The 57,671-nt window shown below is 37.5% G+C and carries 51 protein-coding genes, 1 tRNA gene, 1 rRNA gene and 2 riboswitches (1 of these 55 running past the window's edge); of the genes, 10 read left to right on the top strand and 43 right to left on the bottom strand.

What is annotated here, in order from left to right:
- Both ACIQXI_RS21185 and ACIQXI_RS21180 read left to right on the top strand, forming a co-directional pair.
- Positions 1 to 516, top strand: the 3' portion of a protein-coding gene (locus tag ACIQXI_RS21185) for an ABC transporter permease (RefSeq protein ID WP_402928395.1). Its footprint begins 237 nt before the window's first position; 516 of the gene's 753 nt are visible here — the last part of the coding sequence; its start codon lies beyond the left edge, outside the window; the stop codon is at positions 514 to 516.
- 75 nt (positions 517 to 591) lie between these two features.
- A complete protein-coding gene (locus ACIQXI_RS21180; protein WP_402928393.1) occupies positions 592 to 1,566 on the top strand; it encodes a proline dehydrogenase family protein in 975 nt (324 codons plus the stop codon).
- 250 nt (positions 1,567 to 1,816) lie between these two features.
- On the opposite strand, the gene ACIQXI_RS21175 is transcribed toward ACIQXI_RS21180, so the two are convergent.
- From ACIQXI_RS21175 to ACIQXI_RS21125, 11 genes are all read right to left on the bottom strand, one after another.
- Complete coding sequence (locus tag ACIQXI_RS21175) at positions 1,817 to 2,533, bottom strand: 3-ketoacyl-ACP reductase (protein ID WP_402928391.1); 717 nt, start codon at positions 2,531 to 2,533, stop codon at positions 1,817 to 1,819.
- Positions 2,534 to 2,619: 86 nt separating this feature from the next.
- Complete coding sequence (locus tag ACIQXI_RS21170; RefSeq protein WP_402928388.1) at positions 2,620 to 3,225, bottom strand: response regulator; 606 nt, start codon at positions 3,223 to 3,225, stop codon at positions 2,620 to 2,622.
- Positions 3,226 to 3,240: 15 nt separating this feature from the next.
- Positions 3,241 to 4,386 carry a sensor histidine kinase gene (locus tag ACIQXI_RS21165; protein WP_483869721.1) on the bottom strand — a complete coding sequence of 382 codons (1,146 nt, stop codon included), beginning with the start codon at positions 4,384 to 4,386 and terminating at the stop codon, positions 3,241 to 3,243.
- A 145-nt stretch (positions 4,387 to 4,531) separates the two neighbouring features.
- Complete coding sequence (gene desA, locus ACIQXI_RS21160) at positions 4,532 to 5,563, bottom strand: Delta(5) desaturase DesA (protein ID WP_402928387.1); 1,032 nt, start codon at positions 5,561 to 5,563, stop codon at positions 4,532 to 4,534.
- 129 nt (positions 5,564 to 5,692) lie between these two features.
- Positions 5,693 to 6,193 (bottom strand): GNAT family N-acetyltransferase, encoded by a 501-nt coding sequence (locus ACIQXI_RS21155; protein ID WP_402928385.1) that lies wholly within the window; start codon positions 6,191 to 6,193, stop codon positions 5,693 to 5,695.
- 99 nt (positions 6,194 to 6,292) lie between these two features.
- Entirely contained in the window at positions 6,293 to 9,724 is a 3,432-nt protein-coding gene (gene metH, locus ACIQXI_RS21150) for a methionine synthase (RefSeq protein WP_402928383.1), read from the bottom strand.
- Positions 9,717 to 11,564: a bifunctional homocysteine S-methyltransferase/methylenetetrahydrofolate reductase gene (locus ACIQXI_RS21145; RefSeq protein WP_402928380.1), complete on the bottom strand. Its 1,848-nt coding sequence runs from the start codon at positions 11,562 to 11,564 to the stop codon at positions 9,717 to 9,719. The genes metH and ACIQXI_RS21145 overlap by 8 nt, the downstream gene beginning before the upstream one ends.
- 90 nt (positions 11,565 to 11,654) lie before the next feature.
- Positions 11,655 to 11,754, bottom strand: a riboswitch (SAM riboswitch).
- 295 nt (positions 11,755 to 12,049) lie between these two features.
- Positions 12,050 to 13,438 carry a protoporphyrinogen oxidase gene (hemG, locus tag ACIQXI_RS21140; protein WP_402928378.1) on the bottom strand — a complete coding sequence of 463 codons (1,389 nt, stop codon included), beginning with the start codon at positions 13,436 to 13,438 and terminating at the stop codon, positions 12,050 to 12,052.
- Positions 13,439 to 13,909: 471 nt separating this feature from the next.
- Positions 13,910 to 15,199 (bottom strand): protoglobin domain-containing protein, encoded by a 1,290-nt coding sequence (locus ACIQXI_RS21135; RefSeq protein WP_402928377.1) that lies wholly within the window; start codon positions 15,197 to 15,199, stop codon positions 13,910 to 13,912.
- A gap of 656 nt (positions 15,200 to 15,855) precedes the next feature.
- On the bottom strand, positions 15,856 to 17,142 hold the full coding sequence (locus ACIQXI_RS21130) for a tetratricopeptide repeat protein (protein WP_402928375.1): 1,287 nt from the start codon (positions 17,140 to 17,142) through the stop codon (positions 15,856 to 15,858).
- Positions 17,143 to 17,213: 71 nt separating this feature from the next.
- On the bottom strand, positions 17,214 to 18,227 hold the full coding sequence (locus tag ACIQXI_RS21125) for a YdcF family protein (RefSeq protein WP_402928373.1): 1,014 nt from the start codon (positions 18,225 to 18,227) through the stop codon (positions 17,214 to 17,216).
- Positions 18,228 to 18,413: 186 nt separating this feature from the next.
- Here ACIQXI_RS21125 and ACIQXI_RS21120 point away from each other — a divergent pair, with 186 nt between their 5' ends.
- Positions 18,414 to 18,890: a hypothetical protein gene (locus tag ACIQXI_RS21120; protein WP_402928372.1), complete on the top strand. Its 477-nt coding sequence runs from the start codon at positions 18,414 to 18,416 to the stop codon at positions 18,888 to 18,890.
- Positions 18,878 to 19,165, top strand: coding sequence for a DUF2653 family protein (locus tag ACIQXI_RS21115; RefSeq protein WP_402928371.1), 288 nt, complete (start codon positions 18,878 to 18,880; stop codon positions 19,163 to 19,165). Before ACIQXI_RS21120 ends, ACIQXI_RS21115 begins: the two co-directional genes overlap by 13 nt.
- A gap of 97 nt (positions 19,166 to 19,262) precedes the next feature.
- Here the strand turns inward: ACIQXI_RS21115 and ACIQXI_RS21110 are convergent, their stop codons facing one another.
- The 5 genes from ACIQXI_RS21110 to ACIQXI_RS21090 all read right to left on the bottom strand — a co-directional run bounded on the left by ACIQXI_RS21110 (position 19,263) and on the right by ACIQXI_RS21090 (position 24,362).
- Entirely contained in the window at positions 19,263 to 20,882 is a 1,620-nt protein-coding gene (locus tag ACIQXI_RS21110; protein ID WP_402928370.1) for an S-layer homology domain-containing protein, read from the bottom strand.
- 94 nt (positions 20,883 to 20,976) lie between these two features.
- A complete protein-coding gene (locus ACIQXI_RS21105; protein WP_402928419.1) occupies positions 20,977 to 22,098 on the bottom strand; it encodes an endonuclease Q family protein in 1,122 nt (373 codons plus the stop codon).
- A gap of 117 nt (positions 22,099 to 22,215) precedes the next feature.
- Positions 22,216 to 22,386, bottom strand: coding sequence for a hypothetical protein (locus ACIQXI_RS21100; RefSeq protein ID WP_402928369.1), 171 nt, complete (start codon positions 22,384 to 22,386; stop codon positions 22,216 to 22,218).
- Positions 22,387 to 22,518: 132 nt separating this feature from the next.
- Positions 22,519 to 23,310, bottom strand: coding sequence for a heme ABC transporter ATP-binding protein (locus ACIQXI_RS21095; RefSeq protein ID WP_402928368.1), 792 nt, complete (start codon positions 23,308 to 23,310; stop codon positions 22,519 to 22,521).
- 5 nt (positions 23,311 to 23,315) lie between these two features.
- Positions 23,316 to 24,362 carry a FecCD family ABC transporter permease gene (locus ACIQXI_RS21090; RefSeq protein WP_402928367.1) on the bottom strand — a complete coding sequence of 349 codons (1,047 nt, stop codon included), beginning with the start codon at positions 24,360 to 24,362 and terminating at the stop codon, positions 23,316 to 23,318.
- A 150-nt stretch (positions 24,363 to 24,512) separates the two neighbouring features.
- Positions 24,513 to 24,704, bottom strand: a riboswitch (cobalamin riboswitch).
- 178 nt (positions 24,705 to 24,882) lie between these two features.
- On the opposite strand from ACIQXI_RS21090, the gene ACIQXI_RS21085 reads away from it, so the two are divergent.
- The gene (locus tag ACIQXI_RS21085; RefSeq protein WP_402928365.1) at positions 24,883 to 25,479 is read left to right on the top strand and encodes a YdhK family protein; all 597 of its coding nucleotides are present in this window, start codon (positions 24,883 to 24,885) and stop codon (positions 25,477 to 25,479) included.
- Between the two features lie 55 nt (positions 25,480 to 25,534).
- On the opposite strand, the gene ACIQXI_RS21080 is transcribed toward ACIQXI_RS21085, so the two are convergent.
- From ACIQXI_RS21080 to ACIQXI_RS21030, 11 genes are all read right to left on the bottom strand, one after another.
- The gene (locus ACIQXI_RS21080) at positions 25,535 to 26,215 is read right to left on the bottom strand and encodes a response regulator transcription factor (protein ID WP_402928363.1); all 681 of its coding nucleotides are present in this window, start codon (positions 26,213 to 26,215) and stop codon (positions 25,535 to 25,537) included.
- A 6-nt stretch (positions 26,216 to 26,221) separates the two neighbouring features.
- A complete protein-coding gene (locus tag ACIQXI_RS21075; protein ID WP_402928360.1) occupies positions 26,222 to 27,586 on the bottom strand; it encodes an ATP-binding protein in 1,365 nt (454 codons plus the stop codon).
- 391 nt (positions 27,587 to 27,977) lie between these two features.
- Entirely contained in the window at positions 27,978 to 28,520 is a 543-nt protein-coding gene (locus ACIQXI_RS21070) for an NADPH-dependent FMN reductase (RefSeq protein ID WP_402928358.1), read from the bottom strand.
- Positions 28,521 to 28,582: 62 nt separating this feature from the next.
- Positions 28,583 to 29,200, bottom strand: coding sequence for a nitroreductase family protein (locus tag ACIQXI_RS21065; protein WP_402928356.1), 618 nt, complete (start codon positions 29,198 to 29,200; stop codon positions 28,583 to 28,585).
- A 60-nt stretch (positions 29,201 to 29,260) separates the two neighbouring features.
- Positions 29,261 to 30,244, bottom strand: a complete 984-nt coding sequence (locus ACIQXI_RS21060; protein WP_402928353.1) for a ring-cleaving dioxygenase — start codon at positions 30,242 to 30,244, stop codon at positions 29,261 to 29,263.
- A 51-nt stretch (positions 30,245 to 30,295) separates the two neighbouring features.
- Complete coding sequence (locus tag ACIQXI_RS21055; RefSeq protein ID WP_402928352.1) at positions 30,296 to 30,730, bottom strand: MarR family winged helix-turn-helix transcriptional regulator; 435 nt, start codon at positions 30,728 to 30,730, stop codon at positions 30,296 to 30,298.
- Between the two features lie 154 nt (positions 30,731 to 30,884).
- Positions 30,885 to 31,355, bottom strand: a complete 471-nt coding sequence (locus ACIQXI_RS21050; protein ID WP_402928351.1) for a YusW family protein — start codon at positions 31,353 to 31,355, stop codon at positions 30,885 to 30,887.
- 121 nt (positions 31,356 to 31,476) lie between these two features.
- A complete protein-coding gene (locus ACIQXI_RS21045) occupies positions 31,477 to 33,702 on the bottom strand; it encodes a YcdB/YcdC domain-containing protein (RefSeq protein WP_402928350.1) in 2,226 nt (741 codons plus the stop codon).
- A 124-nt stretch (positions 33,703 to 33,826) separates the two neighbouring features.
- Positions 33,827 to 34,999 carry a glycosyl hydrolase family 18 protein gene (locus tag ACIQXI_RS21040; RefSeq protein WP_483869720.1) on the bottom strand — a complete coding sequence of 391 codons (1,173 nt, stop codon included), beginning with the start codon at positions 34,997 to 34,999 and terminating at the stop codon, positions 33,827 to 33,829.
- A 673-nt stretch (positions 35,000 to 35,672) separates the two neighbouring features.
- Positions 35,673 to 36,407, bottom strand: a complete 735-nt coding sequence (locus ACIQXI_RS21035; RefSeq protein WP_402928346.1) for a hypothetical protein — start codon at positions 36,405 to 36,407, stop codon at positions 35,673 to 35,675.
- Positions 36,400 to 37,737, bottom strand: coding sequence for an AAA family ATPase (locus ACIQXI_RS21030; RefSeq protein ID WP_402928345.1), 1,338 nt, complete (start codon positions 37,735 to 37,737; stop codon positions 36,400 to 36,402). Before ACIQXI_RS21030 ends, ACIQXI_RS21035 begins: the two co-directional genes overlap by 8 nt.
- A 157-nt stretch (positions 37,738 to 37,894) precedes the next feature.
- Between ACIQXI_RS21030 and ACIQXI_RS21025 the strand changes: the two genes are divergently transcribed.
- Together ACIQXI_RS21025 and ACIQXI_RS21020 are read left to right on the top strand one after the other, a co-directional pair.
- Positions 37,895 to 38,359, top strand: coding sequence for a hypothetical protein (locus ACIQXI_RS21025; protein WP_402928342.1), 465 nt, complete (start codon positions 37,895 to 37,897; stop codon positions 38,357 to 38,359).
- 163 nt (positions 38,360 to 38,522) lie between these two features.
- Positions 38,523 to 39,278, top strand: a complete 756-nt coding sequence (locus tag ACIQXI_RS21020) for a GNAT family N-acetyltransferase (RefSeq protein ID WP_402928341.1) — start codon at positions 38,523 to 38,525, stop codon at positions 39,276 to 39,278.
- A gap of 68 nt (positions 39,279 to 39,346) precedes the next feature.
- Here the strand turns inward: ACIQXI_RS21020 and ACIQXI_RS21015 are convergent, their stop codons facing one another.
- The 4 genes from ACIQXI_RS21015 to ACIQXI_RS21000 form a co-directional block, all read right to left on the bottom strand.
- Positions 39,347 to 40,234: a glycine-rich domain-containing protein gene (locus tag ACIQXI_RS21015; protein ID WP_402928340.1), complete on the bottom strand. Its 888-nt coding sequence runs from the start codon at positions 40,232 to 40,234 to the stop codon at positions 39,347 to 39,349.
- 191 nt (positions 40,235 to 40,425) lie between these two features.
- A complete protein-coding gene (locus tag ACIQXI_RS21010) occupies positions 40,426 to 41,904 on the bottom strand; it encodes an MDR family MFS transporter (protein WP_402928338.1) in 1,479 nt (492 codons plus the stop codon).
- Positions 41,905 to 42,437: 533 nt separating this feature from the next.
- On the bottom strand, positions 42,438 to 44,486 hold the full coding sequence (locus ACIQXI_RS21005) for a HAMP domain-containing sensor histidine kinase (protein WP_402928336.1): 2,049 nt from the start codon (positions 44,484 to 44,486) through the stop codon (positions 42,438 to 42,440).
- On the bottom strand, positions 44,473 to 45,159 hold the full coding sequence (locus tag ACIQXI_RS21000; RefSeq protein ID WP_402928335.1) for a response regulator transcription factor: 687 nt from the start codon (positions 45,157 to 45,159) through the stop codon (positions 44,473 to 44,475). The genes ACIQXI_RS21005 and ACIQXI_RS21000 overlap by 14 nt, the downstream gene beginning before the upstream one ends.
- Positions 45,160 to 45,410: 251 nt before the next feature.
- Between ACIQXI_RS21000 and ACIQXI_RS20995 the strand changes: the two genes are divergently transcribed.
- On the top strand, positions 45,411 to 46,106 hold the full coding sequence (locus tag ACIQXI_RS20995; protein WP_402928334.1) for a VC0807 family protein: 696 nt from the start codon (positions 45,411 to 45,413) through the stop codon (positions 46,104 to 46,106).
- A 134-nt stretch (positions 46,107 to 46,240) separates the two neighbouring features.
- On the opposite strand, the gene groL is transcribed toward ACIQXI_RS20995, so the two are convergent.
- Together groL and groES are read right to left on the bottom strand one after the other, a co-directional pair.
- Positions 46,241 to 47,875, bottom strand: a complete 1,635-nt coding sequence (gene groL / locus ACIQXI_RS20990; RefSeq protein WP_069510993.1) for a chaperonin GroEL — start codon at positions 47,873 to 47,875, stop codon at positions 46,241 to 46,243.
- Between the two features lie 56 nt (positions 47,876 to 47,931).
- Positions 47,932 to 48,216 carry a co-chaperone GroES gene (groES, locus tag ACIQXI_RS20985; protein ID WP_024363933.1) on the bottom strand — a complete coding sequence of 95 codons (285 nt, stop codon included), beginning with the start codon at positions 48,214 to 48,216 and terminating at the stop codon, positions 47,932 to 47,934.
- A 172-nt stretch (positions 48,217 to 48,388) separates the two neighbouring features.
- On the opposite strand from groES, the gene ACIQXI_RS20980 reads away from it, so the two are divergent.
- The gene (locus tag ACIQXI_RS20980; RefSeq protein ID WP_402928332.1) at positions 48,389 to 49,153 is read left to right on the top strand and encodes a CPBP family intramembrane glutamic endopeptidase; all 765 of its coding nucleotides are present in this window, start codon (positions 48,389 to 48,391) and stop codon (positions 49,151 to 49,153) included.
- Positions 49,154 to 49,191: 38 nt separating this feature from the next.
- Here the strand turns inward: ACIQXI_RS20980 and tatC are convergent, their stop codons facing one another.
- From tatC to ACIQXI_RS20965, 3 genes are all read right to left on the bottom strand, one after another.
- On the bottom strand, positions 49,192 to 50,013 hold the full coding sequence (tatC, locus tag ACIQXI_RS20975) for a twin-arginine translocase subunit TatC (RefSeq protein ID WP_402928330.1): 822 nt from the start codon (positions 50,011 to 50,013) through the stop codon (positions 49,192 to 49,194).
- 18 nt (positions 50,014 to 50,031) lie between these two features.
- Positions 50,032 to 50,247: a twin-arginine translocase TatA/TatE family subunit gene (locus ACIQXI_RS20970; RefSeq protein ID WP_402928329.1), complete on the bottom strand. Its 216-nt coding sequence runs from the start codon at positions 50,245 to 50,247 to the stop codon at positions 50,032 to 50,034.
- Between the two features lie 113 nt (positions 50,248 to 50,360).
- Positions 50,361 to 50,996 carry a redox-sensing transcriptional repressor Rex gene (locus ACIQXI_RS20965; protein ID WP_402928327.1) on the bottom strand — a complete coding sequence of 212 codons (636 nt, stop codon included), beginning with the start codon at positions 50,994 to 50,996 and terminating at the stop codon, positions 50,361 to 50,363.
- A 349-nt stretch (positions 50,997 to 51,345) separates the two neighbouring features.
- Between ACIQXI_RS20965 and ACIQXI_RS20960 the strand changes: the two genes are divergently transcribed.
- Positions 51,346 to 53,289 carry an ABC transporter ATP-binding protein gene (locus tag ACIQXI_RS20960; RefSeq protein WP_402928325.1) on the top strand — a complete coding sequence of 648 codons (1,944 nt, stop codon included), beginning with the start codon at positions 51,346 to 51,348 and terminating at the stop codon, positions 53,287 to 53,289.
- Positions 53,290 to 53,958: 669 nt separating this feature from the next.
- Here the strand turns inward: ACIQXI_RS20960 and tsaD are convergent.
- The 7 genes from tsaD to rrf form a co-directional block, all read right to left on the bottom strand.
- On the bottom strand, positions 53,959 to 54,978 hold the full coding sequence (gene tsaD / locus ACIQXI_RS20955) for a tRNA (adenosine(37)-N6)-threonylcarbamoyltransferase complex transferase subunit TsaD (protein ID WP_402928322.1): 1,020 nt from the start codon (positions 54,976 to 54,978) through the stop codon (positions 53,959 to 53,961).
- Entirely contained in the window at positions 54,978 to 55,430 is a 453-nt protein-coding gene (gene rimI, locus ACIQXI_RS20950; RefSeq protein ID WP_402928321.1) for a ribosomal protein S18-alanine N-acetyltransferase, read from the bottom strand. The genes tsaD and rimI overlap by 1 nt, the downstream gene beginning before the upstream one ends.
- Complete coding sequence (tsaB, locus tag ACIQXI_RS20945; RefSeq protein WP_402928319.1) at positions 55,420 to 56,130, bottom strand: tRNA (adenosine(37)-N6)-threonylcarbamoyltransferase complex dimerization subunit type 1 TsaB; 711 nt, start codon at positions 56,128 to 56,130, stop codon at positions 55,420 to 55,422. The genes rimI and tsaB overlap by 11 nt, the downstream gene beginning before the upstream one ends.
- Positions 56,127 to 56,579: a tRNA (adenosine(37)-N6)-threonylcarbamoyltransferase complex ATPase subunit type 1 TsaE gene (gene tsaE, locus ACIQXI_RS20940; protein WP_402928418.1), complete on the bottom strand. Its 453-nt coding sequence runs from the start codon at positions 56,577 to 56,579 to the stop codon at positions 56,127 to 56,129. The genes tsaB and tsaE overlap by 4 nt, the downstream gene beginning before the upstream one ends.
- Positions 56,580 to 56,690: 111 nt before the next feature.
- Positions 56,691 to 57,020, bottom strand: a complete 330-nt coding sequence (locus tag ACIQXI_RS20935; protein ID WP_402928317.1) for a hypothetical protein — start codon at positions 57,018 to 57,020, stop codon at positions 56,691 to 56,693.
- Between the two features lie 191 nt (positions 57,021 to 57,211).
- Positions 57,212 to 57,287: transfer RNA gene (locus ACIQXI_RS20930), tRNA-Asp, on the bottom strand.
- A 242-nt stretch (positions 57,288 to 57,529) separates the two neighbouring features.
- A 5S ribosomal RNA gene (gene rrf, locus ACIQXI_RS20925) occupies positions 57,530 to 57,645 on the bottom strand.
- Positions 57,646 to 57,671 lie beyond the last annotated feature (26 nt).

Below are 57,671 nucleotides of genomic sequence, written 5' to 3'. Positions count from 1 at the left end.
GGTAAAGGCATTAAGGGTATTACATGGAAAATTGTATTTACACTAATAATGGTGGAAGTTGTAACACAAGGCGTTTTACTAGGTTTCGGGATTGTCCCTAGCACCGCACAATATATCATACCGATTAGCGGCATGCTAATTGGCAACTCGATGGTTTTATCTATTTTATTTTTAAATCGTTTTACTGCAGAAATTACAAGTCATCATAACGAAATTGAACTCATTTTATCACTAGGCGGTACACCTAAACAGGCGATACATCGCCAACTAATCAATGCCATTAAAGCGAGTATGATTCCTACGATTGAAAGCCAAAAAACAATTGGGCTCGTACAGCTACCCGGTATGATGAGTGGCCAAATAATTGGTGGAGCGGACCCTATTCAAGCGGTTCAATTCCAACTTCTAATCATTTTTGCTCTGCTTACAACGGCAACATTATCGAGTATAATGATCGGTTTTTTAAGTTATCCTGTGCTATTTAACGAACGATTACAGATGTTAGAATTGAAATAATTGTTTTTGTGATATCATGACAGACTCTTCAAATATGTTATACTAGTAAGAAAAATGCAGTGAGGAGAATGACCCATGTTATTACGCGATTTTTTCATCCAATTATCTGAAAACCAACTATTAAATAATGCTGCAAAAAAATACGGCTTAAAATTAGGGGCCCAAAGTGTCGTAGCTGGTACAAATATAGAAGAAACGATTGCGAGCATCAAAGAATTAAATGCGCATAATATCTCTTGTACAGTGGATAATTTAGGGGAATTTGTTGCAAATGAAGAAGAAGCTACAAAAGCTAAGGAACAAATCCTCGCTGTCATTGAAGCAATTCACGAACACGGTGTTGATGCGCATATTTCATTAAAACCTTCCCAATTAGGTTTAGACATCGATGTTGATTTTTGCTACGACAATTTATATGAAATTGTTGAAAAAGCAGCAAACTATGATATTTTTGTTAACTTTGATATGGAAAATTACGGCCGTCTACAAACATCGTTTGATATGGTAGAAGAGCTTTCAAAAACGTTTAATAATGTTGGCACTGTTATTCAATCGTACTTTTACCGTGCTAAAGACGATATTGAGAAATTTAAAAACTACCGTTTACGTATTGTAAAAGGTGCATATAAAGAGCCTGCAGAGGTAGCCTTCCAAGATAAATTAGATATTGATTTAAACTTTATTGAACTGATTGAATATCATTTATTACACGGCAAATTTACATCGATTGCTACACATGACCATAATGTTATAGCTCATGTAAAACGCTTTGTTGCCGATAATAATATTCCATTTGATAAATTTGAATTCCAAATGTTGTATGGCTTCCGCACGGACATGCAAAAAGAACTTGCGAACGAAGGCTATAACTTCTGCGTATACGTGCCATTCGGTGAAGATTGGTATGGTTACTTTATGCGCCGTTTAGCAGAGCGTCCTCAAAATCTTAACCTTGTGACGAAACAAGTATTTACAAAGAAAACGAATGCCGTTCTTGCTGTAGCAGCTGGTGCCTTCGTACTTGGTCGCTTAACAAAGCGTAAAAAGTAAAAAAACTTGTCACCATTAAGGCATACTATGGGCATTGATTTTTGCTACGGGCAGGCGCTTTCCGCCGGCACACCGTAAGCTGTTCCCGCAGGAGTCGCCCACCCTGCGCTACAATCAATTAAATATAATATATTCATTAAAAATAACAAAAGGCATCAAGAGTTCAAAATCTTGATGCCTTTTATCAACTTTATATGTTGCCACCATTTTGACAACTTGTTTTTACTTCCACTTCATGGACAACTACTTTTTAAGGATTTGTTGACCAAAGACCTGCATGTTTTAAAACTACACGCGGATGTAATTTTAAGTTAGCTACCATTAAGTCAGCTAAATCTTCTGCTTGCATGACTTTTTCTGGATTACCATCAGTTAGTTGTAATTCAACCGCCATATCGGTTGCTACCGTACTTGGTGTTAACGTTACAACGCGAATATTATGTTTTCTCACTTCTAACATTAATGATTCACTCATACCAATAACCGCAGCTTTTGATGCACTATACGCACTTGTAATTGGTGCACCTTTTTGACCTGCAGTTGAAGAAATATTAATGATATCGCCTGACTCACGCTCTATCATTTCCGGTAGGACTGCACGTGTTGTGTAGTATACACCTTTAACATTTACATCTACGATATTTGTCCAATCCTCAGGTGATAGCTCTAAAAACTTGCCGAACTTCGAAATACCTGCATTATTGACTAAAATATCAATCGGCCCTAACTCAGCACGAATACTTTCAACTGCCGTTGTGATCGATTCCATATTAGCTACATCCGCTGTAGCTAACGCTACCTTTACATCGTATGCCTTTAATTCATCGGCAACTTGTTGTAAATTCTCTAACGTACGACCTACAAGCCCGACGTTGATACCCTCTTTTGCAAAGGCGATGGCTGTTGCACGGCCGATTCCACGACCAGCTCCAGTAATTAAAGCCGTTTTTCCAGTAATAGTTTGCATATATCTTACTCCCTTTTGAATAGTGATAGATCAAATCTATGTTTTTCAGCATACCTATTCATTGAACAAAAGTACATTCAGAAGGCTTACTTATTCCATCCTTTTTCCTTAAAGCGAGCAATGGCTTCAATTCGATTACCGACGTGAAGTTTTTCTAAGATCGTGGAAATATAATTGCGCACGGTCCCTGCCGATAAAAATAACTCGGCTGCAATTTCCTTCGTCGTCTTTCCTTCTGCTACAAGAGTTAACACTTGGCTTTCACGTTCCGTTAGTGGATTTTCACTGTCATCCTCGTACACAAAATCAACAAGTTCTGGTGCGTAAATTCGTTTACCATCGACAATTGTACGAATAGCACTTACTAATTCTTCAATAGGACTATCCTTTAATAAGTAACCTCGAACGCCAGCCTTTCTTGCTCGTTCAAAATAACCCGGTCTTGCAAATGTAGTTAAAATAATTACTTTACAGTCTGAGTTATGTAATTCTTCAGCTGCATCTAGTCCAGTTTTCACTGGCATTTCAATATCCATAATGCAAACATCAGGCTGATGCTCTGCTACAAGCGCCAATGCTTCCTCACCGTTTTTTGCTAAACCGACGACCTCCATGTCTTCTTCCATACTAAGTAAGGAACGAAGTGCGCCCAACAGCATCCCCTGATCTTCAGCAATTACAATTCGTATCATGCCATAACCTTCTTTCTATAGGTTTTTCAGATTTTCTTTAACCTTTTGGTGTGTAATTGTCACCGGAATAGATATCGTTAAAGTTGTGCCATTTTCATTCTCTATTTTAAATGAGCCATTTATAAATTCTAAGCGTTCATGCATGCCTTTTAAGCCATTGCCCGACTTCAAAGCTTGCTTTTTAGAAATGCCTTGTCCGTTATCACGAACAACTAAGTGTACTTCTTTAAAGTTTTGATGAAAGGCGATTTCACATTTGGTTGCTCCGCTATGCTTTACAATATTCGTGACAGCTTCCTTTAAACACATCGATAACACATTTTCAACGAGTGGTGGCACATGTAACGATTCTTTATCACCATCAAAAACAAGTTCCATTTCAGCCGCTTTTAAAATTTGAGAAACGCGCATAAGCTCATCTTCAAATCTAGTTGTACGCATATCTGACACCAATTCTCGAACCTCTTTCAAAGCAATGCTGGCAGTTTGGCGAATATCCTTTATTTCGACTAATGCTTGCTGTGGATCACGAGCAATCAACCTAGAGGCTAAGTCGCTTTTTAAGCCAATCATTGATAATTTTTGGCCAAGCGTATCATGTAAATCCCTTGCAATTCGTTGTCGTTCCTCAAAGACAATAAGTTCGGCAATACGTTCATTTGCCGTTTCTAGTTGACCTTCTAAATTTTCACGCTTATTTTTTGAATAGATTGTTAAAGGTAAAAGGACCACCGCTAAAATCGTTAATACAACAAACGGAAGTTGCGATAAGAATAAATTTAGCTCAACAAAGAAACCAACCCCTGTAGAAATCACAGTAAAACCGATATGAAGACCGTACATTATGTAAAAGCCAACAGGTCTACGAATATTCCCAATAAAAAAAGCTGTAAAAATCGATAAGTACACATAACCATACAAAATCGTTAAAATAATATTTATGACCATTTCAAAGCTAATCCACATGTAGACTAGCCCATTTTTAGAGTTCACCGAAAATCGATAAAAAATAAAATAGAGCATTAAAAAAGTAATCCCTATTGTGATTTCAATAGACGATGATTTTCTAAAAATAAAGAAAAACGGTAGAAAACAAAAAATAACCCATAAATAAATACTGAGCATAGGACTATTCGGAATGATACTATGCCATTTCTTCATCATAATCTCACGCTCTTTCCTACTTTTCCCTACATTATAACAAGAAAAGAATTTTTGCGCCTTTACTTGCTATTCCGTAGCTTTTAAACGAACAAGGCTTTATTTATATAAAACAGCCATCCCACAAAGAGATGGCTGGATACAACTAAGCAGCAATAGTGCCTTTCGTTTTTCGTTTAATTATGTCATTCACATCTTTAAAAGTGACAAACTTACCTTGTTCTTCGTCATATAATTTATAGCGTAAAGATTCGAAGCTTGTACGCAAAGTAATTGTAGTAGCTGTATGCAACGGCGGCGTTTCATTATGCGCTTTTTCAAGGTTATAGTTCGGTACACGTGGTGCTAAATGGTGTACGTGATGGAAGCCGATATTACCCGTTGCCCATTGTAATAGTTTTGGTAGTTTATAGTACGAACTGCCTTCAACAGCAGCTTTCACATAATCCCAATCGGAGTCGTGCTCGAAATAAGAATCCTCGTACGTATGTTGGATATAAAATAACCAAATTCCAAGAGAACCTGCGATAAATAACGTCACACCTTGAACTAACAAAAATGCTTGCCAGCCCATAAAGTAAACAAGACTTGCGCAGATGCCTAAAATAATTATGTTTGTAATATATGTGTTCATGCGTTCTTTTTGTTTAGCATCTTTTCTATTAAAGCGATTCAAAATTAACACCATATATAATGGGCCTAAGCCGAACATCACAAATGGATTACGGTAAAAACGATACCACAAACGTTGACCTTTTGAAGATTGTAAATATTCTTCTACTGTCATCATATCAATATCACCAATACCGCGTTTATCTAAATTCGAACTTGTTGCGTGGTGAATTGTATGTTCACGCTTCCATTTTTCATATGGGAACGATGTTAGCACCCCAGTTACTAAGCCCACCCAATCGTTTGCTTTTTTACTTTTGAAAAATGAACCGTGGGTACAATCATGGAAAATGATAAATGTTCTAACGACAAAGCCAGCAGAAATAACACTTAGACCTGCAGTTAACCATGGCGAAACATCAACTAACATATATCCAGCAATCCATAGGACAATTAACGGTACTATTGTATTGATCATTTGAAAAATGCTTTTACCTGTATCTGATTTCGCAAATGGTGCTACATCTTGGCGCAATTTCTTTGTTTTTTCTTTATCTGTTGCCATTCCTTTTTCCCTCGTTTCCTTTTGCTTATGACCTCATCATAAAACAAGAGAATAACTAGCAATAGACGCAAACATCATAAAAAGCATATGACATTTGTCATAAACATAATCGATTGTCAAGCCACTAGCTTACTTTTCTGGTCCAGGTAAAGACAGTTGGTAGAATACTAAATCTAGCCATTCATTAAATTTATAACCCGCATTTTTAATTGTGCCTGCATATTCAAAACCTAACTTCTCATGCGCCTTAATACTTGCGATGTTTTCTCCATCGATACCGGCTACTAGAGTTTTAACGCCTTGTTTTTGTGCGATAGCAATCAACTGTTGCATCAGCTTGCTGGCAATGCCTTTCTTATAATGCTCCTTATGTACATAGACGGAATGCTCCATCGTATGCTTATAGCCCGGATAAGGACGAAACTGACTGTAATTTGCAAAACCTGCTACTACTCCACTATCAATAAAAACTAGTAACGGATTGCCTGCTGCTTTTTGCTCTTGGAACCATTGGCGTTTTTCTTCTAATGTTTGTATGTCATACCTATAGACTGCCTTACTCGTTAAAATAATGTCATTGTAAATGGCTAAAACCTCTGGTAAATCTTTTTCTTCCATCAATCGAATCATCTTGTTCACGTCCCCACCGTAAAAGAAATAGACCCTACCGCTAGCGGTAGGGTGTTGTACTTCACTGCAAATATTCCATTCGCGTCTTCACAAACTAAATTATACGTTAAAATATCTTGCATCTGGATGTGCAAAAACAATTGCAGAAACAGAAGCTTCTGGTTCCATCATAAAGCCTTCTGTTAAATGAACCCCAATATCCTCAGGCTTTAATAAGCCAAATAATTTCTCTTGGTCTTCTAAGTTCGGGCATGCAGGATAGCCGAAAGAGAAACGTTGTCCTTGGTATTTTGCTGCAAATCGGTCGCGCATTGTGAAATCTGTCTTATCTGGGAAGCCCCATTGATCTCGAATTTCTTGATGCATACGCTCGGCAAAGCCTTCCGCAAGCTCAAGCGCGGTTGATTGTAGAGCATGACTTTCAAGGAATTTCCCTTGCTCTTTTAACTGGCGAGCTGTCGCCATTACACCTTGACCAGCCGTTACAACCATCAGCGCAATATAGTCCATTTCACCACTATCTACTGTTTTCAAGAAATCTGCTAAACACATAAATGGTTCCACTTGTTGGCGAGGGAAAGTAAAACGCTCAATTTCCGTTTTACTGTCTGCTGGATCATAAACGACTACATCATCTCCATCGGCTTGCGCCGGGAAGAACTGATACAAACCAGAAGGCTTCAATAAATCACTTTGTAAATAATCATCAACTAACTCTTTTAGCTCTGTAGCACGTGCATCCCCTGCATCGAGCAATTGCTGAACTTGTCCTTTAAGCCCTAAATGATGACCAATTAATGTCCGCATATTTACATAAGGGTATAAATGTGACACTGAATAATCCTTTTTCACATGACGACGAACATCCGCTGGTAGGAAAACCGGCGCATCTTTTATTGTACGTACTGGTTTCACCGTTATTTCTTTTTCAGGTCGCGCTGCACGTTTTTCGTCTGCTTCTAATCGTTTTTGACGAGACTCTGCTATTTCAGCTAAAAAGTTTTCTCGCGTCTCAGTTCCCATTAACAGATTTACTTGCTCTAGCCCTTGCATCGCATCTTTTGAGTAAATAACAGGACCTTCATATTCGTTGGCAATTTTCGTTTCAGTAAAGCGGCGAGACAACGCTGCCCCCCCTACTAAAATCGGCACATCAATACCTGCTGCTTTAAAATCTTGCGCAGTAATAACCATCTGCTGAGCAGATTTAACAAGTAAGCCCGACAAACCGATAAAATCAGGTTTTTCTTTACGTATAGCCTCGATTAACTGTGATGGCGTAACTTTAATACCTAAATCGACCACTTTATAGCCATTATTACTTAGAATAATATCTACAAGGTTTTTGCCAATATCATGCACATCGCCTTTTACCGTAGCCAGTACCATCTTCCCTTTACCAGCACTGTCCTCATTTTTCTCCATAAATTGCTCAAGATGAGCTACAGCTGCCTTCATAACACCTGCAGATTGTAATACTTCCGCTACGATCAGCTGATTGTCATTGAATAGACGGCCAACTTCCGCCATGCCTTCCATTAGTGGTCCATTAATAATATCAAGCGGCGCGTCAAAAATTTCACGAGCAGCATCCAAGTCTTCAATAAGCCCTTCTTTTGTACCTTCTAAAATATAGTAAGCTAGACGCCCTTCCACCGTTTTCGGAATATCCGCTTCTGTTTTTTCTTTCTTTTTATCACGATAAAAATCAGTAAATACTGCTAATGTTTCATCATTTGTATTAAATAATAGATCATTCGCTAGTTTAATTTCCTCTTCAGGAATTGATGCATAGCGCTCAAGCTTCTCTGTGTTCACAATTGCGTAATCTAAGCCAGCCTGTGTACAGTGGTATAAATAGACTGCATTTAATACTTCACGGCCAACTGGCGGTAAGCCGAACGAAATATTACTAACACCCAGCACGGTTAAAGTACGCGGCATTTTTTCTTTAATAAGACGAATGCCCTCAATCGTTTCAAGTGCTGAACCAATATATTGTTCATCTCCTGTACCAACAGGGAACATTAACGGGTCAAAAATAATATCCTCAGGTGCTAAGCCCCATTTTTCCGTTAACAGTTGATAAGAACGCTCGGCAATTTCCACCTTACGATGACGGTCTACTGCCATGCCTTTCTCATCAATAGTACCAACTACTAAAGAGCCACCATATTTTTTCACGAGTGGCATAACTGCATCAAAGCGCTCTTCTCCATCCTCTAGATTAATAGAGTTAATGATTGCTTTCCCTTGGGAAAATTTTAGTGCTTCTTCAATTACTTTTTCATCAGTAGAGTCAATTACGAGTGGGACCTTAACTTTTTTTACAACCTCCTGCATAAAGCCTCGCATATCAGCTAATTCATCACGATCAGGGTTCGCTAAGCAAATATCGATTACATGTGCTCCATTTTTCACTTGTGCGCGTGCAATTTCTGCCGCTTCCTCATATTTTCCGTCAACAATTAGATTTTTAAATTTACGAGAACCAATAACATTTGTTCGTTCCCCAATAAATAGTGGACGCATCGAATCATCATAAACTAATGGTTCAATACCCGATACGACATGACCATGCGTTGCTTCAGGTAATTGACGGGGCTTTTCATCCTTTAGTACTTCACGAATTGCTGCAATATGGGCCGGCGTCGTACCACAACAGCCTCCGACAATATTTAGCCAGCCTTTTTCGGCAAAGCCTTTTAATTTTTGAGATAAGGACTCTGGTGATTCATGGTAGCATCCTTCCTCATCAGGCAAACCAGCATTAGGATAACAGCTAATATAACCTGTAGAAAGCTCTGCTAATGACCGAATATGGTCTGTCATAAATTCTGGACCTGTCGCACAGTTTAAGCCAACTGACAGTGGCTTAATATGCTCGATTGATATGTAAAAAGCATCAATTGTTTGCCCTGCTAATGTTGTCCCCATTGGCTCAATCGTACCGGAAATCATCACTGGTAGCTCTTTGCCTGTTTCTTCAAAGGCACGTGAAACACCAAGCGTACCCGCTTTCACATTGAGCATATCCTGACTCGTTTCAAGAAGCAGTACATCTGAACCCGCTTCAATGAGCGCCTTTGCTTGCACATAAAAGTTCTCTTCCAGCTCATCAAATGTAATACCGCCAGTTACGGATAATGTTTTCGTCGTTGGCCCCATTGCCCCCGCTACAAAGCGAGGCCATTCTGGCGTAGAAACTTCGTCGACTACTTTACGCGCAATTTCCACTGCCCGTTTATTTATTTCTTCTGCCTTAGCCCCAAGATCGTATTCATTTAATACGAGTGGCGTACCGCCAAACGTATTTGTACAAATAATATCCGCTCCAGCATCTAAATATTTTCGGTGAATCTTTTCAAGCACATCCGGTCTAGTTAGTACAAGATTTTCGTTACAACCGTCGAGCTCTTCGCCACCAAAATCCTCTGCTGATAAGTTTTCATTTTGAAGCATTGTACCCATAGCGCCATCTAGAATTAAAATTCGTTTCTCCAGTTGCTCTTCAATCAAGTGCTTAGCCATCTATACTTACCCCTTTTTTCTGTTCATCCAATTGCTCAATATATTTCATTAACTCCAGCGTCATATCATAGCGTAAAAACGGTGTGATTAAATAAATTCCATTGAAATATTCTGCAGCTACTTCTACTAATTCTTTGGCAATTGCAATTCCTTCTAATGTTGAACGTTCTTTATCTTCGCCACATGCCTTCATACGCGATAGGGCATCGTCCGATAATTTAATACCTGGTACTTCATGGTGTAAAAATTCTGCGCTCTTATAGCTCGTTACTGGCATTATACCGATATAAATCGGTGTTTCTAAATGCTTTGTCGCTTCATAAATTTCGATGATTTTTTCTTTCGTATATACAGGTTGGGAAATAAAATAATCTGCGCCATGTTCGATTTTTTTCTCTAGGCGAGCTACTGCACGATCTAATACACGCACATTCGGGTTAAAGGCTGCCGCAACGGAAAAGTTTGCTTTTTTTCGAAGTGGCTTTCCTGAAAACGATATCCCTTCATTTAACTGCTTAATTAGTTGAATAAGCTCCATTGATGAAACATCATACACACTTGTCGCACCTGGGAAGTCGCCAACCTTTGTTGGATCGCCTGTAACCGCTAAAATATCATGTATGCCCAGCGCATTTAACCCCATTAAGTGTGACTGCAATCCAATTAAATTGCGGTCACGACACGTAATATGCGTTAACGGTCGGACACCGTGCGTTTCCTTCAACAATGCTCCCATCGCCACATTACTAATGCGCGGAGATGCTAGCGAATTATCTGCCATCATCACGACATCTGCACCGGCCTCATATAATTTTTTGGCACCTTGAATAAAGCCATCAATTTCTAAATGTCTTGGTGTGTCTAACTCCACGATAACCGAGCGCTCACGTTTCACCTTTTCGTGCAACGGTTCATATGTTGCAGGTTCTGCTTCGCGTACAACTTCAACTTTTTCGGGCTTTGTATACTTTTCTTCAACAGGTGTTAACTCTTCTAAATATTTTTTTGCCGCTGCTATGTGCTTTGGTGTCGTACCACAGCAACCGCCGATTAATCGCACACCTTGGTCACGTAATGCTACCGCTGCTCGACCAAAGTAATCTGCTTCTGACTCATAAACGACACGCCCATCCTCTAAATCTAGCAATGAGGCATTAGGATATGCGGACATAAACGCTTTGTCAGGTAGCTCAACACCCTCAAATGCTTGAATTGTATGGTGTGGGCCTAAACGACAATTGACGCCTACCACATCTGCACCCAATGCTTCTAGCTCATGTAATGCTTGATTTAACGCCATACCATTTTGCAAGACACCTGGTTCATGCATCGATACTTGAGCAATGATAGGTAGTTCTGTTTTCGCACGTAACATTGTTAACGTTGCACTTAGTTCTTCGAAATCATAATACGTTTCTAGTAAAAGACCATCAGGATTTCCTGCCAGTAACACAGTCGCTTGCTGTTCAACAGTCGCCAAGATTTCCTCTAAAGTTGCATCACTTTTACGAATACCACGGATGCCACCAATTGTACCTAAGACAAATTGTCCGCCCTCGGCTGCAGCACGTTTTGCAATTGTAATAGCGGCCTCATTAAACTGCTGAACACGCGATTCTAAACCGTAGCGCGCTAATTTAATCGCATTGGCTCCATATGTATTGGTTTGAATCACATCTGCACCCGCTGCGATATATTCTCTATGAATTTTTTCGATTAATTCTGGTCTCTGCACATTCATTTCTTCATGGCAATACTCCAAGCCATAGCCATATAATACAGTACCAATGGCCCCATCAGCTGTTAACACATGCGTTTTTAATTTTTCTAGCAATCCCATAAAACGTAGCCCTCTCTTTCGTTATACGCAAAATATAAAAAGCCTTCTTTTTACATAAAGAAGGCTTTAACGAATCGTAATTGTTGTTCCTTCTCATCTTCGACCAGTGTGGTCTTCTGGATTTAGCACCTGACATACGTTGGTTGCTGAAGCGTCATCGGGCCAGTCCCTCAGCTTCTCTTGATAAGAATTTAGTATGAATTTTTCAAATAATTAAAAGAATCATATCGTTTACAGACGATAGAGTCAAGACTATTTCACTTAACAAAGGATATTTCTTCAGAAAATTAACTTATTTCAGCTTTATTTCACCTGTGTATGGATTTCATCATGACCTTGTCTTCATTTCACTATAGGTGCAACTTTTTAAGTCTGGGTACTAGTAAGCTATCGCTCCAGGTTGTGCTTTCCGCGGGCAAGCTCAGTCCAGGGCCTCGGATTGCTTGCTGATCCCGCTGGAATCGCAACATTTTGGGATAATTTAATTATCGTAGTTTTTTTGCAAGCGCTTCGCCTACTTGTTTACCATTCTGTATGCAAGCACCAATGCCTACACCGAAATAGGAACATCCAGCTATCGATAAATTTGGATACTTTTCTGCCAGTTCGACAGTTAAACCTTTTAATGCCTCATGATGTGCTAAATCATATTTTGGCATTTGATCAATCCATTTTGCTACATTTACGACAGTTGGTTGTTCATCAATGCCTAAACTTTTCTTCACATCGTCTAACGCGACAGCTGCTAATTCTTCATCAGTCATTAAGCGTAATTTTTCATACGCGGGATTAATGCTCTTATAAAAGAGTCGTACAAGCAACTTATTATTAGCAGATGTATGCTTCCATTTGCGACTTGTCCACGTTGCAGCATTGCATTGGACATTCGAATTATGTGACACAATAAAGCCAGTTCCATCTGCCGGCAACACTGCATCTGGCACATCAAAACCGAGGTAAATTGTGATCGCAGAAGCTGTAGTAAATTCATTGAAATAATGATCCAACGATGGGTCCTGTAATAAGCTTTGCACCGCTTCATTAGGTAACGCTAATACAACATGCTCTGCCTCCAACTTCCTACCGTTTGCCAAGGTAATTGCATATTGCCCCTCATGTCTCTTTACACTTGTTGTTGCTACGCCTTTAATAATTTCTACTTCTGTTAATGTAGCTTCAAGACGCTCGATTAGTGAGGATAAGCCTTTTTTAAATGAAATAAATTTTTTATTGGAAGCTTTCATAAATTGTTCGCGATTTGCGTCAAAGCCCTTAATAATACTGCCGTATTCATTTTTATAATCGATTAAGTAAGGCAAAGTCGAAGCAATGGATAGTTGATGAAGATCACCAGAATATACCCCTGCCAGTACAGGTGCAATTTGATTTTGCACTAACTCTTCCCCTAAGTAATATGTCAAAAATTCGCCTATTGAACTTTCTTTAGTGAAGCCATTATTTGGCATCGTTAAATCCTGTAAGGCAATTTTTTTGCCAGCGTCTGATACAAGTGTACTTGCTTCGAGTGAAGCTATACTCATTGGAATGCCGAACGTAGAATCAGCTGGTATCGCATGTAGCTCGTCATTTGTATAGATATAAGATATCCCTGTTTCGTTGTACACGAGCTCCTGTTCAAATTGAAGCTCTTGCACTAACTCCATAACGCCTTTATGACGGGCAACAATAGAATCAGCGCCCGTTTCCATAATAAAGCCTTGGTCATTTACAGAGTGTAACTTACCACCTAAGTAAGCATTTTTCTCGACAAGCACTAATTTCACATCTATGTTATGCTCCAATACTTGTCGCTGTAAATAATGCATCGTACATAAACCGGTAATTCCGCCACCTAATACAACAATAGTTTCCATGAAGAATCGCCCCTAATTTCTTTATTTATCTCCTATTAGTATAAACTGTTTTGCCAAACATTTACGTTCAACCCATTACAAATTTCGCAAAACTCATCCAAGCTAAAAATAAAAACCCGCAAATTGTTTGCGTGCCTGTCACTTTAATAGCTACTAAATTGCAAAATCCCTATTACTTTGCACGACACACGATAAGCTACAACCCCGCTAAGCAAGCAGTTTATGGCTTCCCACATGCCGTGCTGATTCGCAAAATTCACTGTGGATAACTCACCTGCAATATTCAGAATTGTTTGCGTGCCAGGCACCAAAAAAAGCACTAAAAAACCGCTGTGCTTTTCGTCAATTGTGGCAAGAGCATGTAGATGACAGCTCTTATCCGACCAAAGGAAAGCACAGCGGATATTTTAAAATAAAATTTATTGGACTTTAATTTTAATGACATTTTCCCATATCAATACACAACATAAATTAGTTTAAGTTTTGCGCAACGTTAGCTAATTTATCTGCAGAATTGGTTACTTCATTGAATGCTAGCCCAAGCTCATGAAGGACTTGAGATACTGCTATAATTTCTTTTTCCATACGATCATTTTGGCACTTAGCTTTTGTCATAGCATCTAGTATTTTGTTAAATTGCCCCTCAGTTTGAGCCATGTTTTCCTCACCAGACGCCACTTCTGACTGAATATGATGGAGCGAGTGAGCTAACTTATCTGTGCGCTCCGTTGTTTTTTCTAATAATTTTGCGACAGATGTAACAGACTCTTTCGTTTGACTAGATAATTTACGCACTTCGTCTGCTACAACACTAAAACCTTTCCCCGCTTCTCCAGCACGTGCTGCTTCAATAGCTGCATTTAAAGCAAGTAAATTCGTTTGATTGGCAATGTTCGTGACAACATTCATAATAGATTCCATTTCCTTGGACATATCCGTCAACTGCTTAATATTGTAAGAAATATCATCGACTGATTGAATAATATTACACATATTTTTAGATTGATGTTGTAAACGTTCACGACCATCTACTGCTTGACTTTCAGCTAAAGTGCTGACCTGTAATGACTGCTTCGCCAATTGTTTAATGGCCTGTGATTGACTATTTAATTGATGGAATGAGGCATTCGTTTCTTGAGAAATGGCAGCTAGTCCCTCTGAGGACTCTACGATTTTTTTCTCAACTGCTTCTTTTTCACGCTCAACATTTTCTTTCAGCTGCTCAACTGTACTTTCAAACGCTTCAAGTACAAGTTGTTGCTCAAAATTTGATATTTTAGAAATAGCACGTATTGTATTGAATTGATCCATTGGATTCTCTACATGTTCTTCTACTAAATCAATAAATGACAAAGCTAAATCTTGGAAAGCACAAATATACCATTGCGTTCTCAGTCCAATATGTACATGTACTTTTGCGATGCTTACTCGTCTTTTATAAAAATCCTCATCAATTGTGCCATTAAACATTTCAATAATATGTCGACGCAATGTAATCTTCAATTTATCTACGGAACTATGTTTATTAATAATATCTACTAAACTTTGCTCAGTTCCTATCATGTTATAAAATCGGTCAACGATGTGATTTATGTTGTCCTCAACAAAAGGTTTAAAGGCTTTTAAATATTGTAAATCTTGTTTTGTCAAATTTAGCATTTCAATCTGCTTCACCAACGTTCGGGAGTTGGGAACATCCATTGTCACCGAATATTGTTGTAAATCTAACGCCATTGTCTTTTTCTGTTTTTGAAAAATCACACTTTTCCCTCTTTCATTTACAAGTTCTTTTGAAAAGCTGAGCAACATACCATTTCCGTTTACCCAAATATACTGATAAAAATATGAAAAAATACCACGACCAATAAAAATTTCACAAGAAAATAATATAACAAAATAACATTATAATAATCAATAATGCATTATTTTTCTAATTTCAAAGTACTCATTTACATTATACATTTTAATATTAATTGTCAATTTATATTAACCTATTTTTTACCATTTAACACTATAATATTTATTAATAAACAAAACAGGAATTCAGTATTATTATGTAATAAAAAATATACAACAACATTTTTCGTTAGCCATATCTACGCTATTTAAAGAACATTTACTAGTTCTATTATTATTAGTCCATGCATAATTAAGTAGCATCTATTGCAGTATTATTCAACAAGTAATTTCACAAAGGTCATTAAACCTAAATATATCCTGAAAAATAATGCAAAATAACCATTACAAACAAAACATATAAACAGTGATATATACCTAATGCGTTTCCACCAAGTTTACGTCTCTTTTTTATCATTTTATTATGGTAAGATAAGCAAACACCTTTTCCTAGTCAACCAAGCTAATAACGATATAACGAAAAAAACCGCAACGGCTCGTTCATGAACCGTTACGGTGTTTTAATTTTTGTCTATTTCCTCAAGTAAAAGTGTGGCTTCTTCTATACCCGCTTCTGCTGCAAGTCCGTACCACTTTTTAGCCTCTTTAATATTGCGCGCTATTCCTTCGCCTTTATTGTAGAGATGACCAAGCTGCAACTTTGCTTCCGGATCTCCTTGAAGCGCCGCTTGCTTGAACCAGTGAATACCTTTTTCAATATTACGAATCCCTGTTAAACCCTTGCTCCAAATAAAGCCCAAATCATAGAAGGCATCCACATGGTATTGAGCAGCAGCTCGTTCAAACCAATATAAGCCTCGATTTACATCACGCATTTGTCCTAAATGACCTTCTAAATAAATTCCTCCGAGCCTATACTCTGCTTCAACATAACCAGCCTCAGCGGCTTTTTTATAATAAAGAAAAGCTTGCTCCTCATCAATGGCAACCCCTAATCCTTGCTCATACATAATGCCCAATGTAAACATCGCCTCTGCCACGCCCTGCTTCGCGGCGAACTCGAACCACTGCTTTGCAAGCAACATGTTTTCCTCTACACTTTCCCCATTAAAATACATATCGGCTAGGTTATTCGCTGCATCTGCATGCCCTTGGTTTGCGGCAGCTTCATACAACGAGAAGGCACGATCATAATTTTCCTCTACAGCGATACCCTCAAAATAATAGTTCGCAAGCGCATATTGTGCATTGGCATTACCTTGGTTTACTGCGATTTCAAACCATTTTACTGACTTTTCGGGTTGGAAATCCGCACCATCATTTGTACTATAATATTCACCAAGCTCAAATTGGGTATCCGCATCTTGTTCTTCAATCGCTGCTTTGTACAAATCAATGATTTCTTCATGATCTAAATCTTCTTCTTCAAAAGCATCAACTGCTTCGTCCTGATGAACAAAATACCATTCGAGTATATCGAGAACATCATCAACAACTTCAGTTGTATAAGCTAACTTCTCCAAAGAAGTAATTTGCCAAATTAAAATATAAACTGGTTGTGGTATTGCCTCACGTAATAAATCATCATACTCCGCTAATAGCGTTAATACATTTTCTTGCACGGTTTGTGTTTGTTCTGGATGTACAACTTGTAAGTGTCGTTGTTTATTTTTCCTTAACAAGCCCTGAATAACTTGATATAGCATTTTTTGCAAGGTTGTCAGTTGTACTTCATCCAATATAAGTAATGATACGTTTTGTGCAAACCATGTGTTCTGTATTTGTGGTAGCTGTTGTAAAGATTCCATGCGCTCCTTATTTCGTTTTGCTAAAAATGGCCGATACATTTGTTTTCCCCCCTTGCACTATGTAAAAAAACTGCCTCGCTATTATTATATGGAAGGCAGTTGAAGAATGGTTACACATATGCTCTTAACATAAGTCCAATAAATAAAGTAAGAACAAAAAAGAACGTTACATGTAGCCATTTAGACATTTCTAATAATCCGATAAATTCTCGGGTAAATGCATTAGGTAGATAATAATACGCTGTTTTGGAGCCAACCCCCTGCGCATCAAGCTTTGCCTTTCTAGCGTAAATACTTGCACGAAATACATGGAAGTTATTTGTTACAAAAAGTGCTCGGTATTCCCTTCCTTGCGCATGTGCATCCATAATTGCCTTTGAGAACCTCATATTCTGTTCTGTGTTTGTGGATTGATCTTCTCTTAATATTTGGCGATGTGGTATTTCGTGTCGTTCAATCATATATGTTTCCATCGCAAGCGCTTCTGAAATTTGTTCATCCTGACCTTGCCCACCTGACACGATAATAAAAGGACGTTCCCCATATTTTCGATATTGCTTTACAGCCTCATCTAAACGGCTAGCTAAAAGAGGGGGAACTTTGTCACCCATCAAACCTGCACCAAGGACAATGATATAATGAGGCTCATACGTTATCGGCGTGAAATGGTAAATAACAGAATAAAGCATTACACTTGTATACAAAAAGACTGTATAGGCAAAAATCAAAAACGCATAAAAGAAAAGAATATGCCAAAAGCTATTTTCAATATTCGTAAAAAATATGAAAACATACCCAATCATCATGAGCAAGAACACTAATCCAAAAACAGCTAATACTAAATTTCGAATGCTGCGTCCTTCTTTTTCGAGTAAAATTTTACTATTGAAAAACATAGCTATAGATAATATCAACATTATACCTGGGATAATACCGAACAACGTCATAATACCCATCTTGGACACAATACCCTGTTCATTAATAAATAAATCATAGCGTGTGGCTATACCTATAAAAACAGTTAAACCTATTAATCCTAGAACGACAGCGTTAATGAAACGCCTTTTCTCCGTTATATATAGCATTAAAAATACTGAAATCAATAATGTCATTGCTGGAAGCATTGCATTTACTCCTTTCCTCCCTTTCTATTCCCCATTCAGCAAGATGCTGACACCACTTGTTCATATATTGCAAATTTCCTAAATTAAATATAGTGAATATTTTATTTTTCACTATATATCATGTAAAATTACTATTAAGAACTAGTTTATGACAAAAAACAAAATTATTTTGGAGGAATGTAAGCAATGAAAAAAATTCTTGCAGCTCTTTTTGCAGCGACACTTATGTTTGCATCAGTTGGTGCCACATTATTTATTTCGGACACACCGACTGCTGAAGCAAAATCATATAAGTCAGGTAAAAAAGGCTTCTCAAACAACAACAACAGCTCAAATATTCAAAAATCTCAGGATAATTCTAAAGATCAAAACAATGCTACAACAAATAAAAATAATACGACGTCTACAAATAAAACAGATACTACAACTGCGAAAAAAGGTGGCTTTTTCTCAGGTGGCCTGATGAAAGGCTTAATGCTAGGTGGTTTAGCAGGTCTACTATTTGGTAGTCTATTTAGTGGTTTAGGTATGCTAGGTAATATTTTAGGCTTATTAATTAACGTTGCTGCCATTGCGGTGATCGTTATGCTTGTTGTTAAAATTATCAACATGTTTAAAGATAAAAAACGCAAAGAACAGGAAGCGACACAATGGCACAAATAATTAGCGAGCAAGATATTATTAACGCTATTTGCCTATCACAGGCGTATCATAAAAATATTCGTCCAGAAGACGTCCTTGTTGAGCTAACATATGAAGATGAGACAGGCTTCGGTGCAGAAGTTGAAACAAATGGTCAAATCGAAATATTTAATACCGCTGCAATGATTGGTGCATTACGTGTATGGATAAAAGATGTGCTACACGGAGACCCTTTCTCTACAGGTATTGAGCTCGTATTAGATGATGAAGAAGGCATTATTGCCAAATTATCATAGTTTTTGAAATAAATTAAAACGAATAGCCGTTCAATAAATCTTACAGTCGATTTATTGAACGGCTTTTTTAATTGACCGTCATCCTTAGTAAATACGTTTATTTCAATCGCTCACTAAAGCTTACAAAGATTTTAGCTGCATGGCTACGCTTTGTTGCAGCTTCAGGAGAAAATTTCCCTTCACTTCCTGTGACAATACCAAGCTCATATAGCATTGTGATGGCCTTTTGCGTTTCATCATTATAACTAGCTATATCGATGAACGGTGTTTTATTTTTCACAACATAAGCTTCATTATGTTGTTTTTCATATGCGCGTTTAAGCATCAGTGCTAATTGCGCACGTGTAATAGGCTGGCTCGGATGAAACTGACCATTATTCCCTTTCACAAGACCATGCGCATAAGCCGCCGCAATTTCTGCCTGTGTATTGGCATCGTAGCTTGCAATATCAGTAAATGGTGCTTTGACAGTTGTTGTTAATCCTAAGCTTCTAACAAGCATTGTGGCAGCCTGAGCGCGTGTAATATTTTGTTCAGGTTTAAATGTACCATCTGCATAGCCTTTCATTATGCCTTTTGCAGCCGCTTCATGGATGAACGCTGTTGCCCAATGATTTTGAATATCTGTAAACTGTACTGCACTACTTGTTGTAAACGTTGCTGCGGGACTTTGAACACTTTCATTCCCAGCCGCATCTAGCGCTTTAATCGCAACTGTATAGGCAGTATTTTCCGTTAAATTATCTAGTGTAATCGCCATTTGATCAGCTTTTACTGTAGAATAAAGCTTATTATTCACGTAGACATTATACTTCGTAACACCTTCATTATCTGTCGCTGCCAGCCAAGTTACCTTTGCCGTTGTGCTACTTTCCACACTAACTCGGATTGCAGAGGAAACATCCCATAACGAGCTTACTTTTATAATCGGTAAAAATGCTTCATTCGCTACCGCTAAGTAGCCGGCTTCACTTAAATGTATATTTTCGGGATTTGGTAAATAGTTTGCCACATCTTTCGCCACGACATCTAAAGTTGGCACAAATACGGCCCCTGCTTTTTCTGCTGTTGTTTTTATCGACGCATTCATAATAGCTAATAGCATTTTAAATTGCGTCTGCAAATCTTCGTTATAATAAGGGAATGAATTATAGTATCCCATAACGTAAATTTGCACTTGTGGATTCAACTTTTTAATTTCAGCTAATATAGCCGCAATATTTTTTATCGCTTCCTGCGACGCCTTTAAAATAGTCGCAGAATTTATGCCCGTTGTTGCTGTATCTTTTAAAATTGGCAATAAGTCATTCGCACCAGCCGTTAACGTTATTAGCTCCGCTTCCTTAATGGACGCTCTAAGTTTTGTGCTATTACTTGTGTAACCAAAGCCTGTCACTGGTTTCTCTACGTCTGCTTGTAAATCTGCCAAAATATTTTTCGTTGTATAACCTGAATAAGCGAAGCCCTTATTATATGAAGTTAATAAACCATCTTGTTGCAAAGCCTGTGCAACGAAATCCGTATAGCCAAGACCAATAATGCCCATTTCATTCATGCCATGTGCCAATGAATCACCTAGCGCTACATAATCAGCTTGTACTACCCAGCTTGGCGCTATGTTATCTTCTTTGCTCTCGGCACTTGCCCCTCCAGTTACTGTTAACTGTAAAGCTAGTACACTTGCAGCTAAAAAACGAAATTTCTTGGACAATTGCATATACCCACTCCTTTTACTGACCTAGTTATTACTAGTTTACTAGATAAAGGATAAAAATGGGTAAATACTTATTACCTTCAATTAATTTTCAATTTTATTCCAATATTACTTTACCGTAGACACCTCCACCACCAACTGCAATATTCAATTTCCCAGTTCTAGCTAAATCAATCATCTGGGCTATTTTAAGCGGCACAATTTCTGCAAGCTGCTCGGTCGTTATACAATGTAAAATTGTCATTTCTGTTCCAAAAGCATGGATTAATCTCTCCAACATTTTTGGACCTAAGCCGGGGATAAAATCAAGTGGTACTTGATGAATATACGGCGGTCTTTCACGTTCTGTACAATCCGTATCAGATAGTTCCATAATTCGTGTTGCCACACCTTTTATAATGTGTGAACTTCCACATGATTTACAAAGTACATCCTCATCGTTTACCTGCACACCACATTTCGCACATACCGTTTGATAATATTTGCCGAGCAATGGATTTAAGCCATAGTTTGCTATTACTGCTCGTCCTTCTTGTTCATGAAGCGCCTTTTTTAGCTCGTTAAAATTTGCTGCTTTTAATCGTAGCTTTTGATATTCACGAGCGATTTTCCCTAACGAGTGGGCATCCGAATTCGTCACAAAAGTATACGCCTGAAGTTCTCGTATGTTTTTTACCATCTGCGTGTCAGAGCTTAATCCTAGCTCAATAGCATCAATAAGATGGGGATCAAATACTTCTGTTAAACTGTGATGAACACCTTTGCCAAATAGACTTTTAAATGGTGTAAAAACATGTGCTGGGATAAAAAGCCCTCCCATGTCATGAACTTTTTGTTGGAGCACTCGGCCATCACAATAAATCCGCTGTGAACTTAAATGAATATTTTTCATATAGCCTCGCATCCAATTCGAAAAATGCTCCATTACGGCAATCGTAGGAAAGTAAGCAAGTACATGGATAGGTCCTTGACAGTTGCTATCATAAATTTCGATTTCTGAGCCAAGAATTAGCGTTGTATCTTGAAAGCGTAGCCCACCTTCTTCTAACTCCGTGAGCTCCCCTTGTGCTATCATCATCTTCACTTCAGCTATTACTTCTGGTGAATGACAATCAATAATGCCGATTATATCGAGCCCTTTTTTTGCACTAGCCATCTCTAAAATTCGTGCTAACGTTAAAGTTTTGCTCCCTGTAATCTTCACAGCACGTCCATTCATTGTTCGACCAATATGAATATGTAAATCGCTATAATATTCATGAAACAATGCTAACAGCTCCTTTTACTTGATTGTAAAATGAAAAAACCTTACATTGCTGCAAGGCATTTTCAGACATTAGGATGGATGGTTTTGATGGTTGCTATTATCGGTCTCAAACGTACCTGAACCTTGGTTAGGCATTGTTGCAGCATCATAAGCAACTAAGGTAACACCGATTTGCTTTTCGAGCTCATTAATTTTTTCAAGTTGTGTGTGATCTAATTGTGCAAACTTTATTTCTTCCATGTTCATCACGCATCCTTTCAAAAATAACGTTCCCCGAACATCTCCCAACTATACAAAAAGTCTGAATTGTTTGAGTGACTGGCACTCTGATTTTACTTCGTTATTTATGTACCCTAATGACAGTACTACTACTCAAATTGTTTCAGAATTGTGTGAGTGACTGGCACTTAAATATATTAAATAAGGTTTTCCTGTTAGTGGATGTGTTTGGATATCGGCATTAACGCCAAAAACATCTTGCAGCAGTTTAGGCGTTAATACTTCTTCTGGTGTCCCATATTGTACAATACGACCTTGTTGTAAAACGTAAATGTAGTCACAGTACATAGCTGCCATGTTTAAATCATGTAAAGCAGCAACAACAGTTAAATGCAATGTTTGAATTAAATCCATTAATTGTAATTGATGCTGAATATCTAAATGATTCGTAGGCTCATCTAAAATTAGCACTTGTGCCTGTTGTGCTAGTGCACGCGCTACCATCACGCGCTTTTTTTCGCCTCCCGAAAGAGAACTAAAGCTACGTGTTTCTAAATGAGCAATACCCGTTTGCACTAATGCCTCTTTTACAATAGTGAAGTCTTCCTTATCATCCATCTCAAAAAGTTTTTTATGTGGTGTTCTACCCATGCTTACCAAATCTCTCACTGTAAAATCAAATAACACGGGCGTTTCTTGACTAACAACGGCTAACTTTTTGGCAATGACTTTACTTGATTGCTTTAAAATATCTTGCTCATGCAAAAATACAGTACCACTTTCTGGCCTCAATAAACGATACATATTTTTTAATAGTGTCGACTTTCCACTTCCGTTAGGACCGATTAAACCGACAAATTGCTTTGCTTTTATTTGAATACTTACATCTTCTAATATGCGTTGATCTTGAATGGAGTATGATACACGCTTCGCTTCTAATGTCATCGCTCCTAATCTCCTTCACCAAAAGAATAATTGTTACGGCGTAATAGCCAAATAAAAAATGGCCCGCCGCAAAAAGCCGTAATAATTCCGATTGGCATTTCTTCTGGAGCAATTAATACACGCGCAATCGCATCTGCCCACACTAAGAAAACTGCCCCTAACAATGCACTGATTGGGATGACATATTTATAATTAGATCCTACTAATAAACGTACGATATGAGGGATTATTAAACCAACGAAACCAATTGCACCACTTACTGCAACAAGCACACCTGTTAATAATGATACGAGCAGGATTAGCTGTATTCGGAACTGTTGTAAATTAACACCTAACGTGACTGCCGCCTCTTCCCCAAGTAACAATAGATTTAAATGACGATAATGTAGCCATAGCAAAACAAAGACGATTAGAAAAATTATGACGGGAATGAGTATATTACTCCATTTTGCTCCTGCAAGACTGCCTAGCATCCAATACATAACCGCTTTTATACCGCCCTCTTCTTTAGACATCATTAACATAAAATTAGAAGTCGCAGACAATATAAACGATACTGCCATTCCTGCTAGCAACAAGCGGAAGATAGAAATACGTCCACCAACCCGTGATAAGAGAAAGACCATGACCATGGCAATAAAAGAACCTAAAAATGCAGCTACCGAAAGTGCATAGATTCCTAAAAATGAAAATGCTCCTAAAATAATGACTGCCGTTGCACCGACTGTTGCCCCAGAAGAAATACCTAAAACATACGGGTCTGCAATCGAATTACGGACAAGGGCTTGCACAGCTGCACCAGCAATAGCTAAGCCTGCTCCAACAATCGCTGCAAGCAGTACGCGTGGAACACGAATTTGCCATATAATAATCTCCTGTGACCGACTCCAATCAGCCTCAATCGAATTTGGGAAAATCGAAATTTTCGACAGAATAACCTTCCATACATGTAATGGTGTTATCGATACCGACCCAATCATAATTGCCAGCGTCATGGAAGCAATTAATACTAGAACAAGGGTAATAGCAAAAAATATAAATTTTTTATTCATCTGTTTACTAGCTCCTAATCACTCAAAATAATGACGAAGCAAGCAATAAAAAAGGGTATTCTACGCAAGAATGCATAGAAATACCCTCGGCTAAACAAAGTCAGAAAGAATCCATCATTGTCCGTAATTGCTTGCATCCTCGTGGGCATTACAGGTATGAACTAAATGGCAGGTCTCCTGGCTTCGATTCATCGTATCTATAATTACCTTCCCATTCGAAAACAGTGGTGAATCATTATAGAACTCCTCGTTACAGTTGCGGGACAGCGTCGGACTTACACCGACTTCCCTTTTAAGTGGCGCTCATTAAATAAGCGTCACACCATTAGTATCTGAAATTTTAAAATTATGACGATTCTATCATACATAATTATCGTAGTCTATAGCTTCTTCCTTATAGGAATTATTCTTTCATCTTTTCAACTTCAGACAAATAATATTTCGCACAAAATCAAATCCATATTTTCTGCACATTTACTTGTTACATTAAAGACAATTAACTAGTAAGGAGGAGTTTCACATGATATTAAAAAGAAATTGGTTGTTAAGTTTAGTTGCTGTATTTGCTTTACTACTATTATCAGCATGCACTGAGGATGCATCGAAGTCGGAAACTGCTAATAATGACACAACAGATTCTCAAGCACAAACAGACAAAGGAGACGAAATGGATCACTCCACGATGAAACATTCAAGCTCAGGTGAAGTTCCGCCCACTTTAAAAACTGCAGAAAACCCTAAATATCCAGTTGGCAGTACCGCTATTATTAAGGAAGGACATATGGCAGGGATGGCAGGCGCACAAGCAACGATTGTGGGGGCATATGATACAACTGCCTATATTATTTCCTATGAACCGACGACTGGTGGAAAAAAAGTAGAAAATCACAAATGGGTAATACATGAGGAATTAGTGAATCCAGGTGAGGCACCTTTAGCACCGGGCACAGAAGTTAAGACAGATGCTGCGCATATGGAGGGTATGGAAAATGCTACTGTTCGTATTGATGAAGCAGTACAGACGACTGTTTATATGATAGATTTTCCATTAACAACGACTGGTGAAGAAATGAAAAATCATAAATGGGTTACTGAAGACGAACTAGCTTCAAAATAAAAAGAACAACCTCTGGGATTACTCCATCAGAGGTTGTTCTTTTTATTTGTCTCTACTAATTGCAAGTGGCTTTATGCCATTTATAACCGATGCCCCATACTGTCTGTAAGTAATCATCTACCTGAAAGCCACTTTTCCGCAATTTTTCCCTTAAATTGCGGACATGGGAATCAATCGTACGATCATCAATTGTTACGTTATATCCCCAAACCGTATTCATTAAATGTTCTCTTGAGAAAACTTTATTTTGATAATCAAGCAACAGCGCTAACATGGCAAACTCTTTCGGCGTTAAAGCAATAGTCTGTTGTTCAAAAGACACTTCAATGGAATCTTTATTTAATCGTAGCCCTTCAAAAAAAATGATTGTTTCTTCAGTTTTCGTTCTTCTTAAAACAGCATGTATACGGGCTAATAACTCTTCCTCATCAAAGGGCTTTAAAATATAGTCGTCTGCTCCGATAGTTAACCCTTTTACAATATCAGCTTGTTCTCCTTTTGCTGTTAACATAATCACTGGTACATCCCAAAACTTCCTTATTTCCTGACAAACCTGCCAACCATCCATATTGGGCATCATAATATCTAACAGCACTAAATCTACATGTTCTTCTTCTAAGTAGTTTAAAGCATCACTCACCGCTGACATGGCTATGCACTGAAAAGATGGCTCTAGATAAAGAGTTAGTAACTCTAACATCCTTGGTTCATCATCAATTAATAATAATGTTTTCATCCGTTCCTACCCCTTAAACAATAATTCAAAAGTAGTCCCTTTGTTTTCCTCACTCATAACGGTTACTTCTCCTCCATGTGCATGGACAAGCTCCCTCACAATGGCTAGTCCAAGTCCTGAACCACCATGTGCACGGGTACGAGATTTTTCAACCCGATAGAAGCGTTCAAAAATATAAGGTAACTCCTTTTTCGGAATTCCCTTTCCAGTATCTTTGACAATGATTTTTATTAAATGATGGTGTCTTTTCACCATCAAGTAAGTAGCATCTCCTGAGGAACAATAAGTTAAAGCATTATTTAACAGATTCAAAATAATTTGCTCCAGTCTTGCGGAATCGGCCATTAATGTTAAGCCCTTTTCACATTGAACAAAAAAGTGAATCTCCTTTTCCTGAAAGGCAGGATTTAACTTTGCCTCAATACTTGTCACAAATTCATCTAACTGCAGACATTCCTTATTAATAACAAATGCGTTTTCATCCATTTTTGCTAAATCAAATAAATCTTGAATTAATCTTGAAAGCCGATTCGTTTCTTCAATAATAATACTTAAATATTTTTGGCGATCTTGCTCCGTTAAATCTCGCTTATAAAGTATATCTGTATAACCTTTTATAAAAGTTATCGGTGTTCTTAGCTCATGGGCAATACTTGATAAAAATTCCTTTCGTTCCTCTCTTAAATGATTTAAATCATCGGATAGCTGTTGAATGGCATGTGCAAGATCACTCAGCTCATCTTTGCCATTAGTGGAAAGCGCAACAGTGAAATCTCCTTTATTCATTTTCATCGTCGCTTCTTTCATAGCCATCAAAGGTTGGGCTAATTTTCGTGATAGCACAATAATAACGACAATCGTCACTAATCCTGACACGAGGCCAACAATTAGAAAATGTTTGTTTAACCGTTCCATTAACGCATGAATGGAATCTGTATTTTGAAACATAAAGACATAACCAACCGGCTTTTGCTGTTTTACAATAGGACTAATTGTTGCTATATATTTTTCATCCTGCCAGTTTTTCTCCAATACCCGACCACTATAGGGCACACTACCCCCGAGCTTCTTTAAATAAACTTGTATTTCAGGGTGTACTGATGAAGCAGCTAAAATTGTTCCAGCATGATCCGTTATAACAACATCTGTATTTTCTTTTGATTCCATTAATAAAATATGTGCTAACGTCTCCTCATCGAAATTTTGCTCTAATATTGTTCGATGTGAATTGCCAGTTGTCTGTAAATTTGTTAATTCTTCTTCCAGACGCGAATTCGTCAAAGAAACATGTAAAAAAAACATCATAAATGTTTCAATGCAAAACAATGTAATAAAAAAAATAATTCCAAGCTTTAGCGAAAGTTTTTTCATCCTCTAACCACCTATATTTCAAATATGATAACGTGTAAGTGTGAAGATTTTATGCAGAAACTTGTAAAAGTGCCTGTAAAAGTGCCAGGCACCGAAACAATTCTGAATATTTAAGTCAATAGTAACATAATCAATTCCACGTAAACACTTGCCAATGCACAACTAACGTAAAAGAAACAGATGGCGTCACAGCAATGCTTGGAACTGACAAAATACTCACTCACAGCTTGAGTGAATTTTTGACCTCGCAGAGCCGTTATTATGCTAAAAATCTAACCAGGTACAGCGAAGTGTCAGGCACCCAAACAATTATTTATTTGGGAACCGCTGATGCTTAGGTCTTTACACAAAAAAGCCAATAAGTATGACACATACTTATTGGCTTTTACTATTAAAGATATTTTTTAACCCAGTCTAAGAAGTTTTCAATTACTGTATCAAGGAACTTCACAGTACCTTCATCTGTTAAATTGCCTTCAGCATCGAATTTTGTATGAACAGCACCGATATATACATCATTACCGTGAAGTAATGGTGAATTAATTCCTGGTGAGAATAAAATATCACGTAAGTGTAATTGTGCTTTTACAGTACCTAAGTTCCCCATTGATGCACCCATCATGAACGATGGTTTGCCAACCATTACTTTATCTACACGAGATAGCCAGTCAATCGCATTCACCATTACACCTGGTACAGTTCCGTTATATTCTGGTGTTAACCAAAGTACCGCGTCCGCAGCTTTTACTTTTGCTTTAAAATCTAGTACAGCTTGAGGTGCCTCATTTTCGATATCTTGATCATACATTGGTAAATCACGTAAGCTTAATACTTCTAGTTCGAACTTTTCAGCATAACGTTTTTGAATAAATTTGGCTAATGCCATATTATATGATTCTTTACGGATACTTCCGACTATTGCTACTACTTTCATGTTGTTTCCTCCTAAATGGTTCTTCCATTAATATTGGTAAAGCCTTTTTATTTTATACCGCCCTAATAATAGGTTGCAAATTCCTCAACTGGTTTACGATACCCACGTAAGCGTTGGCTACCTTCTTTTTCCTTGCCAATGGTCATCATCAAAACAATTTCATGGGTAGCTGGCACATTGAATAAAGCACGTATTTGTTGTTGATCATAGCCAATCATCGGGCATGTATCCCAGCCGCGATTTTTGGCAGCTAACATAAAGAGCATAGCTGAAAGCGATGCATTACGAATCGCATCTTCCTTCATAAACGCCTCACCACGTTCTTCATAAAACTTCGCGTTATCATCAATGAGATTATCAAGTTCACAGTTTGTAATAATACCTAAGTCAACCATGCCTTGACTAATATGAGCCGTTTGCTTATAAGCCTCTTTGTCGCCAAGTACTAGAATAACACCGGAAGCTGAATGTACTTTATATTGCCCATATGCAGCCTCGCGCACTTTTTCTTTCAATTCTTGATCTAAGACAACGATATATTCCGTATGTTGCAAGTTGAATGCTGAAGGTGCAAGCTTGACGTCCTCTAAAATCGGACGGATATCATCCTCCGTCATTACAACGCCGTCCATAAAATTATTTGCTGATCGACGTTTATCAATTAACTTTGAAAATTCCATTTTGACGTCCTCCAATTAACCAATAGGCTGTGCTAAAACTGTCGTTTTTTTAAATACACCTTATTCATATTCTTTATCAAATGCAATCGTACTTCTAACCGTATCAATTGGACGAACCAGCCCTTCAATTTGCGCACGTTTAGGCTCTAGGAAAGGTGGTAATGATAATTTTTCCCCTAATGTTTCATAAGGCTCATCACCCATAAATCCTGGTCCATCTGTCGCCCATTCAAATAAAATTTGCGGAGCTACACGCGCATAGAGAGATTCAAAGAAGTGACGGTTAACATAACCTGACGTATTGAAACCAAAACCTTCTAAGCGTTCTGTCCATTCATTTAAAACGTCTCGATCTGCCACACGAAAAGCTGCATGATGGACAGTACCGAATCCTTGACGAGCCACTGGTAAGATTGTGTTATGCTCTACAATAATTTGGGCACCATTTCCTCCCTCTCCAACCTCAAATAAGTGGAAGTCTCCTTCAGCTGCAATTTCTGTGAATAGCATTACTTTTTCTAGCATCTCTTTGAAATAGTCAAAATTTGCAACACGCACAAATATTGGACCTAATCCTGTAATTGCATACTCAAGTGGGATAGGACCATCTTGCCATGGTGTCCCTGCGGCAACGCCTTTGTTGTTTTCATCAGAAATTAGTTGATACTGCTGATCGTCAAAATCAACAAATGATAAAGTTTGCTTACCGAACTGCTCTTTGATACCTGTATGTTTGACATTAAGACGGTCAAAGCGTTTTACCCAGTAAGTTAATGCTGCATCTGTTGGTACTCGGAATGATGTTTTTGAAATCTCGTTTGTACCATGTACACCTTTAGGTATATTTGGGAAGTCAAAGAATGTCATATCTGTCCCGGCACTACCTTTGTCATCTGCAAAAAATAGGTGATATGTTTGTATATCGTCCTGATTGACTGTTTTTTTTACTAAACGCATTCCTAGTACATATGTGAAAAATTTATAATTTTCTTCTGCGCTACTTGTAATAGCAGTAACGTGGTGAATTCCTTTTAAGTGATTCATAGTTATGTTCCTCCATTTTATCTCGAATTCGAGATATATATTTAAAAAAATTTATTTATGAATGGCATTAAGGCCGACTTTTTTTAAAGCTACATTCATTGTTTCCAACTCCTGTTGCTCTAATACTTGAAAAATTTCATTAATCTTTTGTTCATGGAGCGGAAAAATCCTATCCATTAAGCTCTGTCCTACATCGGTTAACAACGCATAAGTAACGCGTCGATCTTTTGGACAAGCACGTCGACAAACGAGATCCTTTTGTTCCAGCTTATCAATCACATACGTAATACTACTACTTGCAATTAATATTTTTTTACCAATTACTTGTATAGGCTGCTCGCCATGGTGGTACAAAAAATCTAATACACCAAATTCAGTTTGGTTTACATCATATTGAAGCAAATCTCTTTTGGTTGCATCCTGTATCGATTGATAAGCACGGCACATAATCGTAAAAGCTTTTAAATACCGATTTTCTTCCCTCATAAGATGCCTTCTTTCTAATTACCTTGAAATTAATTATCTTCAATTCGAGATAATAATATCACAAAATTTCCATCACAGCAATCGTTTTGTCTAAAATTATTTTTTTCTGCATGAAAAAGCCCCTCTACATCTTTGTACAAGGGCTTATACTTTATTACTTTATTCGTTTAAATTCCTTTTCTGTGCCATCTGCAAACTCCACTTCTACCTCAATCGATTGGTAGTCATCTGTAATGTTAAATACTTTAATGACTTGATCAATTACTTCATCATTCGATGTTGTGGATTCGAACGTAAGTTGCTTTAATAACGGTTCTATCTTTGTATAAGCTTCATCACCTTGAATTTTTTCATTGGTACGCTCATCTTTGATTTTTGCTTCAATACCATTTTTCTTATTTTCATATTCAACCTCGTAAGATTCTGTTGCTGTATAATCAACATCCAACGAAAATTCTAGAAAGTTAAATGGCACTTGATCTGTTACATTGTCACCAGCCTGTTGATTGGTAGTGTTTTGATTTGTTGGAGCATTAGTTGCTACATCCTTTTCTTCATTCTTATTACAACCATAAAGTAAACCAGCTACTAATGTGAATACTAATAAACCTTTAAAAATTCGCATTTATTTTCACTCCTTTTCTGTCGTTATTGTTCCCTAAAAATGTACTATTTAAACGAAAAAAGATATCTCCAAAAATCAGGAGATACCCTTTTATCGTCACCTATACAGATGAAGAAAATAATTAGTAGTAGTAATTACGACTCGTATTATTTTCATGAATTGCACGAGCTAAGCGAATTGTTGACACAGCTAAATCCGCATAACTTACATCTGCACTTGCATTAAAGTTATTCTGTTGTGCATCCATTAAGCCCATTGCACTCACTAATGCTACATAACCTGCATAAGCCGGATCAATCGAGCCAGCATCGGCGAAGTTTAATTTATAAATATCGCTATGCTTTGCAGCATTTTCTAAACGTAGTACACGAATATACCATTCTGCAAGCTCTTGACGTGTTAATTTCGCATCCACAGCAAATTCATCTGCCGGTTGTAATACGCCCATTCGCACTGCTTGTTCAACTACCCCATATAAGGGATGTTTCGGATCAATGTTAGCAAACGATTGATATGCTTCCTCTTCATCTCCATATGAACCGAAATAGCCATAAGTTAAAGATTTAAGCAAAATTTTCAATGCTTCTCCTTTAGTTACAGTAGTATCAGCATTAAAGTTTGCCGGATCTTTCACTTCTAACACATTTTGTGCCAATAAGTAATTCAATTCATCCGCAGCTGTTGGATGGGAAATTTGTGCTTTATTATTTTCAACGTCCTCACTATTTACCCATTTACCAGTTGTAGCGTCTATTTGATTAAAGATGCTACCTTCATAAGTCGGTGTATACACTAAATCATAGTGATAACTATCTTCTTTATCTTGCTTAACATACTGTAGTTTTAATTTTAACGCCTCACTAAATGTTTCTTTCACTTGATCAGCTGCTACTGCTTTACTTACAGAAGGCCAGTTATCAATTTTTTGTTGATTGATTGATAGTGAACGTAATGAACCATCTGTACCGATGCTCACATAAATTTCATCGCCCGAAACAGCAATGCCATTTACGACACGTGGGAATGTGAAGCTATATTGGTTACTTTCTTCATAGCGATAATCGTCTAAAGGTTTTGCGTAATTATGAATATAAGACGGTGCCCACTCTTTTAAGTAGTCAATCGCTTTTGTCAACGCAGCATCTTTTGTAATTTTTTCGGATTTTTTATCAGCCGCAGTGAAATCTCTACTGATGTCATAGTATTGTGTAATTTCACCAGTAGCCTTATTAATTTCAAATGAAGAACCATAGCTACCATTTTCATGCTGATATGAATAGTTTACTGAGTAAAGAGTGTCACCATTTTCAGTTTCTCTTTCATCAATCATATCAATATGAAGCTTTACATTTTCAGAGTTGGCTTTTAAGAAGGATTTTGCAAATTCCTCTACTTCTTCAAGTGTCATGCCACTTTTCCTAGGAGCAAGCTGTTCTGATGATAGCTTTTCTACACTTTTGGTTCTTGGCGTTTGAACAAAGCCATTTGCTGTTTGCCAATTGCCTGTTAATGCATGTACACCGTAGAAGCTTGAAGTCGGTACATATACAAGCTTAACAGTTGGTTTTTCAGTTTGATAATCATAATTTACAACATAACGTAACTCTACAGCAAAGTTCTCACGAATTTGAGCAAGTACATCTGCCTCGCTCTTTTTCTGTTCTGTACTATCGAACGTTGCCTTTTTAGATACATCTGAACTATGGTATACACTTACAATCTCACCATTAGCCAGCACATTAATCGACATATAATGGTCACTAATTGTTACACCGTTTTGAGTCGGCGCATAGGAGAATGAATAAGAAATCGGTTCTGATAATGGGCGAGTGAAATTATATCCATAAGGATAATCATTTTCATTTTCTTGCAATTTATAACCTGCTGTATTCGGGAATTTATTCAAGAAATCTTGTGCGATTTTTTGAGCATCCTCTTTTGAATACTTAGCAGGATATAAAGCGTCTGCAACATTAGCAGGCTGATAATAGAATTGTTCTAACTCTAAATCGTCGCCTCTAAACGTAATGCCACCATAAATATCTTTGCCATTTACTGTTTTGTGGAAGCTCAATTCATAACGGATTGTTTTATCATCGTTATAGTAATGGCCACGCCCAGTATAGAAATCATTATCTGTTAAAAAATTAAACTTTTCTGGGAAAAGCTCACGTAATTTTTTAATAAGTGTACTTTTTGTTACCTTTGTTTCCGTAGAGGCTACTTGAATCTCTATTCTTTCAGGAGAATCCTTTACATTAGCAGACGCTTGAGCCATTGGAGCAAGTACCCCAACTGAAAATGCTGTAGACGTTAGGATAATTCCTAACTTTTTAAATTTACCCAAAATATCCCTCCTAAATTACAATTTACCATTATTATATAATATGTTTCCAAAATAGGGAATAGTATTTACAGATTATTTCCAATAGAAGGAAAATAGATTAGGTACATCATTATCCCTATCAATATCATTTCTTCACCACATTAAAATTTGAACCTATTAGTAACCAATTTTGCGGGAACGGTAACCCAAGTTTCCAATAGCCGATGCCTCTAAGCTTGTACTGCTTAATTAAATTAAACTTCGCTTGAATCGATCGTGCATCTTCAAACCACACAATATGTGCTCTTCCCTGCTCATCGTAATATTCAAAGAAGGGTGCTTGTGCATTCCAATCATACCGAATGGCTGCATTGTATTTTTTCGCAATTTCAATTGCCCTTTGTGGACTGACGGCTTCAGCATATGGACCACCTTGTACAAATGGTAATGTCCAATCGTAGCCATATAAGTTTTGTCCAAGCAATATTTTACTTGCTGGTATTTCCGAAACTGCGTACTTCACAACAGCCTCAACTTCCCTAATTGGCGAAACTGCCATAGGGGGACCAGCCGAATAGCCCCATTCATACGTCATCAGCAATACGAAGTCCACTATCTCCCCATGTGCTTTGTAATCATGTGCTTCAATCCACGCACCTCTCTGATTGGCACTTGTCTTCGGGGCAAGCGCAGTCGATACTGTATAGCCCTCTGCATGAAAACGTTCTACTGCTCTTCTTAAAAAATTGTTATACGCTTGTCGCTGATCACCAGGTAAATTCTCGAAGTCAAAATGGATGTCTTTAATACTGCCAAGACGCTTTGCTTCTTTTAGAATGTTGTCAAAAAGCACATCCTGAACAGCTGTACTTTGGAAAATATCTCGTGCTAGGTCCCCACTAAATTGATAGTTTTCCAAATTTGATACAACCATTGCAACAGAAGCTCCTGAGTCTTCGGCAATGTCGGACACACCATTTATCGGTGGTTGCTTTAGTGTGCCATCTCTCCTTGCCTCATAGCTAAATAAGGCTAGATACGTTAAATACGGTGATGCTTCGCGTGCTTGATTTAATAATGCTTCACTAATAGCTGTCCCTCTTGGCTCCAAATAAGCCAAAGTCTCCGCTTTTGTTTTCGGCGCTGGTGGAATATAAAGACGCAAACCAACGGATAACATCTGGTTTGGTTGAATACCATTGACTTGTGCAAGTGTTAAATAATTTATTCCAAAGCGTTGCCCTATTGACCATAAACTATCACCAGGTTGTACATAATAAAAGCTACCGATAATCGGAATAACAAGTGCCTGGCCCACGACTAATCGATTGGGCTCGGGAATTTGATTGGCATCTACTATACTTTGAACGGTTGTACCATAAGCATTTGCAATGCCATATAATGACTCCCCTGCTCGTACAACATGTATTTGAATGCGCTTTGCCTCCTTTTTACGTAATGAAACCATAGCCATAAAGCTTATGATACAAAACAAGAAAACATGTCATCTGAAGCAATCACACTTTAAGCGAGTATTAATTATAAGTTTTTCAGGGGCTCCCTTTCCGCAGGAGTCGAGCAACCCTTCACCTCAATCAGTAAGTTTTGTAGCTGTTAGCCATCTAAGGACTGCAGATTCCAGCGGGAATGCACACAGCGTTAGACGAGGGCATTTCCTGTGTGTGAGCGAGGATTGTGGCTTACATGTACTGAGCGGAAAGCGAAGTGGATTTTTCCATTTTAGGAGCTACTCTTATGCCATTGGGCTTTGCAGCGTGCCAGGCACCCAAACAATTTCTATACTTTGCATTAAACTAACAAAGAAAAATCTTTGTAGGCTCCTGCGGGAACCCTAGTATAGTTAGAAGAGGGTTGCGGCTAACTGTGCTGAGCGGAAAGCGTCCGTCCGTAGCGCTAAATCAACGGTTTAGAATTCTTCACTTCCCCATCCATTGAAAAAAACCTCTCATCCTAATGAGAGGTTTTTTCCGTTATTTATCCACATTGGACGTAATCATTTCAAATAATAATGGCACATTCGTACCTCGTTGTAATGAGTTACAGCCCTTTGTTAAGTAAGCCCAGCTTTCTTTCATTTTTTCTCTGTATGATAGGGCCGAGTCAACTGGCAGAAATTCCAGAAGATATTCTTTAATAGAACCCGATAAATTGTCCATAAATTCGTCTGCTTTCTGCACTTTTTCCACAGCAACTTCATTGCGCTCATTCCATAACACATGCTCTAAATTTGTCGCAAAATAAAAGAGTTGATAAGGTACACTTAAACGATTAATACTAAAATGATCATTTGCCAACAAAATCTTCACATTATTCGCCTTCATTTCATTGCGCTGTTCAATTTGTTCTTTCCGCTTCTCTGTTTTTACCAAAATAGCGTCCTCAGTGTAATACAAATTCTGCTCTAATTCCGCGTTGATTTTGACAAACTCTGGTGCGATAAAACAACCGTCAGCATCGGTAATATGAATAACAGCCGATAAATCTTTCGCTAAAAACTTATACTTCTCTAAATAGTTATGAACCACTCGGCTGACACTGTTTTTAATATTGGGGATTCGCTTTTTCGCATCCCATTTTGTCAAAATATCCTCCCTTTGCACATCAAAGCGAATGGTCGAATCGGCAAAATGCTCATCTAAAAAATCTTCTAAAATAATTTGCTCCGTATGTCCTTCTACAATAACTAACAGCACTTTTTTAGTCATGTTGGACACCAGCTTTTCTAAAAGCACGTTTAATTTTGAATGTTTTCGTTTCTTTATAAACTTCCTCATCCTGACCACCAAGTTGAATCGCGCGTAAGTAGACATCTCTCGCATTATTGACCTCTTTAATGCCCTTTAGCTGCATATATCGATAATTCTCATTCGTTGTTGTAAACCATAAGTTTTTAATGGCAAGCACCTCTAACACACGTAAATTGTGAGACGTAAAAATAAGTTGTCCTTTTCCGCCCTCATCAATCACTGTTAACAACTCGCCTAACAAATATTCAAAAACACCAGAATCTAATTCATCGATCACGACACATGCTGTCGGATTATTATAAACAGCTATCAGTACACTGAGCACAGAAATGATTTTTAAAATCCCTTCTGATTCAGTTCGTAACGGTAATTCCCGCTCACCACGTTTTGATAAAAACTCAAAGCGTATGCCTTTTTCACCATTATCTAATAATTGCTCTGTAATAACGTGAATTTTAATCGTTAGCCCTGGAATAATGGTCGACAATACTTGATTGCTTTGCTCAATGACTTCACATAATACATCAAATGCTTTCACTGGTAGTAATGCCGGTCCCTTTAAATCATATGAAATGGAACCACGAGATTTTTCTAAATGGATACTAAAAGGCATAATGCGCTCTTCAAATAAGGGAGCAATATTTTGGTTGTTAATAACATGTAAGTCTTGATTAAAATCAACAGCTACATTATGCAATAGTTCCATCTCTACTTGTGATAATGTCTCTTGTAGCAATGGCTTTAAATCTTTGTGGAAAATAAAAGAAGTATATTGTTTTCGCGCCAGTTGTTGAATAACGAGTGTTTTAATACGCATTTTTTCATTCATATCTCGTAATGAGCTTTTGCGAATTTGAACGCCCTCATCTGTGACACTTACTAAAACCTTTGAACGTTTACCTTTTTCATCTTCTCTGTATGTTACGCGTTCCGCAATGATGTACAGCCGTTTTTCATCTTCTTGCAATGTGACAGAGTAATTTACAAAAAAAGTACCGAATTGATTATCTACTAAAAATTCAAAATCAATGCTAGCCGTATCTTCTCCAGCCATGATTAAGCGCCTTTCTTTCGACGGTAGTTTGACTTCAGCAATCCACCCAGAAATAATCATCTTTAACAAACTAAAGGCATCAACGATTGTCGTTTTCCCAGAACCATTTTGCCCATATATCCCGACCACATTCGCTGTCATTAGTGAAGAAAAGTCCACCGCTAATGTTAGTTCACCATTGCGTACATTCCTTAAATTTTGTACCTTTATTTTTTTAATTTTTATAATAGCCATAGAAACACCCTTCGAGTCTTTTCTTTCTATTATAATTAAATTTGATATATTTTATAACAAATTCGATTATAGCTTATTTTTAGATGGAGACATTTGCCTATGACAAATACAATGCAGGACATATGTTAGAAAAGAAAATGAAGAAAGGTGTGTTTCATTGGTCAATCCTCGATTAGCTCCAGAAGATTTTAATGAGCAATTTCGACCTGGTATGAAAATATGGGTTACGCTCCCTACAGGTACTTATTCAGGCACATTGATTCGAACATTCGGAAAAAATGGGAGAACTGCTGAAATTCAACTAGACTCTGGTCAAGTTATAACCGTTGATGTTAACCAAATTACTGCAGCTGGGACAGGTTACCCTCCCGGAGGCGGGCCATATCCTCCGTACCCACCACCATATCCACAGCCATATCCACCGCAACCCTATCCACCACGTCCTTACCCGCCACAACCTTATCCACCGCAGCCTTATCCGCCACAACCGTACCCACCACAACCTTATCCGCCACGTCCTTACCCACAACCATACCCTGGTGGTCAATTCCCTGGACTCCCTCCGATACTACCTCCAGGACTACCAAATATTTTACCCGGAATTTTTGGTAACCCACGATAACAACAAAAGGCTTTCCATAAGTTCAGTTATGGAATGCCTTTTATTGTCAATTGCTTCTATTTAGTTATCCTAGAATGTTACTTGTTTATAAACCTTATTGCGTTCATAATAATTACATAACATTTTCTAAATTTAACCATTTAAAATATAAAGGAGATTTATAATGCGCAATATTACATTTGATCATATCGAGAAAATTGGACATATCATTTTTGAAGATGATGTTTATCAACATGTTCATTATCCAGAAATGTTAAGTCGATATGATAGTAATTACATTCTATTCAAAACAATGCCATCATTATCGATATTTAAAGAGTTGGAGCAGATGCTACGTACCTTTCATCGAAAACATAATCAACAGCATTTAAAATTTATCTTCCAAGCTAACGAGAAAATTTCAAGTGATGTTCATCAGTACTTAACTGATGCAAACTATGACATTGGTTTTTTAGAATTATATACAATCGAGCCGAGCCAATTTCCGACAAGCTTACACCAGCATGTCACAGTTCAGCCCGTAACAGAAGAAAACTTAGCAGCGTTTTTAAAGCTACAGTATGACGAAGATTTAAAATATGGTGAAAATTTCGCTAGCGAAAAGCAAGCTTTGTTACAACGTCAATTTCATAATGCACATAAACACCAACTCTTAGCCTATTATGACGGCATACCCGTGGGCTCTACGGAACTAATTGAGGAAGATAAGACAGTTGAAATTGATAATTTATTTGTACTTGAAGCCTTTCAACGTAAAGGGATAGGCTCCCAACTACAACAATATGTTATGAAAAAATTTCCTGATAAAATCGTTATCTTAGTAGCGGATGGTGAAGATACACCAAGAGAAATGTATCAAAAACAAAACTACGTCTATCAAGGTTACCAATATGAAGCACTTAAGGTGCAAGAGGATTAATCGGCTAACAACATAAAGAAGGCACTTAGCATATGCAAGTGCCTGTATTTGCTATTTCTAAAAATCTGTTAATCCCCTCCCCCGCCGCAGCTTGAGCAGGAACTATCAGACGTGCAGGAATTACAGGAGCTTGCCGAACCGCAACTAGTACAACTTGATGAACTGCTGTTGCTAATTGCCATATAGCTTGCAAACTCATCGTAATGAAAATACGAGACCGATAAAAATGGAACGAGCATCATATTGTAGTTTTGCTGCGTCTTACTCTTTTTCATCATTTCTCGTATAACGTTTTTTTCATAATCTTTATTGCCCTTCGCTCTTTTCTTCATGGAAGAAATAAGTGCGAGGATTGTCGTCATATTGTTAATATCACGCTTAAAATAGCAATCTAGTAGCTCATCTTCCGGTAAAGTGTTAAACTCCTCAATAATGTTTGGATGCACAGGATGTTTGAAAAAGCCTTTATATAGATGAATGTTTTCATTTCTAATGAAAAATAGTTCAGCATATACCCAATCAAAAAAACCACGTAAATCTGGATTAGGCGCTACATTAACATTGGGACTGTGATGAAGTGTCGTTCCTAAATAGTTCTTCGAAAACTCATCATACTCACGCGTAAACATAAGCATTTGATGCCATAATTCATCAACCTTGTCGCTAAACATCGGTGATTCTTTTAAAAGAGCTGTCAGTATAAAATAACGTTTTAAATCGAGCAGACGCCACTCATACTCATTTTCTTTTAAATAATTATTTTCCCTTACCCTTTCTTCTACATTGTCCATATACCTTTTATTAAGAGAGCGCTCTAGCTGGTCATTTAGCTTTTTTAGCCCTTTAATCGGTTTTAACTCTAATTCATTAGGAGATAAACCAAATTGAAAGGAACGCTTTTTTTGTAAAAATAAAATAAAACTAATAATGACCCCGAGCAGTAAAATCAATCCCATTCATTCAGCCCCTTTATTTTCCCATAATATTACTATATAGACTGTAACAAAAAACAGCACATACTTAAATACTCCGTTTATTAATACGTGCTATGTAAGATAAGTAGAAGCTTTCGTTAATAACCAAATCACCATAACAAAAAAACTTCTCAAAAGTTACAATAACTAATGAGAAGCCTCGATTCTTATTATTAAGATTTCGTATCTATTTCCGTTTCAATCATTTCTTTTGGAACTGCACGATAAACGGTAAATGACAAAATAATCGCGATAATTGTGATAACAAAAGCGATCAGATAAACAAGTTCTACACCAGCGACCATTGCTTGGCTCATTGTAGCCGGATCACTAGGATTGGCCGCTTTAGTTAAAAAGTGATTTTGTCTAGCATTCATAATACTAATAAATACAGCAACACCAATCGCCCCTACAACAGGCTGTAAAGTTGTCATCACTGCCGTACCATGCGGATATAAAGGTTTAGGCAGTTGGTTTAAACCATTTGTTTGCGCAGGCATCATAATGGCAGAAACGCTAATCATCAATAAAATATAACATACAACGATAATCCAAATTGGTGTTTCCGTTGTTAACTTACTTAACGTAAAAACTGTACCACTTAAAACAATCGTTGCAGGAATCATTAAGACACGAGGGCCAAATTTATCAAACAATTGCCCCATAAATGGTGACATCAGTCCGTTTAATAAGCTGCCGGGTAATAATACGAGCCCTGCTGCTGCTGCTGTCAAAGCCAATGGACCTTGCATAAAGATTGGCAAGATGATTTCCGATGCAAACATCGCCATTATAATAATGACAAACATAAATACGGCATGTGTGTACATTGGATATTTGAATACGCGCAAATCCATTACCGGCTCTTTTAGCTTAAACTGTCTGAGTGAGAATAGTACAACGCCTATAATACCGACAATAATGGTAACGAATACGCTTGAGCTTAAGAAACCTTTTTCTCCCGCCGCACTAAAGCCATAAATAATTGCACCAAAGCCAATCGTTGAAAAGATTATAGAAAGAAAATCGATTTTCGGTTTTGTCACTTCTGAAATATTTGTTAAGTATTTTGAAGCAAATGCGATTGAAAATAAGGCAAAAGGAATAACAATAATGAATAAATAGCGCCACCCTAAATATTCAACAATAACCCCTGATAAAGTTGGGCCAATTGCCGGCGCAAACGTAAAGATCAAACCGACAATACCCATAATTTTTCCGCGTTTTTCTGGTGGATATAATAATAGAAATACATTAAATATTATCGGCATTAATAGCCCTGTTCCAACTGCTTGAATTAAACGACCTAGTAGTAGAATAGGAAAGCTAGGTGCAATAGCGCAAATAATCGTGCCGATTGTGAATGTAACCATTACGCCAATGAACAATTGTCGCGTTGTAAACCATTGCAACATCAAGGCCGAAATTGGAATGACTACTCCCATAACAAGCATAAATCCTGTTGCCATCCATTGAACAGTTGGTAATGTAATGTGAAATTCATGCATTAAAGTCGTTAATGCAATGTTTAACAGTGTTTCGTTTAGAACAGCAAAGAATGCACCGATAATTAACGACAGCATGATCGGTAAAGTTTTAACATTTGGATCCTGTGACAGGAACTCATATTTGATCGATTGATTTTGATCCATTTAATTTCTCCTAACTAGCATATTATTTTTTCGCGCTTTTTCGTATTGTTCCCCCTCAAAAATGGAAAAATCACAAGCACCTGCCTGTGATATTGAAAGTAAAGGGAAAGACCCATCCATATTCATTAAACTGTCAGCAGGTACAATACACCTGCTTTTGCTAAACCTAATTAAAAGGTTAAATAGACAAAAATAAAGAAAGGTAGAACAAGTTCGCCTTTCTATCTTTACATATTTAATTACTGTGATGATTTTACAAATGATATGAAAAATATTAAAGAAGGACAGACTAATCCCGTTTACTCTGCATACACAAACAGAGCCTTTGACCGTATTCAATTACTGGTTCAAAGTTGGGAATCGTAGTGCCATGTTCATATCCTCCTAACAGCATTTTTTAATACATCACGAATTATAACGAAATTATTTACGTAAGTCAAAGTTTTCAAAAACAAGAAAAAATTAATGTAGTTGTGCTGAAGATTCGCAGCAAAAGAATAGGACACAGTTCTGCATCCTATTCCTTGCTACAATTATTCATGTTGAAATTTTGGTAAGTAAATCATTACCTTAAATAAATCGCCATCCACTTGAACTAAAAATTTACCATGTTGGATGTGAATAAGACTTTCCGCAATCGACAAACCTAATCCACTACCTTGACTTGATCTAGATTCATCCCCTCGTGTAAAGCGTTCCATTAACTCATCAGCTGAAATGTTTAATTCATAGGCTGAAATATTTTTAAACGTCACGAGTAATTCATGTCCTAAATCTTCTACATCAATATATACTCTTGATGCGGGCAAGGCGTATTTGAAAATATTGGAGAATAAGTTCTCAATAGAGCGCCATAACAGTTTACCATCAGCCTTGACATACACTTTTTCTGTAGGGTGGGCTAACTTAAAGTTTAATGATGACGCTTCAATCTTCTCATCCATTTCTCCTATTCCTTGCTTTAGTAACGAAACGATATCAATTCGTTCTAACTGAACAGGGATACTGCCACTTGACGCTTTTGCCGCTTCAAATAAATCATCGGTTAAGTGCTTCAACCTCTTTGATTTTTGATCTAATACATCTATATATTCAGCAATTAGTTCAGGGTCTTTTTCTATTTTTAATAAATCAACATACGTAATAATGGACGTTAAAGGTGTTCGGATATCATGCGAAACATTTGTGATTAGTTCAGTTTTTAAACGCTCGCTCTTAATCTCACTATCCACTGATGTCTTCAAGCCATCTGTAATACTATTAATATTTGCTGCCAGTTGGCTAAACTCGCCTTTTCCATCTACTTCAATTCGATGCTGAAGGTCTCCGTTTTTAATTTGCTCTACGCCCTCTTTAATGCGATTAAATGCCTTAACCTTTTTTAACGCAAGCCAAGCAGCTAGACCAAGCGTAATTGGAAACATGAAAAACGTTGCTACAACTACTAGAGGATAACCAATAACAAGCATCACAATTTTCACAGCCGTACTACCATTATCAAAAACATGCTTGATGCCCATAAAAACTTTTTTCAGCATTTGATAAATAAGCGTATGCTGAAGTAGAGTTCTATTTTTAATATGTTTGACGAGCGATAAAATCATTAATAATACAATGATAAAAATAGGGACCGTGAGCAACAAGTACATTTCACGCAACACTTCAAAAATCATTGCCACCCACATCGCAGTTAAACAAACAACGATGCCAATATTGACATCATTATATAGCTTATCTAAAACATGCAAATGGATTTCTTTATCCTTAAATGATGTTCTTCCAATAACCATGATTAAATAAGCAAAGGATACAATAAACCCTGCTAGATAAACAATAATTTCGTTAAGATAACGTTTAGCGACCGCTTTATTCTCTTCCCATTCTTGCACTTTTTGTTTGAGATAAGATGCTTTATAGGCCACATAAATAACGTCTGTCTTTGGATTCATGTTGTCAATTTCTTGTGTAATAAAATCTAAGTATTTACCCTTTTTCATTTCCTTTGGATATAGCTTTTGTTGATAATTCCCAAATAGCATATAGGCATCAAATGATGTAAATTGTTCTTTTTTATTTAGTTCACTATTCGAAAATACATGTTCACCGTCGCTCGCGTAATAGACAATTCCTTCAGATGCTTCTAATGTGCTAAGTAAACGATAAAACACTCGTACTTGTTGTCTCATGCGCTCTTCTTTTTTACTTTGTATTTCATCTGCATATGCTTCTTCAAAAATCTTTCTATTGTCCACTTCACTCTCATTCGGAGATTTGTAGTAATTAGAATAATCATTATAAAGTTCTTCTTCAATTTCTATAGTATCTTGTTTTGTAAGTGCCTTACCGCTTAAAATATATTCTTCACTTTTATATTGTCCGATTAATTCCGCTAGTGAATTAATCATACTAAAACTTTCATCAGCGAATGCTATACTATCAAAATAATTATCTTGATTAATACTGCTAAGATGCACATCATCTAATTCCATGTTGATTACGACCTTCGCCGTACCAGTTAAGCAAGCGATGGCAATCAAAAACACCAACACTTTCGTAATCAGTGCATGACTAATATTTCTCAACTTTATATCCCACTCCCCATACCACTTTTAAATACTTCGGCTCTTTTGGATTAATTTCAATTTTTTCTCGAATTTTCCGTATATGTACCGCTACTGTATTTTCCGGATTAATGGCACTTTCATTCCATACCTTTTCATAAATCTCTTCGATTGTGAATACTTTCCCCGTATTGGCTGTCAGTAGCTTTAAAATTTTATACTGCACTGGTGTTAAATGTACCGCTTGTTTATCAACCGTAATGACTTTCTTTTCATCATCAATCATAAGACCACCTGTTTGAAATACATGGCTACTTACCTCAAGACTACCAAATGCCGTATACCTTCTTAGCTGTGATTTTACCCTTGCGACAAGTTCTAATGGATTAAACGGCTTTGCCATATAATCATCTGCTCCAATATTTAATCCTAGTATTTTGTCATAATCCTCCGATTTAGCTGACAGCATAATTAACGGAATCATATTATCTTGACGTATTTTCATTGTCGCTGTAATACCATCCATTCTTGGCATCATAATATCCATAATAATTAAGTGAATAACTTGATCTCGTATAACATCGATTGCCTCTAAACCATCGTAAGCTTTGAAAACTTTATAGCCCTCATTTTCCAGATAAACGCTAATAGCCCTTACAATTTCTTTATCATCATCACAAATTAATATGTTCAACTACATTCACTCCTCCCTCTCTTTAGGATTCGTCTAAGGATATAATACTAAGTAAATCTTAACAAAGGCCTGCACCAATTCTTAAGATTTTCTTATTGTTTTCTACTATACATTTATTATGCCGTATAAAAAACGACTCTATTTACATGTTTATAAATAATTCCAAATAAATAACTAATTACCTCTTATTGTAAAATTGATATACTTAATTAAAACAGCTGATTTTTCAGTTACTTAGTTTGGAGGGGAATATGGAGAAGAACCAACGTTCAAATAAATTATTCATTATATTAGAAGTAATTTTTTATGCACTATTGCCTTATGTTATATGGAATTATGGAAGGGAGCCTCTAGGTGATTATATAGCAATGCTCATTTCAACCATACCAGGAATTGCTTATATGATTTACCGTTTTATATTAGAGAGGCAATTTAACATTACAGGTCTTTTTATTTTAGGCTCTCTAGCACTTGGAACAACGCTAAATTTGCTGTCAGGATCAGCAGAGCAGATGATTTGGAATGGTATCTATTTAAATCTTTTTTATACACTTCTTTATATAATTACACTGATTATTAAGCGACCGCTTTCTTTATATTACGCAGTTGATTTTTTATATTTGCAAGGCTATGCACGAACGGACAGTAGAGCATTATTTTTTCAAAAAGGAATTTTTAAATGGTTTCAATTTATTCAAGCTATTTTCATCATGAGAGGATTCATTATGACTGGACTAACAGTTTACCTTCTCAAAAAATATGGTGTTGATGGTTATGGTAGCATGTTAGTATATAAGCTAATTGTAGGGTGGGCATTTTCGATTTTAACTATAGGCATGTACTTTTATATAAATGTCCCCGTACGAAATTTTCATTCTAAACAACAACGTCCATTGCACGAAAACGATAATCTACCGCTCCAACAATCAAATGCAACCGTTGACTAAAGAGTTTTTCATTGCATAAAAAAACCACTCCTCATAATTGAAGAGTGGTAATGACTACTTTATATTTAAAGTGAGTAACACTAATGAACCTTCATCTACCTTCAAACATTGTGTAATCCTTTGCTATGCAAGGCTTACATCATGCCGCCCATGCCACCCATGCCGCCCATATCAGGCATGCCTGGTGCTGCTGGTTCTGGGATATCTGCTACAACCGCTTCTGTAGTTAAGAATAATGCTGCTACAGATGCTGCGTTTTGTAGTGCTGAGCGTGTTACTTTTGCTGGGTCTACTACGCCCGCTTCCATCATATTTACCCATTCACCAGTTGCCGCGTTGAAACCTACACCGATTTCTTCACGTTTTAGGCGATCTACAATAATTGAACCTTCAAGACCTGCATTGTTTGCGATTTGGCGAACTGGCTCTTCTAATGCACGAAGTACAATTTTTACACCAGTTGCTACATCGCCGTCAACTGCGTCAGCTGCTTTTTCAACTGCTGCATAGACATTTAGAAGTGCAGTACCACCACCTGAAACGATACCTTCTTCTACTGCTGCGCGTGTTGAGTTTAATGCATCTTCAATGCGAAGTTTGCGTTCTTTTAGTTCTGTTTCTGTTGCAGCACCAACTTTAATAACTGCTACACCACCAGCTAATTTAGCTAGGCGCTCTTGTAATTTTTCTTTATCGAACTCTGAAGTTGTTTCAGCAAGTTGTGCACGGATTTGACCAACGCGACTTTCGATTGCATCTGCACCGCCAACACCTTCTACGATTGTTGTGTTGTCTTTTGTTACAACAACTTTTGCTGCACGGCCAAGTGAAGTGATATCAGCCGTTTTAAGGTCTAAACCTAACTCTTCAGTAATAACTTGACCACCTGTTAAGATAGCGATGTCTTCAAGCATTGCTTTACGACGATCACCGAATCCTGGTGCTTTTACTGCAACAGCATTAAATGTACCACGAAGTTTGTTTACAACAAGTGTTGCAAGAGCTTCACCTTCAACATCTTCAGCGATCATTAAAAGTGGGCGACCTTGTTGTACCACTTGTTCTAATAGTGGTAATACTTCTTGGATATTCGTAATTTTTTTATCTGTAATTAAAATGTATGGGTTCTCAAGAACTGCTTCCATTTTATCTGTATCAGTTACCATATAGTGAGATGCATACCCACGATCGAATTGCATACCTTCCACTACATCTAATTCAGTTGTGAAACCTTTAGATTCTTCGATTGTGATAACACCGTCATTACCAACACGTTCCATTGCTTCTGCAATTAGTTGGCCTACTTCATCATCAGCTGCTGAAATTGCCGCAACTTGTGCAATTTCTTCTTTGTTGCTTACCGGACGAGAAATAGCATGTAATTCTGTAAGTGCAGCTGCTACCGCTTTGTCGATACCTTTACGGATGCCAACAGGGTTTGCACCAGCTGTTACGTTTTTCAAACCTTCACGAATAATGGCTTGTGCAAGAACTGTTGCTGTTGTTGTACCATCACCAGCAATTTCATTTGTTTTAGAAGCAACTTCTGCTACTAATTTTGCACCCATGTTTTCGTATGGATTTTCAAGTTCGATTTCTTTCGCAATTGTTACACCGTCATTTGTAATTAGTGGTGAACCGAATTTTTTTTCTAACACGACGTTACGACCTTTAGGACCTAATGTCACTTTCACTGCGTTTGCTAATTTATCTACACCTTGAAGCATTAATGAACGCGCTTCTTCTGAGAATTTAATATCTTTTGCCATTTGAATTTACCCTCCTGAAATGGAATATTCGTTAAGCTTGATTCATATACTAATAATTATCCAATAATTGCAAGAATATCGCTTTCGCGTAAAATTAAGTATTCATTGCCTTCATATTTAACTTCTGTACCTGCGTATTTAGAGAAAATAATGTGGTCGTCAACTTTAACGTCAAGCTCTACACGTTGTCCGTTTTCTAAAACACGACCTGTCCCAACTGCTACTACTTTACCTTCTTGCGGTTTTTCTTTTGCAGAGTCTGGTAGTACAATCCCAAATGCAGATTTTTCTTCTACCTCGATTAGTTCGATGACAATACGATCTCCTAGTGGTCTTAACAAGTAAAACAACCTCCTATTAATGAAATAATTGTTGAAAGTTTATTAGCACTCTATATAGATGAGTGCTAATACATTTATTATGATAATCAATCCATTGTTTTTTTGCAAGTGAGAACTTCGAAAAATTTTGTTTTCTTTCCATATTCCTCTACAATAGAAAGGAAGCTTAAAAATGGAAAGGATTTTGACTGTGACTAATTCTATAAAAGGCGTAAAGCATAAAAAAACAGCTCTCTATGTGTTAATCGTTTACATTATCATGCAATTATCAGGGAAGTGGTTACTTTTACCGTTTCATAAATTTGTGATGAGTACAACGGGTTTACCTCACGCACAAGCGGCTCCTATTACACAAGGCTGGTATATTGCGCTTAGCTTTGCCATTGCATTGATTATTAGTTTGATTTTAACGAATCGTGACAAAGCGTTTTGGGATGTATATCAAGGCAAAAAGGAGTCTATACCTCTTACCATCATGTGGGGAATTATCGGTTTCTTCCTTGTGTTCTTCGGGCAAATGATTGGAGCAGCTATTGAAATGGCCGTGTTCGGAATCGAAGGTGGCTCACAAAATACTGCCGATATTGTAGCTATTGCCAAAGGTGCACCTATAGCCATTTTAGCAATTGTGGTCTTTGGTCCAATTTTAGAAGAGTTTGTCTTTCGTCGTGTTATTTTCGGTTCACTTGTTCAAACGACGAATTTCTGGGTGGCGGCTATTGTCAGTGCCATTTTCTTCGCATTAATTCACTTCGATTTTTCTCATATTCTGTTATATACCATTTGTGGTCTAATCTTTGCTTTCTTATACCACAAAACAAAACGGATTTGGACATCAATTATAGCGCATGTTATGCTGAATGGCTTTGTAACACTCGTACAATTTTACGCAGAACCTTTGCAAAAATTCCTCGAGGAAATGCAAAAAATGCAATAAAAAAAGAGCTAGATGTGGAAATCATCTAGCTCTTTTTCTTAGTCATTCAGTTCTTCCATTTGACGTCGTTGTTCAGCTAATAAACGCTCAACTTGTTCACGTTCTGCTTCTTTGCGCTCTTCCTCTAATAACAACGCTTCTGCTTGTAAAAATTTACGATAGCCTCTACGCGCAATAATAATACTAATCTCATAAATTACAAATAGAGGTATGGCAACGATGACATTTGAAATAAAATCAGGTGGCGCAAGAAATACTGCAATGACGATTAAGCCGAAATATGCATATTTTCTGAATTTCACCATTAATTCAGGATTTAAAATACCTAAACGCGCTAAAAATAATGTCACAACAGGTAATTGAAAAATAATACCGAACGGCATAACTAGGCGAAATAAAAATGAAAAATATGCGTTAATCCCTATTGTTTGTTGAATATCTAAATCCGCAGATAAGCCCATCATAAAGTGCATGACATACGGGAATAAAATATAATAAGAAAATGAAGCGCCTGCTAAAAATAGAATAAACGAATACGGAATATATTTTAAAGTAGCTTTACGTTCTGTCTCATGTAAACCTGGTGTGATAAACAACCAAATTTGATGAAGAAGCAATGGTGAACTGATAACAAATGCGATGGCAACCGTCACTTGTAAATAGATGACAAGTGGGTCAGTCACATTAAATGCATTCATAGTTAGTTGCTCTGCTTCTTTACTAAGTTGAATATACTTAATAAATGGTTTGGCTAGATAAAAACCTATGATAAGTGCAAATACAAAGAAAACAGCGCAAATAAAGAGCCGTTTTCTTAGTTCTTCTAAATGCTCTACAACTGTTAATTCTCTTGGATTCATATTATTGACATCCTTAACTTACTTAACTTTATCGTTTTCTTTATGTTCAATTATGTTCTTTTTGTTATCATCATCGTCATCAGCTAGACCTTTTGTTGCATTTTTAAACTCGCGAAGTGTAGAACCCATTGCTTTACCTAGCTCTGGTAATTTCTTTGGTCCGAAGATTAAAATTGCGACAACACCGATAATTACTAGGCTAACTGGTGTAAAAGCACTTAAGTGCACAACCATTTCAGCCACCTCCTCTTATAACTATCATTTTAACTCAATTTTTTTCGTTTGGCGAATATATTTCGACAGAATAACCGCCATCATTTGTAACTGTTTACAAAATTGTGAATGCCTCATTTATCGCTATTTCGTATTAAATATATAAGCGCTTGTAATTCAACCGACAAATCTATTGTCAATAACTTCATAGAATCAGGTACTGTTATACGTTCTGGCGTAAAGTTTAAAATACCTTTTGCATTCATAGCTGCTAAACGATCAGCCATCTTCTGGGCAGAGCGCGAAGATACGGTTAAAATCGCAAGGTCTGCTCCATACTCAGCATATTTTTCTTCCAATAAATCGGGATGATAAACAGGAATATTGCTAATCATTTTCCCTTCCTTTGGAGCCTTCGAGTCAAATGCAACGACAATATGCGTGTTATGATTTTTTTGGAAATTATACTTTAAAAAAGCATTCCCTAGATTCCCTACTCCGATTAACGCGACTTTAGTTGTTTCATGCTGATCAAGTGTTTGGCTAAAGAAATTCAAAAGATGTTGAACATCATAGCCATATCCCTTTTTCCCAAGCGCACCAAAATAAGAAAAATCACGACGAATCGTGGCAGAATCGATTTTCATCGCTTCACTCAATTCTTTCGATGAAATACGTTCCATTCCTTCTTGTGCAAAGTTTTGGATAAATCGATAGTAAAGAGGAAGTCTTTTTGTTGTGGCTTGTGGAATTTTCACTTCTTGTTTCAAACTTTTTCCTCCTTATTTAAACAATTCAAATTCACCTAAGCGTATTTGAAAACTCTTTTTGAAACATGCTAATACAAAAGATTTGTTCAAGCTTTCTTGAAAAGCTCATCTTATAATTTGTGTCATTTGCCGAGGTATTTTCCTTCGTTTCCCCCTGCATCTTGCAGTGCTGAACTTTTTAAAATTATAACACCAACTAGAGGATTTCCCTTTAGTTAATGGCGTTTTTTACGCCATTAACTAAAGAGAAATCGTTTCAATCTTACATGACCGCTTGGAATAAGTAAAGCACTGGCATTGCAAGCAATTCCCGCATCCATTACACTAAGAAGGAATTGAGGTGTCATGAATGATTGTATTACAAGTCAATCAACTATATAAATCCTTTATTGCAGATGAAATTTTAAGTGGTGTCAAACTAGAAGTTCAACACCGTGATCGTGTGGCATTAGTAGGACGGAACGGTGCTGGTAAATCCACTTTACTAAAAATTATCGCTGGTCAAATGTCTTATGATGCTGGCGATATCATCATTCCAAAAGGTGTACAAGTTGGCTATTTAGAGCAACATGCTGGTCTAAATTCCACATTGTCTATTTGGGACGAAATGATGACAATTTTCGAACCTCTTCTAGGACAAGAAAAAATGTTACGTTCCCTTGAACAGCAAATGGCTGATCCAGCTGTTTACGATAATCCAGATATGTACGCAAAGGTCATGTCTGAATATGACCAATTACAGCATGATTTTAAAGATGCTGGAGGCTATCAATACGAATCTGATACGCGTTCTGTGCTTCATGGTATGCAATTTTACCCGGAGGATTATGAAAAGGCCATTAGCTCATTATCAGGTGGTCAGCGCACTCGCTTAGCTCTTGCTAAGCTACTATTAAGTAAGCCTGACTTATTAATTCTTGATGAGCCTACCAACCACTTAGATATCGAAACACTTTCTTGGTTAGAAACTTACTTAAAAGGCTATGAAGGCGCTATTTTAATTGTGTCCCATGACCGTTACTTCTTAGATCAAGTAGTCTCCATCGTCTACGAAGTTTCCCGTCATCGCGTCACAAAATATACTGGCAACTACAGTGCATATTTAGAGGAAAAGGCGAAAAACTATGAACGCGATATTAAAATGTTTGAACGCCAGCAAGATGAAAAAGCAAAGCTAGAGGAATTTATTCAAAAAAATATTGCACGTGCTTCTACGACTAAAATGGCACAAAGCCGTCGTAAAATGCTTGAACGTACAGAATGGATGGATTCCCCTGATGGTGATGAAAAGTCAGCTAGCTTCGGCTTTACAATTGAACGTCAAAGTGGCAATGATGTGCTGTCAATCGATGACCTAGCTGTCGGCTATGGGGATAAACAAATATCTAGCGGCATTACATTACGCACATTTCGTGAAGATCGCATCGCTCTCGTTGGACCAAATGGTGTTGGCAAATCAACCTTATTAAAAACAATTGTTAAGGATTTGTCCCCACTTGCAGGGGAAATTCGCTATGGCACTAACGTCCAAATTGGCTACTACGATCAAGAACAAGCTAAATTATCTAGCAATAAAAGCGTGTTAAAAGAGCTTTGGGATGAATGGCCACTTATGAACGAAAAAGATATCCGCACTGTACTTGGCCGCTTTTTATTCAGTGGAGAAGATGTGGATAAAGCCGTCAATTCTTTATCTGGTGGTGAGAAGGCTCGACTTGCATTGGCAAAGTTAATGATGCAAAAGGCGAATTTCTTAATTCTCGATGAGCCTACCAACCACTTAGACTTAGATAGTAAAGAAGTGTTGGAAAACGCTCTAATTGATTATCCTGGTACACTTCTTTTCGTATCACATGACCGCTATTTTATTAATCGAATTGCTACGAAAGTTGTCGAGCTGTCAGGAGAAGGCTCTTTTGAGTACTTAGGTGACTATGATTATTATCTTGAGAAAAAGCAAGAACTTTACGAAATTGCTCAAATGAAAGCAGCTTCTCAACCACAGCTTCAATCATCAGCACCTGAAAAGACATCAACTTCTACAATCGATAAAGAGGCTAAAAAACGTGAGCGCCAAATTAGAAGAACGATTGAAGAGTTAGAAGTCAACATGCAAAAGGCTTCAGCGGCAATCGCTCATTTAGAAGAATCGCTTTGTGATCCTGCAATTTTCACAGACCATGAGAAGATTACAGAACTGCAAAATGAATTAGCTACTGTCAAAGAACAGCACGAAGTCATTGAAATGGAATGGCTTGAGCTAAATGAAGAATTAGAAAATATTAGTTTATAAACTCTCGAAAAAGCCATTTGGTCTTGTCTAAATTCTTTTTTCATTTTTAACTGCCGTTGATTTCCGTTACGGGCGGACGCTTTCCGCGGGCACACCGTAAGCCGCAACCCTCGCTAGCGCGCGGCTTGTTGCGTCTTACTATGCGTGCGTTCCCGCAGGAGTCGCCGCCCTCCACTCCAATCAACTAAATATAAGGCATTCAAGCGCAAACTTCTTTTGCCCTTTGCCGACACTCTGTAGCCATATGCTTGTCATATGGCTTTTTTCTTTACTCGCCTTCATTTTTCATATATATTGGTCAAGTGCTATTTTTCGACAAAAAATGCCCACAACTTTATACACACTATGAAACTAGTAATATCAACATATCAACAGACTTTTCCACACTGTCCACAATTACAAATTAATTAATCCACATAGTTTTGTGTAAAAATCGCTACTATATATAGAATAATCACAACTTATGCACAAGTTATCCACATAATGTGCATAAGTACGAATGTTCGCAGTTTTTTTATACACTTTTTTCACAGTAACCTGTGGATAATTTTCTGAAAAATTTGTCTATTTATCTTTTTCTACTTTACGTTTGTATTTTCTAGTTTTGTTTACTATTTTATCGGCATACAAAAAAGAGGTAGCTCAGCAACACTGAGCAACCTCTTTTTGTTATTCAACCCAAGATTTCAATTCCATACCTGGGCGGCCATTCATCATCATATTTCCTCGAATACCAGCTTCAAACATCGGTGTTGCAGCAGCGCCTATCATTGCTGCATTGTCTGTACACAATTTTAATGGAGGTACGAAAAATGGAATGCCCTCTTTAGTAAATACTGCTTCAAGTGATGTACGCAATCCTTTGTTTGCAGCTACCCCACCAGCCGCAATAACTTGCTTCACTTTATATTCACGTGCCGCACGTAATGTTTTAGCTGTTAATACTTCCACTACACTTTCTTGAAAACCTTTTGCAACAGCTGTTGGGGAAATCTCTTCGCCTCGCTGATCCATGTTGTGCTTATAGTTAATAACGGCCGATTTTAAACCGCTAAAGCTAAAATCATAGCTGTCTTCTTCAAGCCAGACGCGTGGAAAAGCAACCGCTTCTTGCCCTTCATGCGCTAGCTGATCGATACGAGGACCACCTGGATAAGGTAATCCTAATACGCGAGCAACTTTGTCATATGCTTCTCCCGCTGCATCATCCCGCGTTTCTCCGATTACTTCAAAGGAGCCATGTTCTTTCATATACACAAGCTCCGTATGTCCCCCAGATACAACAAGTGCAAGCAGTGGAAACTCCATTGGTTGGACAAGTGCATTAGCATAAATATGACCTGCAATATGATGCACACCTAAAATTGGTAAATTATTGGCAAATGCAAATGCCTTTGCAGCATTTATGCCAATTAATAATGCCCCAACTAGACCCGGACCTTCTGTAACAGCTACTGCATCTAAGTCAGATGGTTGCATATTGGCTTGTTTAAGTGCCTCTTCAATGACTACCGTAATTTGCTCTACATGGTGACGTGACGCAATTTCAGGTACAACGCCTCCAAAACGCTTATGGCTTTCAATTTGTGAAGCTACTACATTAGACACTATTTCTGAGCCGTTACGAATAACAGCTGCTGCCGTTTCATCACAGCTAGATTCAATTGCTAAAATAACTCGATTTTCCATTATAAATTCACCCACATGACTAGGGCATCCTCCCCGTTATCTGTATAGTAACCTTTACGTATGCCGCCATCCTGGAAGGCAAGCTTACGGTAAAGATTTTGTGCTACAGTGTTGGTTTCACGTACCTCTAGACTCATCACATCCATGCCATGCTCACGCGCAATACGCATTGCTTCTCGCATTAAGCCTTCACCAATCCCTCTGCCGCGAGCCGACTCTACAACAGCGACATTTGTAATTTGCGCCGCATCGATGACCATCCACATTCCGCAAAAACCTAGAATAGTATTGTTTTCATCTATCGCTAAAACATAATGTGCATATTGATTTTCATGCATCTCATAGTAAAAAGAATCTAATGTCCATGGCGTAGGGAATGTAGCAAGTTCAATCGCATATACCGCTGGAACATCCTCTGATACCATTTTCCGATACATAACATTACTGCTCATGTGTTTTCTCCTTTTGTTCCTTTAACCAATTCGCTTCGGCCTCAGCAATACGTTTGTATTGAGGCGTAAAATGGTGAACTGCTTCGACGCTCGGTAACACTTCTGCGCTTGCTAAGCGAATGGCTGCACTCGCACGTGGTAAGTCTTCATGGAAAGGTGCACGATACGCGTTGTGATCAAGTACTTCCACGATTTTATCCCAAAATACATCGACATCTGTTCCTACAAATAATATTGGTGCCGCTAATGCCTTTAAACGAGCTAACAGTCCATCGATATGGTCATGATAATCTTCTATAACGACATCTAGCTCTGTTCCTTTATAAACAGCTGTATAGACATTGCCTCGGCGTGCGTCAAAAATAGGACATACAAGTCCTTCAAAAAGCGCTACATTGGCGGCTAACACTTTTAAACTTGAAACTCCAACTAATGGTTTTTGTAGCGTCCATGCTAATGTTTTAGCAAGCGTCACACCAATTCGTACCCCTGTGTAAGAACCAGGTCCTTCTGATACAGCGATTGCATCTAACTCATTTGGTTTTACACCAACATTCGCTAGTATTGTTTCAATCGCTGGCATTGCTCCTGCTGAATGCGTTAGTTTTATATTTTGTACTACTTCAGCCATCACTTTTCCATCTTTCACAACTGCTACAGAAAGTGGCGCATTGGCTGTTTCAATTCCCAACCAAATCATCTCATTAGCTCCTCACATATTGCCTCAAATCGCTTGCCATAAGGCATTAACACAAATCGTCTTTCATTTTCACCCATACGATAAATTTCAATAGCTAAACGCTCTTTAGGTAAATCCTCTTCTATTAAATGGGCCCACTCAACTACCGATATCGCATCGCCATAAAATAGCTCGTCCCACCCAAGGTCCTCATCACTGTCTGCCAAACGATAGACATCTAAATGATTAAAAGGTAAGCGTCCCTCATATTGTTTCATTATTGTAAATGTAGGGCTGTTAACGGTTCTCGTAACACCTAGACCTTTTGCTAAGGCTTTTGTAAATGTAGTCTTGCCGGCACCTAAGTCGCCTTCTAACGTAATTGTATCTTGTGCCATCAGCAAACTTGCAAGCTTGATGGCAAAGTGCTCTGTATCTTCTAGTGAATTCATTATTTTCTCAAACTTCATCATTATGTCCTCTCCTAGCTCAATACTTCTAGTTTACCGAAACATGCGCAAATGTTCAAAGCATCGAGTAATTTTCAAAAAATAAACACGTCCTCCTTATCGAAGACGTGTCTACTCTCGTGTTGAATATCCCTTTAGCGCAATAACTTCTTTATTAACTAATTGATTATCTTTAAATTGAACTGTATATGCTTGCGTCATAAGTATTTCATCATTCCATCGATAATACTCGCTGCTAATCATCTCGCTGGCATCACCGCCGGCAATTTCGACTACTTCCATATAGCTCATCCCTTGCTGTAATTGCTCAAATTCATGTTCATTCATATTTTTTTGCCAATGATACGAATTCGATTCCTCTATATCAATAACAGGAACTCCACAAGCAACTTTAAGTAGAAAGATTAACCAATATATAAAGAATCGAAATGCTATGGACACCCCTCCGTCCTTCCTTGCAAAAGCTCATACTGTCTATACATATGCACTGGACAACGATTTAGTCCATCTCATTTATGTATTTACTATTTTATTGAGCTAGGACGATTCTATATTTATTGGCACTTCATTATCCTACAAATAAAAAAAGCCTTATGATTCATAAAAATCATAAGAACTGTAGTTTCATATAATGGCGGTCCCGACCGGGATCGAACCGGCGATCTCCTGCGTGACAGGCAGGCATGTTAACCGCTACACCACGGGACCTCTTTAAGACATTTATAAATATACCATAGGTAAAGATACAATGCAATACTTTTTTAATAGAATTTAATCTATTCTTTAATATTATTTTTTATTTTCCGCTTAAATGCTATTATTACCTACAAAAAATAATATATGAGGAAACAAGAAGTTTCCAATATTTGATTAAACAAACTCCAATATAATATGAGAATTCAACAAGAGCCATAAAAAAAACAATCAGCACTCAGCTGACTGTTTTTGTTGCCTAGCGACGTCCTACTCTCACAGGGGGAAGCCCCCAACTACCATTGGCGCTAAAGAGCTTAACTTCCGTGTTCGGTATGGGAACGGGTGTGACCTCTTTGCCATCATCACTAGACTATTTACGGCTTTCAATATACATCG

This window comes from Lysinibacillus sp. NPDC097195 (assembly GCF_044762075.1).
Taxonomy (GTDB): domain Bacteria; phylum Bacillota; class Bacilli; order Bacillales_A; family Planococcaceae; genus Lysinibacillus.
Note: the sequence above shows the minus strand (reverse complement) of the source record. Positions and strands in the feature narration are given on the sequence as shown.

Bases quoted from the DNA above. Each gene is read 5' to 3' on its own strand.
- ACIQXI_RS21180 (WP_402928393.1), top strand. From the start codon at position 592: ATGTTATTACGCGATTTTTTCATCCAATTATCTGAAAACCAACTATTA.
- ACIQXI_RS21175 (WP_402928391.1), bottom strand. From the start codon at position 2,533: ATGCAAACTATTACTGGAAAAACGGCTTTAATTACTGGAGCTGGTCGT.
- ACIQXI_RS21170 (WP_402928388.1), bottom strand. From the start codon at position 3,225: ATGATACGAATTGTAATTGCTGAAGATCAGGGGATGCTGTTGGGCGCA.
- ACIQXI_RS21165 (WP_483869721.1), bottom strand. From the start codon at position 4,386: ATGAAGAAATGGCATAGTATCATTCCGAATAGTCCTATGCTCAGTATT.
- desA (WP_402928387.1), bottom strand. From the start codon at position 5,563: ATGGCAACAGATAAAGAAAAAACAAAGAAATTGCGCCAAGATGTAGCA.
- ACIQXI_RS21155 (WP_402928385.1), bottom strand. From the start codon at position 6,193: ATGATTCGATTGATGGAAGAAAAAGATTTACCAGAGGTTTTAGCCATT.
- metH (WP_402928383.1), bottom strand. From the start codon at position 9,724: ATGGCTAAGCACTTGATTGAAGAGCAACTGGAGAAACGAATTTTAATT.
- ACIQXI_RS21145 (WP_402928380.1), bottom strand. From the start codon at position 11,564: ATGGGATTGCTAGAAAAATTAAAAACGCATGTGTTAACAGCTGATGGG.
- hemG (WP_402928378.1), bottom strand. From the start codon at position 13,438: ATGGAAACTATTGTTGTATTAGGTGGCGGAATTACCGGTTTATGTACG.
- ACIQXI_RS21130 (WP_402928375.1), bottom strand. From the start codon at position 17,142: ATGTATCGGCCATTTTTAGCAAAACGAAATAAGGAGCGCATGGAATCT.
- ACIQXI_RS21125 (WP_402928373.1), bottom strand. From the start codon at position 18,227: ATGCTTCCAGCAATGACATTATTGATTTCAGTATTTTTAATGCTATAT.
- ACIQXI_RS21120 (WP_402928372.1), top strand. From the start codon at position 18,414: ATGAAAAAAATTCTTGCAGCTCTTTTTGCAGCGACACTTATGTTTGCA.
- ACIQXI_RS21115 (WP_402928371.1), top strand. From the start codon at position 18,878: ATGGCACAAATAATTAGCGAGCAAGATATTATTAACGCTATTTGCCTA.
- ACIQXI_RS21110 (WP_402928370.1), bottom strand. From the start codon at position 20,882: ATGCAATTGTCCAAGAAATTTCGTTTTTTAGCTGCAAGTGTACTAGCT.
- ACIQXI_RS21105 (WP_402928419.1), bottom strand. From the start codon at position 22,098: ATGAATGGACGTGCTGTGAAGATTACAGGGAGCAAAACTTTAACGTTA.
- ACIQXI_RS21100 (WP_402928369.1), bottom strand. From the start codon at position 22,386: ATGGAAGAAATAAAGTTTGCACAATTAGATCACACACAACTTGAAAAA.
- ACIQXI_RS21095 (WP_402928368.1), bottom strand. From the start codon at position 23,310: ATGACATTAGAAGCGAAGCGTGTATCATACTCCATTCAAGATCAACGC.
- ACIQXI_RS21090 (WP_402928367.1), bottom strand. From the start codon at position 24,362: ATGAATAAAAAATTTATATTTTTTGCTATTACCCTTGTTCTAGTATTA.
- ACIQXI_RS21085 (WP_402928365.1), top strand. From the start codon at position 24,883: ATGATATTAAAAAGAAATTGGTTGTTAAGTTTAGTTGCTGTATTTGCT.
- ACIQXI_RS21080 (WP_402928363.1), bottom strand. From the start codon at position 26,215: ATGAAAACATTATTATTAATTGATGATGAACCAAGGATGTTAGAGTTA.
- ACIQXI_RS21075 (WP_402928360.1), bottom strand. From the start codon at position 27,586: ATGAAAAAACTTTCGCTAAAGCTTGGAATTATTTTTTTTATTACATTG.
- ACIQXI_RS21070 (WP_402928358.1), bottom strand. From the start codon at position 28,520: ATGAAAGTAGTAGCAATAGTCGGAAGTATCCGTAAAGAATCATATAAT.
- ACIQXI_RS21065 (WP_402928356.1), bottom strand. From the start codon at position 29,200: ATGGAATTTTCAAAGTTAATTGATAAACGTCGATCAGCAAATAATTTT.
- ACIQXI_RS21060 (WP_402928353.1), bottom strand. From the start codon at position 30,244: ATGAATCACTTAAAAGGAATTCACCACGTTACTGCTATTACAAGTAGC.
- ACIQXI_RS21055 (WP_402928352.1), bottom strand. From the start codon at position 30,730: ATGAGGGAAGAAAATCGGTATTTAAAAGCTTTTACGATTATGTGCCGT.
- ACIQXI_RS21050 (WP_402928351.1), bottom strand. From the start codon at position 31,355: ATGCGAATTTTTAAAGGTTTATTAGTATTCACATTAGTAGCTGGTTTA.
- ACIQXI_RS21035 (WP_402928346.1), bottom strand. From the start codon at position 36,407: ATGACTAAAAAAGTGCTGTTAGTTATTGTAGAAGGACATACGGAGCAA.
- ACIQXI_RS21030 (WP_402928345.1), bottom strand. From the start codon at position 37,737: ATGGCTATTATAAAAATTAAAAAAATAAAGGTACAAAATTTAAGGAAT.
- ACIQXI_RS21020 (WP_402928341.1), top strand. From the start codon at position 38,523: ATGCGCAATATTACATTTGATCATATCGAGAAAATTGGACATATCATT.
- ACIQXI_RS21015 (WP_402928340.1), bottom strand. From the start codon at position 40,234: ATGGGATTGATTTTACTGCTCGGGGTCATTATTAGTTTTATTTTATTT.
- ACIQXI_RS21010 (WP_402928338.1), bottom strand. From the start codon at position 41,904: ATGGATCAAAATCAATCGATCAAATATGAGTTCCTGTCACAGGATCCA.
- ACIQXI_RS20995 (WP_402928334.1), top strand. From the start codon at position 45,411: ATGGAGAAGAACCAACGTTCAAATAAATTATTCATTATATTAGAAGTA.
- groL (WP_069510993.1), bottom strand. From the start codon at position 47,875: ATGGCAAAAGATATTAAATTCTCAGAAGAAGCGCGTTCATTAATGCTT.
- ACIQXI_RS20980 (WP_402928332.1), top strand. From the start codon at position 48,389: ATGGAAAGGATTTTGACTGTGACTAATTCTATAAAAGGCGTAAAGCAT.
- tatC (WP_402928330.1), bottom strand. From the start codon at position 50,013: ATGAATCCAAGAGAATTAACAGTTGTAGAGCATTTAGAAGAACTAAGA.
- ACIQXI_RS20970 (WP_402928329.1), bottom strand. From the start codon at position 50,247: ATGGTTGTGCACTTAAGTGCTTTTACACCAGTTAGCCTAGTAATTATC.
- ACIQXI_RS20960 (WP_402928325.1), top strand. From the start codon at position 51,346: ATGATTGTATTACAAGTCAATCAACTATATAAATCCTTTATTGCAGAT.
- tsaD (WP_402928322.1), bottom strand. From the start codon at position 54,978: ATGGAAAATCGAGTTATTTTAGCAATTGAATCTAGCTGTGATGAAACG.
- rimI (WP_402928321.1), bottom strand. From the start codon at position 55,430: ATGAGCAGTAATGTTATGTATCGGAAAATGGTATCAGAGGATGTTCCA.
- tsaB (WP_402928319.1), bottom strand. From the start codon at position 56,130: ATGATTTGGTTGGGAATTGAAACAGCCAATGCGCCACTTTCTGTAGCA.
- tsaE (WP_402928418.1), bottom strand. From the start codon at position 56,579: ATGAAGTTTGAGAAAATAATGAATTCACTAGAAGATACAGAGCACTTT.